Origin of the sequence: Caballeronia sp. Lep1P3, assembly GCF_022879595.1 — a bacterium.
Classification (GTDB): domain Bacteria; phylum Pseudomonadota; class Gammaproteobacteria; order Burkholderiales; family Burkholderiaceae; genus Caballeronia.
In genome coordinates, this window is sequence record NZ_CP084269.1 from 1 (window position 1) to 57,474 (window position 57,474).

General features: G+C 59.7%; 50 protein-coding genes and 3 pseudogenes. 23 read left to right on the forward strand and 30 right to left on the reverse strand.

From position 1 onward, the window contains the following. The first annotated feature begins 355 nt into the window (after positions 1-355). Together LDZ27_RS28905 and LDZ27_RS26495 are read left to right on the forward strand one after the other, a co-directional pair. Complete coding sequence (locus LDZ27_RS28905) at positions 356-478, forward strand: hypothetical protein (protein ID WP_255751474.1); 123 nt, start codon at positions 356-358, stop codon at positions 476-478. 565 nt (positions 479-1,043) lie between these two features. Continuing rightward, on the forward strand, positions 1,044-2,027 hold the full coding sequence (locus tag LDZ27_RS26495) for a cation diffusion facilitator family transporter (RefSeq protein WP_083909422.1): 984 nt from the start codon (positions 1,044-1,046) through the stop codon (positions 2,025-2,027). A gap of 149 nt (positions 2,028-2,176) precedes the next feature. Here LDZ27_RS26495 and LDZ27_RS26500 read toward each other — a convergent pair. The 5 genes and pseudogenes from LDZ27_RS26500 to cueR form a co-directional block, all read right to left on the reverse strand. Next, positions 2,177-2,828: pseudogene (locus LDZ27_RS26500) on the reverse strand (class I SAM-dependent methyltransferase). A 37-nt stretch (positions 2,829-2,865) separates the two neighbouring features. After that, positions 2,866-3,300, reverse strand: a complete 435-nt coding sequence (locus tag LDZ27_RS26505; RefSeq protein ID WP_083909421.1) for a DUF2933 domain-containing protein — start codon at positions 3,298-3,300, stop codon at positions 2,866-2,868. A gap of 48 nt (positions 3,301-3,348) precedes the next feature. After that, positions 3,349-3,666 carry a hypothetical protein gene (locus LDZ27_RS26510; protein ID WP_035472901.1) on the reverse strand — a complete coding sequence of 106 codons (318 nt, stop codon included), beginning with the start codon at positions 3,664-3,666 and terminating at the stop codon, positions 3,349-3,351. 144 nt (positions 3,667-3,810) lie between these two features. Then, complete coding sequence (locus tag LDZ27_RS26515) at positions 3,811-4,173, reverse strand: hypothetical protein (RefSeq protein ID WP_008343516.1); 363 nt, start codon at positions 4,171-4,173, stop codon at positions 3,811-3,813. Then, a complete protein-coding gene (cueR, locus tag LDZ27_RS26520; RefSeq protein ID WP_083909420.1) occupies positions 4,170-4,661 on the reverse strand; it encodes a Cu(I)-responsive transcriptional regulator in 492 nt (163 codons plus the stop codon). Before cueR ends, LDZ27_RS26515 begins: the two co-directional genes overlap by 4 nt. Before the next feature lie 1,227 nt (positions 4,662-5,888). Between cueR and LDZ27_RS26525 the strand changes: the two genes are divergently transcribed. From LDZ27_RS26525 to LDZ27_RS26540, 4 genes are all read left to right on the forward strand, one after another. After that, positions 5,889-6,116, forward strand: a complete 228-nt coding sequence (locus LDZ27_RS26525; protein ID WP_008343513.1) for a hypothetical protein — start codon at positions 5,889-5,891, stop codon at positions 6,114-6,116. Between the two features lie 78 nt (positions 6,117-6,194). Then, positions 6,195-7,841 carry a multicopper oxidase family protein gene (locus LDZ27_RS26530; RefSeq protein ID WP_008343511.1) on the forward strand — a complete coding sequence of 549 codons (1,647 nt, stop codon included), beginning with the start codon at positions 6,195-6,197 and terminating at the stop codon, positions 7,839-7,841. Positions 7,842-7,890: 49 nt separating this feature from the next. Beyond that, positions 7,891-8,202 (forward strand): high-potential iron-sulfur protein, encoded by a 312-nt coding sequence (locus tag LDZ27_RS26535; RefSeq protein ID WP_008343510.1) that lies wholly within the window; start codon positions 7,891-7,893, stop codon positions 8,200-8,202. Between the two features lie 25 nt (positions 8,203-8,227). After that, on the forward strand, positions 8,228-8,545 hold the full coding sequence (locus LDZ27_RS26540) for a P-II family nitrogen regulator (RefSeq protein WP_008343508.1): 318 nt from the start codon (positions 8,228-8,230) through the stop codon (positions 8,543-8,545). Between the two features lie 86 nt (positions 8,546-8,631). On the opposite strand, the gene dsbD is transcribed toward LDZ27_RS26540, so the two are convergent. From dsbD to LDZ27_RS26600, 12 genes are all read right to left on the reverse strand, one after another. Next, entirely contained in the window at positions 8,632-10,503 is a 1,872-nt protein-coding gene (gene dsbD / locus LDZ27_RS26545; RefSeq protein ID WP_244818527.1) for a protein-disulfide reductase DsbD, read from the reverse strand. Positions 10,504-10,566: 63 nt separating this feature from the next. After that, positions 10,567-10,920, reverse strand: a complete 354-nt coding sequence (locus tag LDZ27_RS26550) for a copper-binding protein (protein ID WP_008343501.1) — start codon at positions 10,918-10,920, stop codon at positions 10,567-10,569. Then, positions 10,917-14,123, reverse strand: a complete 3,207-nt coding sequence (locus LDZ27_RS26555) for an efflux RND transporter permease subunit (RefSeq protein WP_008343499.1) — start codon at positions 14,121-14,123, stop codon at positions 10,917-10,919. Before LDZ27_RS26555 ends, LDZ27_RS26550 begins: the two co-directional genes overlap by 4 nt. Continuing rightward, positions 14,120-15,655, reverse strand: a complete 1,536-nt coding sequence (locus LDZ27_RS26560; protein ID WP_008343496.1) for an efflux RND transporter periplasmic adaptor subunit — start codon at positions 15,653-15,655, stop codon at positions 14,120-14,122. The genes LDZ27_RS26555 and LDZ27_RS26560 overlap by 4 nt, the downstream gene beginning before the upstream one ends. Positions 15,656-15,662: 7 nt before the next feature. Next, positions 15,663-16,955 (reverse strand): TolC family protein, encoded by a 1,293-nt coding sequence (locus tag LDZ27_RS26565; RefSeq protein ID WP_244818528.1) that lies wholly within the window; start codon positions 16,953-16,955, stop codon positions 15,663-15,665. Between the two features lie 92 nt (positions 16,956-17,047). Further along, entirely contained in the window at positions 17,048-17,404 is a 357-nt protein-coding gene (locus LDZ27_RS26570) for a hypothetical protein (RefSeq protein ID WP_244818529.1), read from the reverse strand. 130 nt (positions 17,405-17,534) lie between these two features. Then, positions 17,535-18,767, reverse strand: coding sequence for an acyltransferase (locus tag LDZ27_RS26575; RefSeq protein WP_244818530.1), 1,233 nt, complete (start codon positions 18,765-18,767; stop codon positions 17,535-17,537). 460 nt (positions 18,768-19,227) lie between these two features. After that, entirely contained in the window at positions 19,228-19,650 is a 423-nt protein-coding gene (locus LDZ27_RS26580; RefSeq protein ID WP_244818531.1) for a DUF305 domain-containing protein, read from the reverse strand. 142 nt (positions 19,651-19,792) lie between these two features. Further along, a complete protein-coding gene (locus tag LDZ27_RS26585) occupies positions 19,793-20,782 on the reverse strand; it encodes a beta-propeller fold lactonase family protein (protein ID WP_244818532.1) in 990 nt (329 codons plus the stop codon). Continuing rightward, positions 20,779-20,979 carry a heavy-metal-associated domain-containing protein gene (locus LDZ27_RS26590; RefSeq protein ID WP_244818533.1) on the reverse strand — a complete coding sequence of 67 codons (201 nt, stop codon included), beginning with the start codon at positions 20,977-20,979 and terminating at the stop codon, positions 20,779-20,781. The genes LDZ27_RS26585 and LDZ27_RS26590 overlap by 4 nt, the downstream gene beginning before the upstream one ends. A gap of 68 nt (positions 20,980-21,047) precedes the next feature. Continuing rightward, complete coding sequence (locus tag LDZ27_RS26595; protein ID WP_244818534.1) at positions 21,048-22,478, reverse strand: heavy metal sensor histidine kinase; 1,431 nt, start codon at positions 22,476-22,478, stop codon at positions 21,048-21,050. Beyond that, positions 22,475-23,146 (reverse strand): heavy metal response regulator transcription factor, encoded by a 672-nt coding sequence (locus LDZ27_RS26600; RefSeq protein WP_244818535.1) that lies wholly within the window; start codon positions 23,144-23,146, stop codon positions 22,475-22,477. Before LDZ27_RS26600 ends, LDZ27_RS26595 begins: the two co-directional genes overlap by 4 nt. Before the next feature lie 991 nt (positions 23,147-24,137). Between LDZ27_RS26600 and LDZ27_RS26605 the strand changes: the two genes are divergently transcribed. The 6 genes from LDZ27_RS26605 (at position 24,138) to LDZ27_RS26630 (ending at position 29,223) form a co-directional block, all read left to right on the forward strand. After that, a complete protein-coding gene (locus tag LDZ27_RS26605; protein WP_244818536.1) occupies positions 24,138-25,637 on the forward strand; it encodes a TolC family protein in 1,500 nt (499 codons plus the stop codon). Beyond that, on the forward strand, positions 25,634-26,935 hold the full coding sequence (locus tag LDZ27_RS26610) for a copper oxidase (RefSeq protein WP_244818537.1): 1,302 nt from the start codon (positions 25,634-25,636) through the stop codon (positions 26,933-26,935). The genes LDZ27_RS26605 and LDZ27_RS26610 overlap by 4 nt, the downstream gene beginning before the upstream one ends. Positions 26,936-26,995: 60 nt before the next feature. Further along, entirely contained in the window at positions 26,996-27,343 is a 348-nt protein-coding gene (locus LDZ27_RS26615; protein WP_244818538.1) for a copper-binding protein, read from the forward strand. Positions 27,344-27,394: 51 nt separating this feature from the next. Then, entirely contained in the window at positions 27,395-27,769 is a 375-nt protein-coding gene (gene copC / locus LDZ27_RS26620; RefSeq protein ID WP_244818539.1) for a copper homeostasis periplasmic binding protein CopC, read from the forward strand. Then, the gene (locus LDZ27_RS26625) at positions 27,769-28,710 is read left to right on the forward strand and encodes a copper resistance D family protein (RefSeq protein ID WP_244818540.1); all 942 of its coding nucleotides are present in this window, start codon (positions 27,769-27,771) and stop codon (positions 28,708-28,710) included. Before copC ends, LDZ27_RS26625 begins: the two co-directional genes overlap by 1 nt. A 186-nt stretch (positions 28,711-28,896) precedes the next feature. Continuing rightward, positions 28,897-29,223, forward strand: coding sequence for a four-helix bundle copper-binding protein (locus tag LDZ27_RS26630; protein ID WP_244818541.1), 327 nt, complete (start codon positions 28,897-28,899; stop codon positions 29,221-29,223). Between the two features lie 100 nt (positions 29,224-29,323). Here the strand turns inward: LDZ27_RS26630 and LDZ27_RS26635 are convergent, their stop codons facing one another. Next, positions 29,324-30,190 (reverse strand): DUF305 domain-containing protein, encoded by an 867-nt coding sequence (locus tag LDZ27_RS26635; RefSeq protein ID WP_244818542.1) that lies wholly within the window; start codon positions 30,188-30,190, stop codon positions 29,324-29,326. Positions 30,191-30,223: 33 nt separating this feature from the next. On the opposite strand from LDZ27_RS26635, the gene LDZ27_RS26640 reads away from it, so the two are divergent. Next, a complete protein-coding gene (locus LDZ27_RS26640) occupies positions 30,224-30,604 on the forward strand; it encodes a DUF4148 domain-containing protein (RefSeq protein ID WP_244818543.1) in 381 nt (126 codons plus the stop codon). Between the two features lie 387 nt (positions 30,605-30,991). Here the strand turns inward: LDZ27_RS26640 and istB are convergent, their stop codons facing one another. From istB to LDZ27_RS26655, 3 genes are all read right to left on the reverse strand, one after another. Next, complete coding sequence (gene istB, locus LDZ27_RS26645) at positions 30,992-31,792, reverse strand: IS21-like element helper ATPase IstB (RefSeq protein WP_244818544.1); 801 nt, start codon at positions 31,790-31,792, stop codon at positions 30,992-30,994. After that, complete coding sequence (gene istA / locus LDZ27_RS26650; RefSeq protein WP_244818545.1) at positions 31,785-33,308, reverse strand: IS21 family transposase; 1,524 nt, start codon at positions 33,306-33,308, stop codon at positions 31,785-31,787. The genes istB and istA overlap by 8 nt, the downstream gene beginning before the upstream one ends. 874 nt (positions 33,309-34,182) lie before the next feature. After that, positions 34,183-35,445 (reverse strand): type II restriction endonuclease, encoded by a 1,263-nt coding sequence (locus LDZ27_RS26655; RefSeq protein WP_370653510.1) that lies wholly within the window; start codon positions 35,443-35,445, stop codon positions 34,183-34,185. Positions 35,446-35,648: 203 nt separating this feature from the next. On the opposite strand from LDZ27_RS26655, the gene LDZ27_RS26660 reads away from it, so the two are divergent. From LDZ27_RS26660 to LDZ27_RS26670, 3 genes are all read left to right on the forward strand, one after another. After that, a complete protein-coding gene (locus tag LDZ27_RS26660; protein ID WP_244818547.1) occupies positions 35,649-38,054 on the forward strand; it encodes a heavy metal translocating P-type ATPase in 2,406 nt (801 codons plus the stop codon). 311 nt (positions 38,055-38,365) lie between these two features. Then, positions 38,366-40,303, forward strand: a complete 1,938-nt coding sequence (locus tag LDZ27_RS26665) for a copper resistance system multicopper oxidase (protein ID WP_244818548.1) — start codon at positions 38,366-38,368, stop codon at positions 40,301-40,303. 119 nt (positions 40,304-40,422) lie between these two features. Continuing rightward, positions 40,423-41,424, forward strand: a complete 1,002-nt coding sequence (locus LDZ27_RS26670; protein WP_244818549.1) for a copper resistance protein B — start codon at positions 40,423-40,425, stop codon at positions 41,422-41,424. 462 nt (positions 41,425-41,886) lie between these two features. Here the strand turns inward: LDZ27_RS26670 and LDZ27_RS26675 are convergent, their stop codons facing one another. The 3 genes and pseudogenes from LDZ27_RS26675 to LDZ27_RS26685 all read right to left on the reverse strand — a co-directional run bounded on the left by LDZ27_RS26675 (position 41,887) and on the right by LDZ27_RS26685 (position 44,632). Then, positions 41,887-42,660 carry a cytochrome c gene (locus LDZ27_RS26675; RefSeq protein ID WP_244818550.1) on the reverse strand — a complete coding sequence of 258 codons (774 nt, stop codon included), beginning with the start codon at positions 42,658-42,660 and terminating at the stop codon, positions 41,887-41,889. A gap of 89 nt (positions 42,661-42,749) precedes the next feature. Continuing rightward, entirely contained in the window at positions 42,750-43,076 is a 327-nt protein-coding gene (locus LDZ27_RS26680) for a DUF4148 domain-containing protein (protein WP_244818551.1), read from the reverse strand. Between the two features lie 529 nt (positions 43,077-43,605). After that, positions 43,606-44,632 (reverse strand): annotated as a pseudogene (locus LDZ27_RS26685) (IS5 family transposase). 504 nt (positions 44,633-45,136) lie between these two features. Between LDZ27_RS26685 and LDZ27_RS29155 the strand changes: the two are divergent. After that, positions 45,137-45,451 (forward strand): winged helix-turn-helix domain-containing protein, encoded by a 315-nt coding sequence (locus tag LDZ27_RS29155; protein WP_370653504.1) that lies wholly within the window; start codon positions 45,137-45,139, stop codon positions 45,449-45,451. 73 nt (positions 45,452-45,524) lie between these two features. Continuing rightward, positions 45,525-46,478 (forward strand): IS5 family transposase, encoded by a 954-nt coding sequence (locus LDZ27_RS26690; protein WP_244818552.1) that lies wholly within the window; start codon positions 45,525-45,527, stop codon positions 46,476-46,478. Between the two features lie 819 nt (positions 46,479-47,297). Here LDZ27_RS26690 and LDZ27_RS26695 read toward each other — a convergent pair. Continuing rightward, a complete protein-coding gene (locus LDZ27_RS26695) occupies positions 47,298-47,672 on the reverse strand; it encodes a hypothetical protein (protein ID WP_244818553.1) in 375 nt (124 codons plus the stop codon). 35 nt (positions 47,673-47,707) lie between these two features. Between LDZ27_RS26695 and LDZ27_RS26700 the strand changes: the two genes are divergently transcribed. From LDZ27_RS26700 to LDZ27_RS29160, 3 genes and pseudogenes are all read left to right on the forward strand, one after another. Continuing rightward, entirely contained in the window at positions 47,708-47,980 is a 273-nt protein-coding gene (locus LDZ27_RS26700; protein ID WP_244818554.1) for a metal/formaldehyde-sensitive transcriptional repressor, read from the forward strand. Between the two features lie 14 nt (positions 47,981-47,994). Then, on the forward strand, positions 47,995-49,272 hold the full coding sequence (gene dmeF, locus LDZ27_RS26705) for a CDF family Co(II)/Ni(II) efflux transporter DmeF (RefSeq protein WP_244818555.1): 1,278 nt from the start codon (positions 47,995-47,997) through the stop codon (positions 49,270-49,272). Positions 49,273-50,188: 916 nt separating this feature from the next. Further along, positions 50,189-50,612, forward strand: a pseudogene (locus LDZ27_RS29160) (hypothetical protein). Between the two features lie 191 nt (positions 50,613-50,803). On the opposite strand, the gene LDZ27_RS26715 reads toward LDZ27_RS29160, so the two are convergent. From LDZ27_RS26715 to LDZ27_RS26730, 4 genes are read right to left on the reverse strand one after another with little or no spacing between them, the layout of a single operon-like run. Continuing rightward, positions 50,804-51,607 (reverse strand): sugar phosphate isomerase/epimerase, encoded by an 804-nt coding sequence (locus LDZ27_RS26715; protein ID WP_244818556.1) that lies wholly within the window; start codon positions 51,605-51,607, stop codon positions 50,804-50,806. Positions 51,608-51,635: 28 nt separating this feature from the next. Then, entirely contained in the window at positions 51,636-52,535 is a 900-nt protein-coding gene (locus LDZ27_RS26720) for an NAD(P)-dependent oxidoreductase (protein WP_244818557.1), read from the reverse strand. Positions 52,536-52,558: 23 nt separating this feature from the next. Continuing rightward, positions 52,559-53,953, reverse strand: a complete 1,395-nt coding sequence (locus tag LDZ27_RS26725; protein WP_244818558.1) for an MFS transporter — start codon at positions 53,951-53,953, stop codon at positions 52,559-52,561. Between the two features lie 49 nt (positions 53,954-54,002). After that, positions 54,003-54,686 carry a hypothetical protein gene (locus LDZ27_RS26730; protein ID WP_244818559.1) on the reverse strand — a complete coding sequence of 228 codons (684 nt, stop codon included), beginning with the start codon at positions 54,684-54,686 and terminating at the stop codon, positions 54,003-54,005. Positions 54,687-54,793: 107 nt separating this feature from the next. On the opposite strand from LDZ27_RS26730, the gene LDZ27_RS26735 reads away from it, so the two are divergent. Next, positions 54,794-55,714, forward strand: a complete 921-nt coding sequence (locus tag LDZ27_RS26735; protein ID WP_244818560.1) for a LysR family transcriptional regulator — start codon at positions 54,794-54,796, stop codon at positions 55,712-55,714. Positions 55,715-56,384: 670 nt separating this feature from the next. On the opposite strand, the gene LDZ27_RS26740 is transcribed toward LDZ27_RS26735, so the two are convergent. Beyond that, a complete protein-coding gene (locus LDZ27_RS26740; RefSeq protein ID WP_244818561.1) occupies positions 56,385-56,567 on the reverse strand; it encodes a hypothetical protein in 183 nt (60 codons plus the stop codon). Positions 56,568-56,957: 390 nt separating this feature from the next. Here LDZ27_RS26740 and LDZ27_RS26745 point away from each other — a divergent pair, with 390 nt between their 5' ends. Continuing rightward, positions 56,958-57,407: an ester cyclase gene (locus LDZ27_RS26745; protein ID WP_244818562.1), complete on the forward strand. Its 450-nt coding sequence runs from the start codon at positions 56,958-56,960 to the stop codon at positions 57,405-57,407. Positions 57,408-57,474: the final 67 nt, after the last annotated feature.

The window sequence follows — 57,474 nt, forward strand, 5'->3', positions numbered from 1 at the left end:
TTGCCCGCTGTGAACACGATCGCCATTCTAATGGATTGGACTTCGTGGACGAGCGAAGTCTGCGAGCTCACGCCTCGAACAGGGCCGCCAATCACTTTAACGAGCCCTTCCGAATCCTCAGCCGGATAAAGCCGGTCCGTTCCGATCGCTGACTTGCATCCTGCACTATGGCGCGCGACATCTACTCGTTCATTCGGCGCCTCGCCCTTGTCGGTGTTTGGCTTGCGCTTTCGTTCTTGATTTTCACGTTGTGGTTACAGCTCTGCTGCCGAGACAGTCATGGTTGTGGCGGCAATTTCATCAGCCGCAAGTAGTCGGACCCTGCTATTTGCGGCAGTGCCTTTACTGGAAAGGTATGTCGGTCGGCGCGCGGCCCATCAAGGAGGCGGTATTCGTGGGCCTAATCGGCATGGGCGCAAGCTTTGGTTGCATGCTCAACGCGCTGATCGCGCTGGCCGAAAGCGTCTCGTCGATATAAGCCGCAGCAACCCGCGAAGGGTCGCCCCTTTCACTGTTATCGCATTACTGCCCAGCTCACTCTAGGATTGATGCCGGGGCGAGCGCACAGGCAAGTTGTCGGTTTTGTGCGGCAATACGAACGTTATTTCGTACACGGCGCTGGACCTCATTGCGGGCCATACTGATTCATGGAACAAGTCTTGCTCCATAGAGTTTTGGCCTCGCGTTAACGGCATAGCGCTTCGCTGGCAGGCGCGTGCGGTGCTAGTGGCGGCGCAACGTGCCTATTGGCCGCCGAGACCGCGCCGTGCCACGGCCTGACGCTGCGCACCGCCACAGGCCAACGTGAGGGCGTCGGTGACCGGTGGGTGCCGTTCGGCGATGACGACGTTGACTGCACTTATGTCGCCAACGTACCCCAATCGAGAGAATGCGGTCGGCCCGGATCTGCTCGACCAACCGCGCATCGGCGTTCTAGGCGCAGCGCCAATATACCGTCGCCAGAATTGTCGGGCCGTCCTTTTGTTGCGGGGCTCAGGCCGGATTGAAACACTTCGCGCGTTTTCGGAAGAATTAGAGTCACAATGTCTGATCACGATCATCATGAGCATACGCATGACCACAGCCGTGACGCCGCCGGGCATGAACACGGCCCCGGAGGTCATCATCATCACGCCCCGCCTGCTGGGTTCGACGGAGCATTTGCGCTCGGATCGGCATTGAATGCGGGGTTCGTTGTGGCGGAAGTGGTATACGGCCTCGCCGCGCATTCCGTCGCGCTTCTGGCGGACGCTGCCCACAATCTCGGAGACGTGCTCGGCCTGCTGCTGGCATGGTGGGCCGCGTGGCTGGGGCGGCGTCATCCGACGAAAACCCGGACCTATGGCTATGGCCGCAGCTCGATTCTCGCTTCCCTGACTAATGCAGTCGTCCTGTTGGTCGGCGTCGGCGGCATTACAGTCGAAGCCGTGCGCCGCTTGGTGCAAGGGGTTCAGCCCGGTGAGGTCGGCGGCAAGACCGTCATGATCGTGGCGGCTGTGGGCATCGTCGTCAACGGCGTCACTGCGCTGTTTTTCGCCAAGGGACGCAAGGGCGATCTCAACGTAAAAGGCGCTTTCCTGCACATGGCTGCCGATGCGGCAGTATCGGCGGGGGTGGTCGTTTCGGGCCTTGTCATCCTGCTGTCCGGCTGGGCATGGCTCGACCCCATAGTGAGCCTAATCATCGCCGCGCTTATCCTTTTTTCAACGTGGGGCCTGCTCAAAGACAGCCTGAATCTCGCGCTGGACAAAGTGCCAGAAGGCGTCGATGCCGCCAAGGTTCAGGCCTTTCTCGCGGCCCTGCCAGGCATTCGAGAGGTTCATGACCTGCATATCTGGCCTCTTAGCACGACGGAAATCGCGCTGACAGCGCATCTTGTGCGGCCCCATGCCGGGACAGACGACGCCTTCGTGCAGCATGTCTCTGATCAACTGCATGAGCAGTTCGGCATCGGTCACGCGACTTTGCAGGTCGAAGAAGGCGACCGGGCCCATGCGTGCCGGCTTGCTTCTTCAAACGTGGTTTGATAAGCCGAAAAAGGCCTGCAACGCGCCGTGGTCCAAGCACCATTGCTCTGGCTTTTGGTGGAATTGCTCCGAACGAGCGGGTCTATGATCGGTCTGCTTTGCTCGAGCGACAAGGACTTCATGCTCTATTGCGAAAGCCAGTCGCCAGTTCAACATCGCCGCGCAACTGCGACAAATCTATTGCGTACTATGTATTTTCTGGCAATTCCCTCATAGAAATAGGTGAAGCATCTCGGTCCGGGCGCGTACCCGTATCGATTCTATCGAACCGGAACCCGCCACGTTCGATCAGCGAGCGGACTGGACGGTTCAAATGACAGCCGCCACTCATGCACCGCCACGCAGGTGTCAGCCAGGCCTGCCAGCGGCGCACGCCGGGCTCGGGCGCTAGACCGTGCTCAACGAACAGCAATCGGCCCGACGGCGCCAGCACGCGCCGGATTTCCCGCAGCGCGCTACCGACATCCTGGATCGAGCACAGCGTCCAGGTGCTTACCACCGTGTCAATGCTCTGGTCTGGAAGAGGAATGCATTCCGCCGACGCCATCAGGAAATCGACCGGTGGGCTGGCGCCCGCCGCGTGACGACGTGCCATCTCCACCAGTTCCACAGATGGCTCCAGTGCGAGAACACCACGCACGTTCTCGCCATACAACGGCAGATTCAGACCCGAGCCTGCCCCAATTTCTAGAACGCGGCCCGTTGCGGCTCCAACGACGGCCTACGGTACGGCGTCAACACTGCATTGCGCATTGCCAGATCGCACAGCCGCGGGAGTAAGCAGTGATCGTAGATGCCCATCGATTGGTCCCCTCCCTTCAAAAAGACGTGCTAAAAACTATTCATTGGTCGAGCCGCTGCGGGTGAATCCCAGTCGATCCCTTGCCGGACATCGGTTCTTACTCCGCGAAATAGCCGCGGCACGCCGTCCGCTGGCACTTGAGGGCGAAGGCTCATGACTGCGGCCACGGCAGCCGAACGTCGATCCGTCGGAACCCAGCCGAGTGACCGTGGCTTCCGCCGCCGGTCCGCGTTTTGTATGCAGATCGCCGGAACGCACACGGCCCTTTTCGGTCTCCGGCGACGCAGCTGGTTCGCTGTGCGAATTCACGCTTATCATCATGATGAGCATCGACAGCGGACACAGCAGGAACAGCAGGAAGGGGCCGGCACTCACGATGAGCGCGCGAAGCTGTGGGAGCACAACATAGGCCGTCGCAAGGGCGAGCAGCGCTAGGGTGCCCGTAGCAAGCATGGTTTTTGTGCATTTCATGATGTTTCCTTGGAATCCGAGAGTTGATGGAGGCGCATGGTCGCCCGGTTATTTCGTTGGCGTCGTCTGAATCTTGTCGGCGTACTTAAGCATGATGTCGCCCATCGCCTTCATCATTTCGCCGTGCATCTGCATCGCGAGCTTTTCGTTGCCGGGCGGCAATTGACCCATCATCATGGGGCAGCCCTGCATCATCGCTGCGCCCATCATGTGATCGTTCATCATCTGGCCGCCCATCATCGACGGGCCGTGCACGTCCGACCGAGGCGGGGTCGATGGGTGCGAATCGGCCGCGATGCTTAAACCGTTCGCGGCCAGCAAAGAGGTAACGAGCAACGGCATTACAACAAAGCGTCTGGCATTCATGGCGTATCCTTTCTATCGAAGGTGTGACGATGCATCCAGTTCACCCTGCGGTCATTGCAGGTCATTGCGAAATCGTTAAACCGATGTGTCATGGCGAGCACGATCGAACCGTAACTGCGGTTCAGATCGGGAGGCAGTGGGAACTTAGAGCGCTTGCGGCGGGCGTTGAGGCAGCTCGGGAATGAACTGCGATATCAGTAGGGTGTTGTGGTGCGCGTATGTAGTTGAAGCTATTGCGGGAACAGGCACGGACGTCGCTGCAGGAAGCGCGAACATGACGCAGGACAGCGCACCCGCGCAGCTTTGACAGGTGGGCTGATGGTGCTGCGCCGCCCCCGCTGCCGCGGCATGCATGTCGACCATCGGCGTCGTGCCTTGGTGCGACGCGAGTTGCGAAGTGACGACTGGCGACGCGTGATGCGGACAAAGCAGCGCGGGCGCGGCGAAGCCCGAGAGGGGCAGCCACGCGATCAGAAAACTCAGCACTAGTTTGACGATCCGTCTCACGATCTTCCCTCCGTCTTGCGCGGCGACGCTCGGCTGTGCGAGTTCGACGTAGGCGGTATCGAAGGATGCACGGGTTGACGTGCGAGCCGCCGAACGTCTTGATCGCCGCCAATTGATTCGAAAATCGGGCACGCCGGGCGCGCATCGCCTGTGCAATGGCTGGCAAGGTAAGCGAGCGCGCCACGCATCTCTAGGAGTTCCGCGATTCGTGCGTCGAGTTCGGCGACGTGCTGCATGGCAATCTTCTTGACCTCCGCGCTTGCGCGATCGCGGTCTCGCCAGAGTGCGAGCAGGCATCGAATCTGTTCGACCGGAAAGCCGAGCGTGCGCGCTTGATGAACGAAGCGCAATACCTGGACATCGCCTCCCTCGTACATCCGGTATCCCCCTCCGGTCCGTCCGGCAGCCTGGAGGAGATCGATACTCTCGTAGTAGCGGATCATCTTGGGGGAGACCCCCGACGCGCTGGCTGCCTGCCCAATATTCATGGCACATCTCGCAATTTCAGCACTCTCACGTCCGCGACGCCGCGATACGGGCTTCGTCGTGTTCCGTGAACGGGATGCCTCACATTCGTACGATTTCAATTTAGACGATCCAATGATGGCAACGTCAAGGCCTTTCGCCGAAGCCCGACTCAATATAGACCTTCCAACGATCGGAAGGTCAAGATGCGATGCGATGAAGTTCTGCGCATCTTCGCAAGCAAGGAAGAACGTCGCGCAGGGAAAAATGATGTTGAACGCAGGGTGGCCGCCATGACGGCATCGAGCTGCCTCGCCTATACTGAATTTATGAAATCCCTGACCCGACTCGTCGCGATCATGCTGATCGCATGGTTGCCAGTTTTTGGTTACCCTGCGACGAGCTGGGCCTGTCCGGCTATGTCTTCCACATCCGCGGTCCGAGTGCAGCACCATTACAAAGGGACGGCATGTGAAACGCGTGACTCAAAGGAGCACACTGCAGCTTCCGGTACGGCGTGTCACGCCGGGCTGCCCTGTGCAATGCCTTTTGTTGCATCCCTGCCGCTGACGTTCATTTCCCTCGCCACGCCAAGCCCCTACGCTTCCGTGAATCGTGTCCTGATCTCCCAGTACGCACCGGAACCGCCCCAACGCCCCCCGAAAGTGAGCTGATTTCCGCCGACTTCGACGCCGGTCCGTCGCGGTGTGCTTCCGCTCGACCTCGTGAAAGCGCGCCCCTTCGCTGTGACATGCCGGATAACGGAACCGATGGCTCGGGCGCCAAAGCGCAAGACCCATTTCGAGGCGTTCGGCGAACTCGCTCGACATCACTGCATGAATGACCGCGACGGTTGCGCTCATTGACGCTTGATGCCCGCCTTACCGTGGCGCGGTAGTGCTTTGCCGTAGGGGATTGAAATGAAACACCGCCAAGCTGATCGGGCAACATCAGAGTGCGGGCGCCTCGGCGTCTCAGGCCACATCGACCGGAAACGTCGACGCATCCTGTTCTGGCTCGTGCCAACGGCGCTGGCAGCGGGCGCATCGTCCATCTTGTTTGAAATGGTCTCATCGAGGCACTCCCACGCCCATGCCACTGCGCAGGCATCTTCGACGAGCACCTCGACCTGGCGCGTCGGCATGTTGCGGTCTAATGGATTGCGCATCATCCCCAGCGGGCGCAACGATGCTTCGCACGTACTCGCGCCCGAGCAGTTCCCCGACCCCGAAACGCGCCATGCGTACTGAGTGGCCACGCAGATTCCCGCCACGCTCAACCAGCTGTATTGCTGGTGCGGTTGTGAAAATACCGGCGAGCATCGCTCGAACCTCCAGTGCTTCGAGGACAAGATGGCCGTCACGTGCGCCGTCTGCCGTGGGACAGCGGAGATCGCGTTCGCCATGACGCGCGAGGGCGTCACCGATGCGGGGCGGATTCAGGCGGCCGTCGATGCAAAGTGGGCGCCGAAAGGATAGTGGGAATCGGTCGAGCTGCCCACTTCATGACTGGCCGGCCCTTGTACTGATGGGCGCCTCATGCCACGGAGATGAACGATGACAACCGTCCACCGTCTCACCCGCCGGACGCTCCTGCGGGCGTCGCTCGCCTCAGCCGTGATTGCCGTCGGCACACGGCCACCTGCGTCGTTTTTGTTGTCGGATGCGCGTGCCGCCGGTCAGTCTTTCGTACCTGATGTGTCGATCGAACTGCACGCTCAGCCAGATCGGCTGAACCTGCTGTCCGGTTCCGCGACGCGCGTGTGGCGTTATGACGGCAAGGTCGTGCAGGGCGATCCGCGCGTCCTGTCTTTTCTCTCCGATGGCTACGCACCCGTGGTGCGCGTGCGCCGCGGCCAGAAAGTGCGGATCGAATTCGTCAATGACCTGCCGGAACCGACGATCGTCCACTGGCACGGTCTGCTCGTCCCCGCCTCGATGGACGGGCATCCGCGCAACGCGATTGCCACGAAGCAGCGCTACGTGTACGAATTCGACGTCCTGAACCGCGCGGGAACCTACTGGTTCCACGCCCATCCGGACGGCCGCACGGGTGCACAAATCTATCAAGGCCAGGCAGGGTCCATCCTCGTCGAAGACGACGAGGATGCGGCGCTCGCATTGCCCAGTGGCATATACGACGTGCCATTGATGATCCAGGACCGCAACATCGACAGCGACAATCAGTTCGTCTATCTGACGCAGCGAGCCGGCGGAATGATGGGCGGTCGAGGCATGATGGGCGGGGGAATGATGGGACGCGGCATGATGAACGGCGCCCCCGGCGCAGGCCTGTCCGGGGGCAACATGGACGACATGATGACGCGGATGATGGGCTTCCTCGGCGACCGGATCCTCGTCAACGGACGTCCGGACTATGTGCTCCCGGTCGCCACGCGCGCATACCGGCTGCGGCTCCTTAATGCATCCAATAGCCGCGTCTACAAGCTCGCATGGCGCAACGGTTCACGTTTGACCGTGATCGGCACGGACGGTGGCTTGCTCGAGAGGCCACTCCGGCGCAGCTACGTTGCGCTGGCGCCGGCCGAGCGACTCGACCTATGGGTCGACTTCAGCGGCAAGCCCACCGGAACCGTCCTGACGCTCGAAAGCCAGGCGTTCGCGGGTGACGTCGCGATGGGCGGGATGATGACGCGGACTGCGCTGCCGATGGGGGAGCGCTTTCCGGTGCTGACGGTTAAGGTCACCCGGCCCGAACGCGTGAGCGATGCGTTGCCCGCGACGTTGGCCAAAATCCCCACGGCCCGTGCGCGTGATGCGAGCAACTTCATGCGGCCGAGATCCTTTGGCATCACGATGGGTATGATGACGTGGGGTATCGACGGGCGCCAGTTCGAGATGGACGGGGTATCGCCGGCGGAGACCGTCAAGGCCGGAACGACCGAAGTCTGGGAATTTCGCAACGACGAATCGATGATGCTGATGGCGCATGCATTTCACGTGCATGGCGTGCAGTTCCGCGTGCTCGAGCGCACCGTCAGCGCGGATCTCGCGGATGCACGTCGCACGCTATCGGACGGCTACGTTGACGATGGATGGAAGGACACCGTGCTCATGATGCCGGGCGAGCGCGTGCGCCCGCTCGTCCATTTCGGCGAGCGCACCGGTCTGTTCCTGTACCACTGCCACATGCTCGAGCACGAGGACTCGGGATTGATGCGCAACTATCTCGTCGAGCGTTAGCGGAGCCATCCGCCCCGGCGAATCGATGTAACACCAATGGATGTCAGCCATGAAGATCACCCGTCGTACATTCATTTCGGTCGCCGCCGGACTCGCCTCATTGGCGACGTTGGGCCGCCACGCCCATGCGGATTCCGGTGTCGTAGAGGAAAGCGACGCGAACGCCGTCGCGCTCGGCTACAAAAGGGATGCGAGCCAGGTCGACAAGACGAAGTTTCCGAAGTTTCAGGCGGGGCAGGCCTGCGCGAGTTGCCAGCTCTTTCAGGGCAAGGCGGGTGACGCCATGGCGCCATGCACCATCTTCGGCGGCAAGCAGGTCAGCGCGAAAGGCTGGTGCAGTGCGTATATGAAAAGAACCTGACCATTCAGCCTATCGCGAGCAGATCATGGAAGCACAGTGCGTTGTCGCGATCGTTCGGCCGGAAACCCTTGATGCGCTCGAGAAAGAGATCCACGCCATCGATACGCATGGCGTCACGATCACGCGGGTGAAGGGATTCGGTGCCCATCTGAATCCCTATGCGGACCATTGGGAAACCGAACACCTGAAGATCGAGATCTTTACGCGGGCGTCGGACGTTGATGCACTCGTCGACGCGATCATGAGAGTGACGCATGTTGGCGCGCCGGGCGACGGCATCGTTGCAGTCATGCCAGTCGCCGGCTTCTACAGCATCCATTCGATGAAGCAGGTCGCGCCTTGACCTGCTTAACCGGGTAACGCGTCCTTCAGATCGCGTGCCCGGTCGATTTTTCGGCCGAACACAGCGCGTCGATGCCCGCGCTGAGCTCATCGGTTCCATTGGCGCAAATGCGCGAGAAACTCGTCCGCGCCGACAAACCCCGCTAGTTGCGCCTCGGGCACCGGCCGGCCGTCCTTACCGTAGAAAATCAGCGCCGGCGGGCCGAACAACCCAAAGCGCTTCAGCATCGCGGCGTGTTCCGCCGTGTTGCTCGTCACGTCGATACGCAGCAGCGTCCAGTGCGTGAATTCGTCGACTACGCTTGGATCGTTGAATCTGAAGCGTTCGAGCTCCTTGCAAGTGATGCACCAGTCGGCGTAGAAGTCGATCATCACCGGCCGGCCGTGTGCGTTCGCGAGTGCGCGGTCCAGCTCGACATTCGAGCGTATCGCTTCAAATCGCGCAGCCGCTTGTTGTCCCGCGCTCCCCGGCGCGGATGTCTGCATGATGCCGCCCAGCGGCCGCAACGGGTCGAAACGCCCCGACACAACACCCAGGAGTTCTGCAATCCCCACGACCAGCAGCAACACCCCCAGTGCCTTGCCGACCCGCTGAATCCCAGGTGCGTCGGGCGGCAGCGGATCGATCGCGCGCAGCCTTACGCCCGCGCTCGCAAACAATACCGCGAGCAGCGTCATGAGCAGCCAGTCAGACAGCAGCGAATAAACGAACCAGAGCGCCGCGGCCAGCAACATAAATCCGAGCGTGTTCTGCACGGCGACCATCCATTTCCCGGCCTTCGGCAGTGCGTGTGCGCCGAACGTGCCGAACGCCAGCAGCGGCAGCCCGATGCCCATCGCCATCGCATAGAGCGCCAGCGCTCCGCCGATAACGTCGCGGCTGTTCGCGATATAGAGCAGCGCGCCCGCGAGAACCGGTGTGGAGCACGGCCCGACGATCAGCGCCGACAGCATGCCCATCACGAACACGGGCGCCGCATGTCCGCCCGGCAGCACGCTGCTCCACTCCGCGAAGCGGGTCTGCCAGCTGGCGGGTACCTGCAGCCGGAACACGCCGAACATGCCGAGCGCAAACACCACCATCAGCGCACCGAACGCGGCTAGCACCCAGGCTCGTTGCGTCAACGCGACGAGCGGCATCCCGGCGAGCGCCGCGACGGTGCCGGCCACGGCATAGGTCAGCGCGAGCCCCTGCACGTAACCGAACGACAATCCGAAGCCACGCCACAGCGAAGCGGGTCGTGCGCCGCCGCCGATGACGGCCGCGACAATCGGAATCAAAGGATACATGCAGACCGTCGTCGCCATCAGCAAACCGCCGAGCAGGAAGCCCGCCATCTCGAGCAGGGTGATGCCGTTTGCCGGACGCAGGTTGATCCCGAACACCGACAGCGCGGGACGGTTGTCTGCGGTGCTTGTCGGCAAAGACGCGGCTCCGAGACCATCGTCGGTCGCCGCGCGGATGACCGTTCCGTCGGCATCAATGCGAAAGTTGCGCGTCTGCGGCGGATAGCAGACGCCCGCGTCCGCGCATCCTTGGGACGTCACCGACAACGCGACGCCGCCAGCCGCAATTGCGCGAGGCAGCGTGATGCGAAGACCCAGTGGCTGGTGATACACCGTGACCATGCCGAAAGTCGGGTCGCTTTTGAGCTCGCCGGGCGGCAGCACGTCGGGCTTGACCGCTGTGCCATCCACTGCAAAGCTGAAGCGGTCTCGATAGAGGTAGTAGCCCTTGTGGGTATCGAAGTCGAGATCGACTTGCTGCGGGCTGCTGAGCGACACGTTCAGGGGAAAGGCGCTTTCAGGTGGCAGCAGGTCGGACTCGTCGACCGCGTAGACGGCAAACGATGCAAGCGCGAACAGCATGCCAAGCAAGATGCGCAGCGTGAGCGCATGTGCCCGGCGTCCGGGTACGGGCTTCGCCGCCAAATGCAACGTATTCACGACCGACTCCATTCGGGGACACCGCGCGCGGAGCCGGCCGTCGGCAGCCGGTCCCGCAAACGCGGCGTTTGTCCATCAGGACGATTCTTTCACCATCTTCACGATGGTCAGGGTGCCGCCGACATTCTCGACGCGCACCTTTACCTTGTCGCCTTCGTGGGCCTGCTTGACCATCGCTGCGTCCTTCGCCTTGTAGGCCATCGTCATTGCCGCCATGCCGATATTGGCGAATTCACCGTGCTTGAGCGTGATCATGCCGGTCGAGGCATCGACTTTTTTCACTTCCGCGTCGGTGAGTGCGGCATTGGACGACGACGCGGACGGCTTCATCGACATATTCTTTCCGGACATGTCGTCGCCAGCGAACGCTGACGTTGCAAAGGCGCCGATCGCATAGATCGCGGCAGTCACGACAAGAAACTTCCTCATTGAACTTCTCCAGTTTGTGTTGAAGGCACATTCGTGCCAGAAGGGACTGCTTGGGAAGTCCGCTCCGGGTTGCGCTTGCGCGCACGACGACGCTGCAGCAGGAACCAGGCGGCGGGAATGACGAACATCGACAGCAGCGGCGCGGTAACCATGCCGCCCACCATCGGCGCGGCAATGCGCTGCATCACTTCAGAACCTGCGCCATGCCCGACCATGATCGGCACGAGACCGGACAGCACGACGGCAACCGTCATTGCCTTGGGCCGCACGCGCAGCACGGCGCCTTCGCGGATCGCGTCGGCTAAGACTGTTTCCGTCAACGGCTCGCCGGCTTCTAGCCGATCATTCAGCGCGCCTTTCAAGTACAGCAGCATCACGACGCCGAATTCGGCCGCGACGCCCGCGAGCGCGATGAAGCCGACCGATGTCGCGACCGACACCGCATGACCCAGAATCCAGATGAACCAGAGGCCGCCGACCAGCGCGAACGGTACGGTCGACATCAGCAGCAGCGCGTCCGCCGACGAGTTGAACGTCAGGAACAGCAACACGAAGATCACGACAAGCGTGACCGGGATGACCGTGCGCAGCTTCGCCGCCGCCCGCTCCAGGTACTCGAACTGCCCGGACCACGCGATCGAATAGCCGGGCGGCAGCTTGACCTGCTGTGCGACAGCTTTTTGCATCGCCTGCACCGCCGACTGAAGATCGGTATTGCGGATGTCGACGTACACGTAACCGGAGAGTCGCGCGTTTTCGCTGCGGATCATCGGCGGCCCGTCGGCGATCGTGATGTGCGCGACGTCGCCCAACTGAATTTGCGCGCCGCGCTCCGTCACGATCGGCAGCTGCCGCAGCTTTTCGAGCGAATCGCGGACCTCGCGCGGATAGCGGATGTTGATCGGGAAGCGCTCACGCCCAGCAATCACCTCGCCGACGTTCTCGCCGCCCACCGCTGACGATACGACCGACTGAACATCCATCACCGACAGGCCATACCGGGCGGCAGCGAGCCGGTCGATGTCGACGTCGATATAGCGACCGCCATTCAGCCGCTCCGCCAGCGCAGACGTCACCCCCGACACGTGCTTCACCGCCGCTTCGACCTGCGTCGCGATCGCGTCGATCTGGGTCAGCTCAGGACCGGAAATCTTGACCCCAACCGGCGTCTTGATTCCCGTGGAGAGCATGTCGAGACGGTTGCGGATCGGCGGCACCCAGACGTTCGACAGACCTGGCACCTTGACTGTCCGGTCGAGCTCGTCGACGAGCTTCTCCGGCGTCATGCCAGGCCGCCACTGGCTGCGCGGCTTGAACTGGATCGTGGTCTCGAACATCTCGAGTGGTGCGGGATCGGTTGCCGAATCGGCGCGGCCCGACTTGCCAAACACCGTTGCCACTTCCGGCACCGTCTTGATGAGCCGGTCGGTCTGTTGCAGCAGCTCCGATGCCTTTTCGGCCGAGATACCGGGAAGCGCCGTCGGCATGTACAGCAGGTCGCCTTCGTCGAGCGGCGGCAGAAATTCGCTACCCAGGCGCGATACCGGAATCGCGGTCAGGATGAGCGCGACGACCGCAAGGCCGATCGTGAACCACGGGCGCCGCAGCGTCGCCTCGAGCAGTGGTCGATATAGCCGGATCAGCACGCGGTTGATCGGGTTCGCGTTCTCATGCGGAATGCGTCCACGAATCAGATACCCCATCAACACCGGCACCAACGTCACCGACAGCCCCGCCGCAGCGGCGATCGTGTAGGTCTTCGTGAACGCGAGCGGGGAGAATAGCTTGCCCTCCTGTCCTTCCAGCGAGAAGACCGGGATGAATGACAACGTGATGATGAGCAGCGAGAAGAACAGCGCCGGGCCGACTTCGGCCGCAGACGTGGCAATCAGCTCCCAACGTTGCGCGATGGTGATCGGCCTGCCCGGATTTTCGTGCTGGTACGCCTCCAGGTGTTTGTGCGCGTTCTCGATCATCACGATGGCCGCGTCGATCATCGCGCCGATCGCGATCGCGATGCCGCCGAGCGACATCAGGTTCGCATTGACACCCTGATAGCGCATCACGATAAAGGCGGCCAGCACGCCCAGCGGCAGCGACAGGATCGCGACGAACGCGCTGCGCAGGTGGAACAAGAACACCGCGCAGACAAGCCCGACGACGATGAATTCCTCGATAAGCTTGTCCTTCAGGTTGTCCACCGCGCGTTCGATCAGTTGCGAGCGGTCGTAGGTCGTGACCACTTGGACGCCGGGCGGCAGCGAGCGCTTGAGGTCGGCAAGCTTCGTCTTGACCGCGTCGATCGTCGTGAGTGCGTTCTTGCCCGAGCGCATCACGATCACACCCCCGGCGACCTCGCCCTCGCCATTTAGTTCGGCGATGCCGCGTCGCATCTCCGGGCCGATCTGGATGCGCGCGACGTCGCCAAGCAGCACGGGCGTACCTGCTTCATTCGTGCGCAGCACGACGTTTCGGAAGTCATCGAGCGAGCGCAAATAGCCGGACGAGCGCACCATGTATTCCGACTCGGCAAGTTCGACGACCGAGCCGCCCGATTCCTGATTCGCTTTGCCGAGCGCATCGGCGACCATCGACTGCGAGATGCCGTACGCGCGCAGCTTGTCGGGGTCGAGCACGACCTGATACTGGCGCACCATGCCGCCAATGCTCGCGACTTCCGACACATCCGGCACCGCCTTCAGCTCGAACTTAAGGAACCAGTCGTTGAGCGCGCGCAGCTGTCCGAGATCGTGCTGGCCAGTTCGGTCGACCAGCGCGTACTCGTAGACCCAGCCGACGCCCGTCGCATCGGGGCCGAGCGAAACCGTCGCGCCTTGCGGCAGACGGCTCTGTACCTGATTCAGGTATTCGAGCACGCGCGAGCGCGCCCAATATTGGTCAGTCTTGTCGTCAAACAGCACGTAGACAAACGCATCCCCGAACGACGAGTACGCGCGGATCGTCTTCGCGCCTGGCACGCCGAGCAGCGTCGTCGTGAGGGGATACGTGACCTGATCCTCGATGACCTGCGGTGCCTTGCCCGGATACGACGCCTTGATGATGACTTGTGTGTCCGACAGATCCGGCAGCGCGTCAAGCGGCGTTTCCTTAAGCGAATAGACGCCCCACGCCGCGACGAGCGCGGTCACGAGCAGCACCATGAACCGGTTGCGAATGGACCAGCGGATGAGGTGCGCGATCATTGGGCGGCTCCCACCGGTTCGACCTTCGTCAGCTGATAGCCGTCATCCGTCTGCCTGAAGACGAAGTGCACCGTCTGTCCGACCTTCACGTTCTGGAAGGAGCCGGGCGTTGGTTTGTTGAACGTCATCGTCATCGCGCCCCAGCCGAGCGCTGGAACCGGCTGATGGGAGAACGTCATGTCCTCGGGGGTCACCTTCTCGACCTTGCCGGTGGTCTCGTAGGTTGGCGCAGCAGGGGCAGGCGCAGACGCCGCTGTGGCCGCACTCGCACCCATGCCGCTTTCCAGCCGCGGCAGAATAGACTTCAGGCTCGCCTCGGAATCGATCAGAAACTGGCCGGACGCGACCACGGTGTCGCCCTCGTTCAACCCTTTCAGTACTTCGGTTTCGTTGCCGACATCGTTACCGACCGTGACCGATGCGGGCTGCAGGCGGCCGTCGCGGTTCTTCACGATGACAACCGAGCGTTTGCCGGTCGTGATGACCGCTTCGGATGGCACGAGCAGTCGTGACACGGCTTTTTGCCCACCAACGCGCACGCGCATCAGCATGCCCGGCGTGAGTTTGAGCGCGCCGTTGTCGATCTCCAGCCGCGCCTGCAGCGTGCGGCTACTGGTACTGATACCCGGCAGAATCTCGCGGATGTGACCAGTGAAATGCTGCGTGGGGTCGCCCGAGAACGTTGCGTCGACCGTCATGCCGGGGCGCGCATCGAGCGCGAGCGCTTCTGGAATCTCGACGATCAGCCAGAGCTTCGAGAGGCCCGAGATTTTCGCGAGCGTCTGCCCCGGCGTGACCATCGCGCCATCCCGGACATTCAGTTCGCTGACGACACCTGCTTCGGGCGATGTCAGCACGATGTGGGTCTGCGCCTTCCCAGTGCGATCGAGTGCCGCGATCATCCCGTCTGGAATCGACAGCGCGCGCATCCGCGCTCGCGCGGCGTCGAGCAGGTTCGCGTCCATGCCGCCGCGCTTGAGCGCCAGGTATTCCTCCTGAGGCGCGAGCCAATCGGGCACGAACAGCGACGCGATCGGCGCCCCCTTCGCGACGCGTTGCATCGGCGCACTCGCGTAAAGACGGTCGATATAGCCGGTGACGCGCGACTGGATGACGTCGGTGCGGGATTCGTCGAACTGCGTCGTGCCGACCGCGTCGAATCCGCCGGTCGTTGCTTGGCGACGCACGGTCGCATACCGAATGCCGAGGTTCTGTTGCAGGCCCGGGTCGATCTTGACGCCCGACGAGCCGCCGCCTTCGTCTCCGTACACGGGTTCGAGTTGCATGTTCATGAACGGCGATTTGCCCGGTTTGTCGAAGTGCTGATTCGGCACCATCGGGTCATGCCAGTACAGCACTTTCCGACCGCTCTTCGGGTCAGTCTTGTCGCCGATCGCAGACGTCGCGGTGGCAGTCACGCCAGTCGACGCGGTGCCGGTTGCGCGATGCGCGCCCACCAGATAGCCGGCGCCGACGAGGGTCGCGCCCCCCAATAGCCACACCACCGCGCGCGCGAATCGTGTCTTCGTCATGGTGTCCTCATTGCGTGGTGGTCATCGTGGACGGCACGACCTGATATTCGAGTTGCGCCCAGGTTTGCGACACCTCTCGCCTGAGGTCGAGCACCTGCAACTGGGCTTCCAGTTGGGCGCGACGAGCGGCGAATGTGTCGGCGAGCGGGCCGGTTCCGGAGCGGTAAGCCGCGTTGGCGAGCCGCACGCGCTGATCGGCAGCGGGCAGCAACGATTGGGTCAGACCGGTGATCCGCTCGCGGCCGCTCGCCAGCGTCGTGGACTGGGTGCGGATATCTGCCTGCACCTGCCGGAGCGTGTCCTCGTACGTCAGGCGCGCTTTCGTGGCGAGTTCCGCTTTTTGTGCAACGTCGCGGTCCTGAACGTTCTTCCGGTTCAGCGGCAGCGGGATGGTGACGCCGACCGACACCATGTTCGAATACGCCCCGCCGCGTTGCTGGTACGCGATTGACCACGTCCAGTTTGGACTGCGCTCGCTGCTGGCGACGGCCGTATCCGCCTCGGCCACCGCGATGTCGTCGGATGCGGCGATGAGTGCGGGCTGTGAAAAGCGCAACTCATCCGGCGGCAGCAAGGATACGAAGGATTCAGGCGCGGGGGGCTCTCCGGTGACATCCGACACCGGTACGGCCGTCCAGCGCGACAGGCCGATCAGCGCGGTCTGGTAAGTCTGCTGCGCCTTGAGCACCTGGTCCTGTGTCTGAGCCAACATGGCCTGGGCCTGAACCGCGTCGGCGGCGCCAACCTTCGCGCCGCGATAGGAGGCCTTCGTAGCAGCCAGCTCGTGGTGCATGTGGTCGAGCAAAGCCTGCTGCAGCGCCAGCGCCTGCTTCGCGTAGACGGCGTTCAGCCACGCGGCTGCCGTCTGCTGACGGACGTTGGCAAGCTGCATCAGGTAGCCGGCCCGCTCGCGTCCGACCGTTTCGTCGGCCAATGCCGAACGCAACTGCCGCTTCGTGCCGGACACCCACTCCTGCTGGATGCCGACGCGGCGCATCGTCATGAAATCCTGGCCGATGGTGAAGCCCTGCGAGCCATTGATCGGCAGGTTGTCGATGCCCGCCGCGAGCATCGGGTCGGGCAGTTGGCCGGCCTTGACGGCCGCCTCCGAACTGGCACGAACCGAGGCCTGCGCCGCTTGCATCGATGCGGACTGATCGGTCGCCGACTGGAGCGCGGCGTCGAGTGTGAAGGGCGCTTGCTGGGCGTGGACAACGCCCGCAAACAGAAGCGCGGCAACAAGCGAAGGCGCGCACAGGGGAGCACGCCGAACCTGCGGCGTGCCAAAAGTGAATGGCATGTTCTAACCCCAACGGCGGAATCCCATAGGAATTCCACGTCCTGGCACAGGACGAATCTCACCGCGATGGCGGTGAACCTGTCAGCTCGGGATCAGATGAGACGCGGAGGTCGCCAAAACCCGTTCGGGTCGCGGTCCGGGAGGGAGTCGGCGTAGTGGAAGACAACGGGACTGACAAGCGACGCCGGGCGACTGACGCTCGTCTGCACAGCCGGATGGTAGAGACTGCCAAACTGGCACTGGGCGGTGATCTTGCAGAACATGCCCTTCGCCTTGGACTTGTCGACCGATGGCGATTTCATCGCGTCGCAGCTGGACATGTCGGCGTCCCCGTCTGCGGGCATCGTTTGCTGCATCGGACAATCGCCCGCCAAGCCGGTCGCTGCCAGCCCGGTCAGGGGAAGCATCGCGCAAAGCAGCAGAAGGAGGATGGTCCGAAGAATCTTCATGGCGACAATTATATGCGGGTTGGTCCGCGGTGCCCGGGCCCCGGGGGCTGACAGCAGGAACGCTTGATCGGCAGTCGCCGCCGGTCAATCGCGTCGCAGGACGTGTCCCTTCGTCGCCCTATATCAACGGCTACCGCGATCCGCGCTCAGTCGTCACGCTCGTCGACTCTTGCGACGCCTTTCCGAGAAATCGTGTGCGCAGCAGCGAGCGAATGGGTACGAGGAGCCGTTCCTGAAAGTACATGGCCGCCACGACAGTGACCACAAGATAGACCGGGTACGTTGCCATACTTGGAACGACGTGTTTCGACGCGGAAATGCATGCCGCAAAGTTGGACATACACCACAACGGCGACTCGCCTATCGACAAGAGCTTCAGCGCCTTCATCATAAGTAGGAAGACCGGCACATGAATAGCGAAAATGGAGAGCGCTGAATTGCCCAGCCGGACGCAGATGGTCTCAAAGCGTGAAGGAATCGCCACGTTAGTGCAAGCGATCACCAGCAATAGCTCCGCCGGCATCAGTCCGCCGTTGTGAATGATGTAGCGCGGATAGAGTTCTCCCTGAGACTCCAACCATGCCCCAGCGACAAACGAGCCGGTGATGAAAATCAGCGCAACGCAGACTCTGCGCCAATGATTGCACACGTGAGCAAACTGCGATTGCCGGTACATACCGAAAAGCAGAATACCGGCGAGGAACTCGGGCAGCCGCATGACGGGGTTACGCGTTATTACGCCAACGGCAGCCGGCCCATACCAATGCATCGATGTCGCGACGACAGGCGGGATGAGGTATAGCACCCAGACGACGACTAGGAGCCGCTCCTTATGCCGAGCCCGCAGAAGTCGAGGGGCAACGACGGGAAATGCGATGTAGAAGAACAGTAGCGTAGACAGCGACCACGATGCCGGGTTGATTGATGCATACAAGGGATTCCAGACTTGAAGCAAGAGGACATTCAGCACGAAATTGATTGCTGCCTCTGCATTCCCCAGCGTTACGACAGAGTCCCCGTCGTCCAGCGACATAAGCGAGAACGTGCCCAGCGTCCTCGTTCCGGCCGCTGAGACAACGAGGAGCATAGCTAGCGAGACAAGATGCACCGGATAAAGGTTCGATAGACGCTTGACGAAGAAACCGCGCGCCCCCCCTCGCAACTCAACCGTACGTCCAAAGTACACGTGAGAGAGGATGAACCCGGACAAAATAAAAAACGTACTCGTGGCGAAACCGCCAAGGTTGGTGAGGTCTATCAGCGGCAGGTCTACATTCTGCGGGTATTCGCGGATTGTATGGAAAACCGTCAGATAGACCGCAAGGCAAAATCGAAGGAGGTCCAAGCCGACAAACTTTTTCATTAGGTTTCCTCGAGCATTGGTCACGGCATCAAGTGGCGGCATCAGGCACCGAGAACCGGCCGCGACGAACCGCAACAGTGACTGCTATGCACTAACCGGAAAACGTTGCTTCGACGGCACATAAAATATTTATAAGGACGCCACGAGACTGGAACGATAGGTTGGCGAGCAGATAGGATGTCGACGCTCGAGTGCACGAACACCCCGGTGCCTGCAGACAGACGGACTTGGGTCGAAGCAGACACGCCTACAAACCTGACGGCCGCTGTATGCCGCCGGTGAAGAGAACGTCAACGGCGCGATGACCATTGTGAAAGCGCAAAAACAATCTTGACGAGTCGGTGTCGCGTGCTCCGCAGCCCGACCACGAGCGTTCGGGCTGCGCCGCCGACGACGTCGGAAGGGGCCTCGACGACAAAGTCGGCCACCGCGTTGGCCTCGTCGCAGCGCAACTCGCGCCTCACTTGCTGCCGTGTTCGGACTGCCAACGCTTCATGGTGGCAATCTCCTGGCGCTGCGCTTTCACTATGTCGCCGGCGAGTTTCCGCAGTTTAGGGTCCCTACCGTACTTCAGTTCCACTTTGGCCATATCGATGGCGCCTTGGTGATGCGGAATCATGCGCGCAACGAAATCTTTATCGGCATCCCCGGTAGAGGTGTGCGATTCCATACGTTCCATCATCTTCTTGTCTGCCGCTTCGAACCCCTTGCCGGCCGCCCCGAACCCCTTGCCGGCCGCCCCCGTCGGTTGGCCGTCGGAGTGGCTCATGTGCATGCCGGGCATAGAAGAAGCACCTTCCTGAGCGTGCGCCATGCCAATCGTCAAGGCGATTACGGCCGTGGCACTGAGGGCGACGCGTCTAGTAAATCTGCGCTTTTTCATCTCTGTCTCCATATTGCAAAACACGGCGCCCATAATGGGGCGCCAACATCCGGCTGGTGTCCGCGACAGCCGCGACCGGTAAGTGATATTGGAAGCGTTTGATTTCACCCCACCTCACCGACAGCGAACCGTTCCGACACGTTCACGACAGCGGTGCTCGGTTGTAGAAGTAGATTCCGTGAGGCGACTTGCCAACTTTGATGGTGTTCACAAGCTTCAGTGTGTTCATGTCGATGACGCCGACGTATCTAGCGAATCTGAACGTAACCCACAGATATCGCCTGTCCTGGCTTAACTCCATATCGTCCGGTCCCGGCAGCAGGCCGGTAATGGTGCCGACGCTCGTCAAGCTGTCCTGGTCCAGAATACTGATGCTGTTGCCGACCCGGTTGCTCACAAGGACGCGGTGGCCGTCTGCTAGCGAACGAAAGTTATGTGCACCCTTGTCCGTATGGATGGTCTTGACTATTTTGCGTGCACGCCAGTCGACGACCGCCACATAGTCGGCGCCGGTCATTCCAATGAGCAGGTACTTGTCTCCGGGCGTGAGCCACAACCCAGCAGGCGCCTTCCCGACGGGCATCTTCCAAAGCACCGTCTGAGTGGCGAGGTCAATGGCGGCGACTTCCCCCGACTCTTGCAAAGTAACGAAGACCTGTTTGTTGTCGGCCGTGAAAATCATATGGCTCGGCACCTTTGCAAGGGGCACCCTTTTTGCCAACGAGAAGTCTTTCCCGTCGTACCGATAGATGTCGACGCGGTCGAGCCGCAATCCGTTCGTGACGAACCATTTCTGGTCGTTGGAGAAGCCGAGCTGATAAGGGTCCTCAATGTTTGGTATCCATCGCTGGACTTTCCCATTTTGCGGGTCAACCAGAACTAGGTTGTTCGCGACCGAATTGGCGACAATCAACGACTGGTTATCCGGCGTCGCCATCAGGTGATGTGGCTCCTTGCCGACCGGATACGTATCGACGACCTTTTGACTTGCTTGGTCGATGAGGCTGATGCTGGCATCGGCCGAATTCAGTATGATGACATCATCGGCGCGTGCAGGCACCTGCGCGAGCAAGAGCACTGTAAAACTGACAAGCGGTATAAGGATAGACTGCCTTACTCGGGTCGTGCTCATGCCTGAGCCTCAGTCGCACTGTAGCCGGCTGACTCAAGAGCGTCTTTTATCATTTGATCCGACACGGTCGATTGCACCTCGACCGTCTTCAAGGCGACGTCGACATTTACCTGCGCGACGCTGTCTACCTGCGCGATGGCCCTGCGGACGGTGTGGGCGCATCCGCCACAAGCTATTTCTTTGACATAGAACTTCATCGTCGCCTCCAAGAAGAGGAATGTAGTCGTAAGAGGATAGGAGTTTCAACCGTCCCATCGTGGGAATGTCAAGTCGGCTGCACTCTTTCAGTCTTTTCTTCGGCTCGAGGAAAGTGAAGCAAGAATGAAGTACGGCCAGCCGTGCTCTGGACGTCGACGGTGCCGCGGTGCAACTGCATAATCGATTTAACTATCGCGAGTCCCAGTCCAGTGTTTTTGGCCGACCCGTGCCTCGATGCGTCGGCTCTGTAGAACCGCTCAAATATCTTGGGTAGATGTTCGGGACCGATGTCTTCCCCGGCGTTCACGACCTCAATGGACGCGTGCTTCGATGTTTCGGAAGCGCGCAGCTCTATGGTCGAGCCCGGAATTGCATGTTGCAGAGCATTGGAGATGAGATTGCTGACGGCGCGGCGAAAGAGGTTGGATTCAGCTGCCACTGCGGCGTTGCCTTCGACGTTGATAGAAATGCCCGATTCGTCCGCGAGACCTTGGAAGTAGGATGCTAGCCGCCCGAGTTCGTTGTTCGCGTCGATTGTCGACGCATTGAGCAAAGGCTGGGCGTTGTCGGTTCGAGCGAGGAACAGCATGTTCTCAATCATGCGTTGCAGGCGTTCGTATTCTTCTATGTTCGACTCGATCAGCGCTTCATACTCGTCGATGGTTCTGGTTCGCGAAAGGGTTATCTGGGATGCACTGAGCAAAGTTGCAAGCGGGGTGCGCATGTCATGCGCGAGGTCCGAGGAGAACTGCGACAGACGAACGAACGCCCGCTCGAGCCGGTCAAGCATTCGATTCACGGAAGTCGCAATCTCCTGCAGTTCCACTGGTCCGCCCTCGATGTCGAGCCTTTCGCTAAGGTTGTGCGCTTCAATCCGGGAGGCTTGCCGGCCGATGCTTTTGACGGGTACAAGCCCGCGCCGGGTAATTAGGTAGCCAAGTGCGCCGACGAGCAGCGAGCCAATTGCTACCGCGAGCAAGATATCAAGCCGGTAGCCCTCGAGGAGCGATTGCCTGTCCGCCGCGCTGCGCGAAAGCAGAATCTGCGCGACCTCGCCCGAGGGAAGCTTCCGTGCTGCCATCACACAGCGCGCCTGACCTACCGAGGCGGACTCGCAACTATACGGAAAGCCTGGCGAGTGCCTCTGGCGCAGAAGCGCCTCGTAATCCGCCCTTGTGGTAATTCCATGCTGGGCTAGCAGCTCTCCGCGTTCACTGAGGATGGCCAAATAGACGCCGGGGTGCGACAGGAGGACCTCATGAAACACGGACTGGTCGCGGCGCACCGCGCTGAGACTGCCTGCGTCGGTGACCAACCGCCCGAACTGGGCAAGTTTCCCAGCAATTTCGACATCGTCGCGCCGTTCAAGCTCATGGGCGAGCGACCGATAGAGGTACGCCCCCATCAGCGAAAAGACGAGGAGTGCGGCTAGTGCAAAGGCACCGGCCAATCGCAGAAGTAGGACGTATGCCGGTTTCGCAGGCGCGGCGTGGCTCATGAACGGTCCTCGAGTACGTAACCCATGCCTCTGACCGTGTGCAGCAGCTTGTTGCTATACGAGTTATCAATTTTGGCGCGCAAGCGCTTCACTGCTGCATCGACAACATTGGTATCACTGTCGAAGTTCATATCCCAGATTTGGGAGGTGATGAACTGTCGTGTCAGGACTTCGCCCTGGCGCTCGGCGAGTAGCTGGAGCAACGCGAATTCCTGCGCAGTCAATTCCAGTCGGGCGTCCCCGCGGCGCACGCGGCGCTTGATCAGGTCAACCTCAAGGTCAGCGACTCGGAGGACGTCTTTCACTGCGCGAGGTGCTCGGCGCAACAGCGACCGTATCCGAGCCAGCAGCTCGGCGTACGCGAACGGCTTGGCTAGATAGTCGTCGGCGCCCGCTTCCAGTCCTTCGACTTTGTCATCGACCGTGTCGCGGGCCGTCAGCAACAACACAGGCGTTTCTTTCTGCTTGCGCAGCTCCTTCAGTACCTTCAGGCCATCGATTCCGGGCAGCATGATGTCCAAGACAACCAGGTCGAAGTCCTCGTTGAGCGCAAGGAAGAGACCGTCTTCTCCGTTGTCGGCAATGTAGACGGTATAGCTGGCCTCCGTGAGCCCCTTTCGAAGATAGGAGGTCATTTTTGGCTCGTCTTCGATTAGCAGAATGCGCATGAGTTACGGTGAGTTGAAGATTGCAACCGCATTAGACCTAGTCTTGCAGACTAACGGGTCGTTCGTGCACGGCGGATGACGGCAAGATGAAAAAAATTTCATGAAATAACTGTCATCTACCGCGCATCTTGCCGTCAGGCGACAGACCGTAAGCTCACTGCCGTTCCATTCCGAGCCACTGCGACTTACAATTCCAATCGCATGCTAGATTCCAGAGCCGTGTCCTGCTGGCGCAAACTTATCCTCGTTGTAGTCTTGGCACTGAGCCTTCCGGTTCAGTCGTTCGCGGCTGCGTCGATGATTTGCGGCCTCGGCCTTGGTCATCGCGGTGACGGGTCCGGTCATGCGCACCGACATCTGCATGATTTGGCCAGCATGTCGGACCATGACAAGGCTCACGGACCGGAAGCCAGCGGCCAATCAACTGGCTCACAGACGCATCACCACGCGTGTTCAAGCTGCACGTCTTGTTGTCTCGGCGCAGCTGTTGTCGGGGTCTCCGCTCCGTCGGCGGTCGCCGAGATTGCCCACTCCATCGTTCTCACATCAATGCCGCTTCCGGTCGTTTCATTCCTGACTGGCGGTATTGAGCGACCGCCCAGGCCGCGTCTCGTCTAGTCCGAAATTTGCAGCATCCAGCTGCGGCAAGCACTTGTCCAGGTCGACCACCGACCTCGGACGCTTCACGACGAGAATAATCTATGCGAAACCTCCTTGCGGCGCTCGTAGGCGCGTGCGCAGCGCTGCCGCTGCTCGCTCAGGCAGCCATGGCGACAATCCCTGACCCGGCCGATGCGAGTGCGTCGGTACCGGCCATCGAACTACCGTCGGCGTTCGATAAGTACGCGACCTTTAAGGACGGCGCGAACCCAAGCTGGCAGCAACTGAACCGTGACGTTGCTCCAAAGCGCAAAGGCGCGATGCAGCACTCCGCACCTACAACAGGGGCTCCTGCTGAGGCAAATGCATACCAGCACGGGAGCGCGACCAAATGACGCGACACCTCGCACATACCCGCCTCACGTGTATTGCAGTCGCCGCGGTGTTCCTCGCCGGGTGCACCACTTTTTCGAAAGACGGCGGATTCAGTAGCGTGTCGTCGGTTGCGTCGGAGCGCCTGGGAAAAGACGCTGTCTACATCAAGACCGACGAGGACCGAGCCGCCGCCTACAAGCGTACGCAAGAGCTTCTGGCTAAACCGCTCGAAATTGACGGCGCCGTCCAGATTGCGCTGCTCAACAATCGTGGGCTCCAAGCAGCATATGGCGATCTCGGTGTCTCGGAAGCAGACCTGGTCCAGGCAGGCCGTCTGCCCAATCCGAGCTTTACGTTCAGCCGGACACATTGGAGCGATGGCATTGGCATCAGCCGAACGTTCTCAATGGCGGTTCTCGGCGTGCTGACTCTCCCAGTCGCTTCGCGTATCGAAAGCCGTCGGTTCGGGCAGACGAAGCTCGAGACTGCCAACGCCATGCTGAGCGTAGCGGCCGACGCGCGAAAGGCATACGTGAACGCAGTGGCCGCTGAACAGGCTGCGATGTATGCGGAGCAAGTGAAGGACTCCGCTGAGGCAGGGGCCGAACTGGCATCGCGCATGCGCCAGGCGGGTAACTTCAGCAAGCTCGATTACGCGCGAGAGCAAGCCTTCTATGCGGAGTCCGCTGCACAGCTGGCCAAGGCGCGGCAGGAGAAGGTTTCCGCGCGAGAAAAACTTACCCGGGCGATGGGCCTTTGGGGTTCGGGCGCGCAATATCAGCTTCCTGACCGCCTGCCCGAGCTGCCGAAAGACAGGCCCCAGTTAAGTCAACTCGAGACGTTCGCGATGGAGAACCGCCTAGACATCCAGGCGGGGAAATTGCAAGTTGCAGGACTCGCAACGTCGCTGGGCCTTGGCAAAGCAACCCGGTTCGTCAACGCGTTGGAGGTCGGCTATCAAAACAACTTTGAAACCGACAAGGGAAAAGAGCGCGGATACGAAATAAGCGTCGAAATTCCCATCTTCGACTGGGGCAGCGCGAAGGTGGCGCGTGCCGAGGCAATTTATATGCAATCGGTGAACCGGTTCGCACAGACCGCGATTGATGCCCGGTCAGAGGTGCGTGAATCGTACTCCGCCTACGTGACGAGCTACGACGTTGCCAAGCATTACCGCGATGAAGTTGTCCCTGTGCGCAAGACTATCTCGGACGAGATGCTGCTGCGCTACAACGGCATGCTCGCAAGCGTATTTGAACTGCTCGCCGACTCCCGCGACCAAGTCAGCGCTGTAAACGGATACATCGACTCGCTCAAAGACTATTGGCTTGCCGAGACTGAACTGCAGCAGTCGCTTGGCGGACGGCTCCCGCCGGCACCGAACGCGCAAATGCAAACTCCGGCTCCGAACAATGCGCCGCCGACTTCGGCGAACGCAGCCTCAGCCGGGCTAGACCAAGCGTCGCCGTCGCCGGAAACCCAATCGGTGCCGCAAACAAATTCTGAAGGTAAATGAAGATGGTTTCCCGTCGAACTTTTCTCAGCGGCTCGGGCGCCGCCCTGCTGGGCGCTGCCCTTGTCAGCAAGGCCGGAGCCGCATCGCTGCCCGAAGCTCCAACGATGAGCAATGCGGTCACGCAGCCTCCTCTCGTACCACCCAATGGTCGACCATATACGCCAGTTGCCACGCTGAACGGCTGGACGTTGCCGTGGCGTATGAAGAACGGATGGAAAGAGTTTCATCTCATTGCCGAGCCGGTGGTGCGCGAGATGGCGCCTGGCATGAACTCCAACCTTTGGGGTTACAACGGCCAAACACCGGGTCCAACCATCGAAGCGGTCGAGGGTGACAAGGTACGCATCTTCGTGACCAACAAGTTGCCCGAGCATACGACCGTTCACTGGCACGGCATGCTGCTGCCTTCCGGAATGGATGGCGTGGGCGGACTCACCCAGCCTCATATTCCGCCGGGCAAGACGTTTGTCTATGAGTTCCAGCTCGAAAGGCACGGCACTTTCATGTACCACCCGCATGCCGACGAGATGGTCCAGATGGCCATGGGCATGATGGGCACGTTCATCGTGCACCCGAAGGACCGCGGCGTCATGCCTGTTGACCGCGACTTCGTCTTCCTGCTGGCCGCATATGACATTGACCCCGGCAGCTTCACGCCGCGCGTCAACGAGATGACGGACTTCAATATGTGGACGTTCAACTCCAGAGTGTTTCCTGGAATCGACCCTATGCCAGTTCGTGCGGGTGACAGAGTGCGTATCCGCTTCGGCAATCTGACAATGACGAACCACCCTATTCACCTACATGGCTATAGCTTCGAGGTCGCCGGCACAGATGGCGGCTGGATTCCCCCGGCCGCCCGCTGGCCCGAGGTCACTGCTGACGTCGCTGTTGGGCAGATGCGCGCCATTGAGTTCACGGCGAACCGTCCAGGAGATTGGGCATTTCATTGCCACAAGTCTCATCACACGATGAATGCTATGGGGCACCAGGTGCCAAACATGATTGGCGTGCCTCAGAAAGACCTCGCCAAGCGCATCAACAAGCTCGTGCCCGACTACATGGCCATGGGAAGTACCGGCGGCGCAATGAGCGAAATGGAAATGCCCCTCCCCGACAACACGCTGCCGATGATGGCGGGCAGTGGTCCCTTCGGGTCACTGGAGATGGGCGGGATGTTCACTGTAGTCAAGGTGCGGCAAGGCCTTGGCCGAAGTGACTACCGCGATCCTGGCTGGTTCAAACACCCGAAGGGAACCGTCGCATACGAATACACCGGTGACCTGCCGGAAGGTTGATCCCAAGACGGCCGCACACGCGCACGGCCGAATGTTCATTTAACTGATGGAGAGAAAGTGATGAAAAACGCAATTGCTTCGTTTGTCTTTGGTTGTGCAGCAGCGCTGTCGGCAACCGCCTACGCGGCGGGCGACATGAGCAACATGAACATGGCGAGCGGCGCCCAACAAAGCGCCGACGCGAAAAGCAGCATGTCGCATGGCGAAGTGAAGAAGGTCGATACCGCCACCGGCAAGCTCACTATCAAACATGGCCCGCTCGAAAACCTCGGCATGGAAGGTATGACAATGGCCTTCAAGGTGAAGGACCCTGCGATGCTTTCGCAAGTCAAAGTGGGCGACAAGATTGATTTCGTGGCGGAAGAAGTGAACGGTGCCCTTACGGTCACGAAGTTGCAAAAGCAGTAAAGCCCTAACGAAGGACAAAACAATCATCCAAATTTGCTCAGGAATGTAAGCATGAGAAACTCGATTCGCAAGGGCATCGCCCCTCTATTGGCGACAGTTGCACTAGGCCTCTTACCCGTTGCTGCTTCGGCGCATGGCAAGCTCGAAAGCGCGACGCCGGCAGCGGGCAGCACGGTCGAAGGCTCGCCCGACGCATTGCGGTTAACCTTCAACGAGAACATCGAGTCCTCGTTCAGCACCATCAAGGTATTGAATGCGGCTGGTGCACCTGCGACGAAAGAGAAAGCCACGGTCGATTCTACGAACCCGCGAATTCTTAAGGTTTCACTGCCGAAACTTGAATCGGGCTCTTACACCGTCCAGTGGGGCGTGATGACGAGTGACTCGCACAAGACCAAGGGTACCTACACTTTCACGGTGAAGTGATGAACGACGGTTTCCTCGGCGTGCTACGACTGGCGCTAGTCGCCCTGCAGAACATTAGCTTTGCGGCGCTGGTGGGTGCACTCATATGCGACAGGTGGCTCGTCCGGAGCACATCGCACTGGCAGGCAACCGTGAGCAAACGGCTGATGCGGAGCGCTCAGCTGGCCTGCCTGGCATCGCTCCTGTCGAGTATTGCGGCTTTCTGGACTCACTGCGCGCTGATGAGCGAGTCGACACTTGCCGAAGCCGGACCGGCGGTCTACTCGATGCTGAAGGAAACCGGATACGGACATGCGTGGCTTGCTGGTGCCGTACTCACTCTAGCCGCGCTGGTCCTTCTGTCCCTGCGGACGTCGACGCGACCCCGACTGATGCCGGTCACCTGGCTCTGCATTGCCGGTGCAGCGCTCGGACGGAGCAATACTGGACACTCCGTCGAAGCCGGCTTTTTCTCGTTGCCGGTATGGGCCGATTGGATTCACCTCCTTGCCATCAGCGTCTGGGTTGGGCTTGTGGTCGCAAGCAGCTATGTTGTCGCTCCGAGCCTTCTCGCTGCGGGCGACGGCGACCGCAAGAATGGCGCCTCGTTCGTTCAGTCGCTGTCCGACACGGCCACGGTTGCGCTGCTTATTCTCTTTGCGACGGGCGCATATAACGGCTGGCGCAGTGTAGACAGCCCGGTCGGCTTTGTCGCCTCGGGTTACGGGCAAATACTCATGTTGAAGCTAGGGCTTGTGTTGATCGCAGCCGCTCTCGGTGGTCACAATCGATTCTTCGAGATGCCTCAGCTGCTGGCCGCGCTGCAGGGTGGCAGCCTGCGTGAAGCTGAGCCCGCGCTAAAGCGCTTTTCGAGAGTCCTGCACGTCGAGTCAATCGTTCTTGTGGCGGTTCTCATCGCTGCCGCAGTTCTGGTATCAAGCCCGTTGCCAGGGACAGCGTAAGCAACGGCTCCACATCGTTCGTCCACGCGGATGGTCCCGCTGGTGAAGCCGTAAGACTCGGCGCATCACCGCAGGACCGTCTCTTCAGGCCCGCGCAAATCGCGGGCCTTTTTTTCATCCATGGGCACGATGGATGCGCAACTCAATGGCTGGCTCTTCCAGCATCCAATGTTCACGGAGGACACTATGGCTCACCAACAACACCAGTCATGCATTGACGCTTGCGACGCGTGCGCTGCAGCTTGTGACCATTGCGCGACTGCCTGCCTTTCTGAAAGCAACGTCTCGGAGATGGCCGAATGCATCAGGCAGGATATGGACTGCGCGGATGTCTGTCGTATCGCTTCTGCGGCGATGGCCCGTGGCAGTCAGCACACCAAGGATATATGCGAGCTCTGCGCATCGCTGTGCGAAGCATGCGCAGCGGAGTGTGAAAGGCACCAACACGAGCATTGCAAGCAATGCGCTGAAGCATGCCGCACGTGCGCTAGCGAGTGCCGGGCGATGGGTTAAGCTTCACCAGTCCGCTAGTTTCGCGCAACGGACAGGAGCTCCCGCCGTCCTCGAACGGCGGGAGCCTTCAAAACACTAGGTACCGGGTCGGTCGCCGCCGCTAGCCTCCGCTGTGCTGACCGCGCAGACTTCCACCTTCCGGTTGCAGCGGGCTTGCGTCGGAGAAAGGCTGGTAATCCGCGATGCCAAAGTCCTTTTCTAGCAGCTCTCTCATCTCGTCAACCGCGCCCGTCTGAGCATGCCACATTTGATTGCAAAGGCGAGTGAGTTCGGCGTGCCGCCGGTCAACTCCAGTCATGCATCCGTTCAGTGGCTTGAAAAGCTGATAATGGTGATGGCTGAAGACTTCCAGGTAGGCTCGGTCGAACGACTTTCCTGGCTGTGCATGCTCAAGTATCCCGATGGCTGCTTGTTGTTCCGGCCGTAGTTGCGGCTGATAGTTGATCCCGTACCAGTTGTGCAAAAGAGATTGCAGCTGGAGAATCTGCTCGCGTTGTGTACGGTTTTCCATCCGCGCATTCGACTTTATTTCATCGACAGTCGCCTTCGCTTGCGTTGGAGGAAAGCCCGGGGATGGAGACGTGCCTTCATTCGGAGACAGATTTCCGCTCCTTCGTACATCGGTGCCAGCGGCGAGTTCGGTCATTCTGAGCGCAGAGTAATGGTGGTCAATGATGGTCTCCATGAGTGTCACCTCAAAGTTCGCCGTGATACCCCGGCCGGGCCCGTCGGCGTACGCGGGCGTGACAGTCAAAACTGCCAACGCTGAAACAGCCGCGACAGCGGCACGCGACACCTGGGGCGCAAATTTCCGGCAGGCCTCGGCCCATTTTGTTTCCTTCCTCTTACGATTGTCCACGGTTCTCTCCGTCATAAGACCAAGAATATGCGTCTCCGCACCATTGCAGCGACTGAGGGCCAGCATCTCGCGCGCCCACGCGCCGTAGATGACGATTTTTTCACGCACTCGTCACGAGCCGTTCAGGGGCTTGGATCCACAATGGCGCTGGTCATCAACGCTGATGACGTCCAATGTAATTGCGGAGTCCCAATGAAAATTAAATTTCTCTCTCTCTTTGTCGCCCTGGCAGCGGTGGCAAACAGCTCGTTTGCTGACGCGGGGCACGACTTTCCTCCGACAACAAAGGTTCAAGCAGCGTCACCTGCTGATTCGGGTCAAGCGCGCAGTGCCCAAGCGACCGATATGCAGGTCACGCGTTCCGGCAAAACGCGCGCCGAGGTCATTCAGGAATTGATTGAAGCGCAAAAGGCCGGCCTCGTTCCTACCAGCCGTTCCGACTATCCTCCGAGCGAAGCAACGATTGCACGGAATCGCGCGCGATACGAAACCGATACTCTGAAAGCGGCTACTGCGCAGTGACATGTGCCACCGCAACCGTGCATCATTGGGACATTGCTATGTGACCGTGCGGCTGTCACGGTCAGAGTCGACATCGGCTCTGACGGGTAGTCGAGGTAGTCGCAAGCTCTAGCTCTCGTGACGGTTCCTGGCAATGGCAGTCACCGGTCCAAGAAAAGTTGGACCTCCGTGCGTGCGGATAGGCCTAGTGTCCGCGCCGAGCGAATTTTGAGCCACCGCGCCGATTGAATTCTGAGCCAGGGTGGAGACCGGTCTAAAGCAGGACCGGTTGTGGATAAGTCTATGGGTTTTCGAGTTGTTTGTCCTCCTGCGTATGAGGATGGGTTGCGCCGGGGAAGCTGTGAAGGGCGTAGCCCGTAGCAGATTCCCCGGCGCGGCAAGCGCCGATCATTCGAGCTCAGAAGCACTTGCAGCGTCGGCTTTTCGCGCAGTTTCACGCGACCGGATGCGCTTCTTTGCACTGGCGCTGCTATGCCGGAAACGGTGACTCTCGTTGCCGGTCTCCACGATGTGGCAGTGGTGCGTTAGCCGGTCCAACAACGCTGTGGTCATCTTCGCGTCGCCGAACACGCTCGACCATTCGGCGAAGTCTAGATTCGTCGTGACCGCAACGCTCGTGTGCTCGTACAGGCGGCTCAGTAGATGGAACAGCAGTGCCCCGCCGGCTTGGCTGAAGGGCAGATACCCAAGTTCGTCCAGAATGACCAGGTCAAGACGCAGCAGGCTCGCCGCGATCCTCCCGGCGCGACCCTGCGCCTTCTCCTGCTCCAGCGCGTTGGCCAGATCCACGGTCGAGTAGAAGCGCACTCGCTTGCCGTGGTGCATGATCCCGGATACGCCAATGGCGGTCGCCAGATGCGTTTTGCCCGAGCCGGGGCCGCCGACCAGAACCAGGTTGTGTGCACTCTCGGTGAACGTCATGCCCGCCAGTTGCATAACGAGCTGGCGATCGACCGGTGACCCTTCAAACTCGAAGCCGGCCAGATCGCGATGCACCGGGAACTTCGCCGCGTTCATCTGGTGGCTGACCGAACGCACGGCACGATCAGTACTCTCGGCCTGCAGTAGCCGTTCAAGCAACCACTGCGAAGACGCCACCTCGACGTTACCCTGTTCGAGTAGTTCGGCCCAACCGGCAGCCATGCCATGCAGCCGCAAGTGTTTGAGTTCGACGATCAGATCACGCATGACCGGCCTCCGGCTGTTGTAGCGCCGGGCGCAGCCCGTCGTACCGCGATGTGTCGGCAAGCGGCGGTGTCGTCAGTTGTAGCGCCGTATCGATTTTCGGCGGCATCTCCACGCTGCGCATGCGCGACAGCACATTCACCACATGCTCGACGCTCACGCGCCCGGAGGGCGGTGCCTGCTCCAATGCAAGTTCGACTGCAATCACTATGACATCCAGACCGCTTTCCGGGACTAGTGCCAGAACCTTCGCCATTACCCGGTCACCACCTGGCTCGCGTAGTAGCGCCCGGCGCAGGCGTTGCAGCGGTTCGGGCATATCCAGGAACGGCGCACCGTTGCGCAATGCGCCAGGCTTGCGCTGGATCAGCGGGATGTAATGCTGCCAGTCGTAGCGCACCAGACCTTCGTCGGCCAGACGGTCATGTTCGGCCACCATGACGTCATCGCCCACCACCACAACGCGGCCCGGATAGAGCCGCGTACTGAGCATTTGACCTGCAAATTCGCAGGGTACCGAGTAGCGGTTGCGCCCGATCACCACAAGGCAGGTAGACGACACCCGGGCCGCGCGTTCAACGTAACCGTCAAACGGTGTTGGCATCGGCATCAGATGGGCGCGCTCTTGTTCGAATACGTCGGCAACGCTCAGATCCCGATAGTCCGGATGCTTCACCTGCTCCCACAACGACCGGCACCGGCTCGCCAGCCATGCGTTCAGCTCGGCGAAACTGCCAAATCGCTGCTCGCGCGCTTCAATCCAGATACGCCGGCGGCTGTCCTGCACGTTCTTCTCGACCACGCCTTTCTCCCAGCCGCTGGCCACGTTACAGAAGTCCGGGTCAAACAAGTAATGCGCGCACATCACTGCGAAACGCGGATTTACCGTGCGGCCTTTGCCTTTGTGAACCTTGTCGACCGCCGTCTTCATATTATCGAAGATGCCACGACGGGCCACCCCGCCAAAGGCCGTGAACGAGCGCGTATGGGCGTCGAACAGCATCTCGTGACCCTGGCTTGGGTAGGCCACCAGCCAGAATGCCCGCGACGCGCACAGCTTCATGTGCGACACCTGCAGCTTGCGGTAAATGCCGCCGACAACCAGTCCTTCTTCGGACCAATCAAACTGGAACGCTTCGCCCAGCTCGAATTGCAGCGGCACAAACGCCGACTTCGAAGCCGCTTGGCCTTCGCCTTGCCGCCAGCTCCGGATAAAATCGGTCACCCGCGAATAGCAGCCATCGTAGCCGTTCGCCTTGACCTCCTGGAACAGCATCCAGGCGGTGCGCCGCTCTTTCTTCGGCCGCCTTGCGTCCACGCTGAGCGCCTGCACCAGCGCCTCGTGAAACGGTGTCAGCCGGGTCGACTGCGAGCGCCGCTGATACTTCGGTTCTTCCTGAATTTCCACGCTCAGGTATTTGCTAATCGTGTTGCGCGACAGGCTTGTGAGACGCGCTATCTCGCGTACCGACTTGTTCTGGCGGTGGAACATCCGCCGCACCTTGCCAATCATCGTCATCGGGATCATCCCCAAACACCCTGCCTGAAAAACTAGCAGGATAGGTTGATTACCCGGCTCAGTTTTCAGTCGGCGCGACCCCTACAAATGGCTCAATTTTCGGTCGGCGTAAACAGGCCTAGCTTATTTTGTTGCCCCGACTGGTCCGTCGGTCAGCGGACGCTCGTTTGCGCGGACGGTCTGCAGGACCGTCGCCCTCGCCAAAAACATTACCAGCCATTAGACGGCTTGATGTTCAAGCGACTTCTGGAGTGTTTAAGGAGTTGAAGACATCGCTAGTGAAACACGTTTGAATTGCTGACCGGTTTTGTCGGGCTTATAAGAGCGCGTTGCCTGCGGCACCGCCGAAGCAGCTAGCCCTTGTCGGCTACCGGGTTCGCGGAAACAAGGATGGCGGACGCCGGCATCATGACACCCGGATGATGAACATTTCATCTGTCCGTCACCCCAGCGCACCAACGCCTCGGCAGAATCGACGTGTGAGGAAGGACCGTCCGTGCGTTTGGAGAGAAACTATGCGGCGCTTAGCAACGCTTTGCGCAGTAGCGGCTTTGTTTTCGGGATGTGTGCCGGGACAGCCGTTGCTTTCGCAATCAGGAAAGACCAAACAACAAGCGGACGTCGAGCTTGAGAACGCCTGGAAGGAAGGATGGCTACCGTATCGGCGCGCGGACTATCCGCCCGCTCAAGCAACCCTTGAGCGCAACAAAAAGCGGTACTCAGCGACGCACCCCGAGGACGTGCCTTTACCCGCAAGCGCGGCGGAGCCGTCAAATTGACGTTGGTCTAATGTGAGTGAGCTGAAGTGAGTCACGCGGTGGCGAGGAGGATGACTAAAACGTCATCCTACCGTCACCTCTGCGTTACGTCGCCTCTACAGTGAGGTAGCAATAGCTTCAATGGGTTTCATACCGCTGCCGAAACGGGCGATAGTTTCGCGATGTTCCTTGAGAGCACCGTACGGAAGGTACCTAATGCCAAGTTCGGTTACGCGGGAAAAGGCCGGTCTCGCCAGTTGGCTCCGTACGTCCTCTTGTCGACTATCGGGCGCGACGAGGTAAAGATGCTTGTGTGCCGCTGTGGCCGAGCCAAGTGCCAAGTCAAGGAGGCGAACGATGCCGGAATAGATGGACGTCGTGTGTTCAACTTCGAACGCTGCTGCGACGGAGCGGTCAGCATTCAACCAGATGACGTCAATCAGCGGGACGGTGTCTGCTCCGTTGATATTCAGCGAAGTTGGCAACTCGGTCAGGCACCCGTCGGCAAGTTTGCCGTCGCGGTAAGGGCGCGAGCGGTCATTCGACGCAATCCAGACTTGATAGCCGAGCGATTGTCCGAGGTCGCGCAACCATCCTTGAACTTCGGTATGTGTCGCGTCTTGCTGGCGGCTCGCCTCTAGTTGCTTGGCTAGTGTTGCCGATTGTTCGCGAACGGCATCCAGGTCTTTAAGCCACGCATCATGAGATGCGGCATCTTCTACAGACGGCGGCAACGGGTAGCGGTCGATGCCGACGTCGAAAAGAAATCCCGCGAGCGCCCCTAGGTCGTTTGACAGCAGCGTGCGGAATTCGTGATTTAGCTCAAGGATTCCCTTGCGCATTGCGAGGTAGTGATCCCAACGTCCCAGCTTTACGTTGGCCTTGGCCAAGGCGTTGAACCCCTTGACGATGGCGGTGTTGAACGGACAGACGAGGGTCGGATGGATGAAGTAAAGCAGATTGGCGACTGCCGGCCCCAAGCCCTTGACGGCGTGAGAGTCGAGCGTCCTTATAGCCGTCAAGACCGCCTCAGCTTCGTCGCAACAATCGCACGTGTCTAGGAGCTTGCCGAACGCCCGCTGGTTTGCGGGGTTTTCGTAGATGTCGGGGATTCGAAGCTTCGGTTTCCAGAGAAATGCATGGTCAGCGCCGCGGAAAATCTGCCGCTGCTCAGCGATGGAGCCAACGACGGTTTCGAGAGACGAGCCTCGGTACGCGTTGCCAAACGTCCCTGCGTCGATTTCCTTTACGACTTGCCGGATGCCTTGGCGGATGGACCGGAAGTTCTTCAGACGCTCAGGCCATAGGAACCAGGTCTGAAAAGTGGCCGCCGGGTCTGCCTTCCAATGCTCGATAAGGGTGTGCAGGGTATTCATTATTGTCGTAGGTTTTATTGTCGGGCGAGTCTATCACCGATGTTCCGGTCTTTGGACAAGCTCCGTTGACCTTCCCACCGTCGGTAAGTGACAATAAATTTAGGTCGCTGGCGCACCTGAGCGGGCCGAGGTCCAGGCTAACGCCGAGCGAACGATGTGTCGTCCGAAACCAAGTGCATGGCACGACCGAACAAGGAGCACTTAGCATGAGCGTGCAACCTAATGACAGCAAGCAGCGCCGCGGGCCGTCGAACGCAATTGATGCGAAGCACGACCATCAGCACCATCCAAGTCAACACCGACGAGGGTCTGACGACGCGTCGGAATCGGGCGCATCTTCGCTAAGTGACCCGGTCTGTGGCATGTCAGTCACTGCGGACTCGCAGTTTCACGTTGAGCATGACGGACAACAATACTTGTTCTGCAGCCAATCCTGCGAGAACAAATTCACCGACAACCCGACAAAGTACGCCAGCACAACGCCCGGAGCGCCGGTGCACGCAGCGCCAGAGGGCACCGTCTATACCTGCCCGATGCACCCGCAGATTCGACAAGACCGCCCCGGGAACTGCCCGATATGCGGCATGGCACTTGAGCCGTTGCTGCCGAGCTTGGAAGACGAGGAAAACCCGGAGCTTGTCGACTTCCGGCGAAGATTCTGGTGGACCTTGCCGCTTACAGCGGTCGTGTTCGTCCTCGCGATGTTTGGCCATCGCTTAAGCTCGATGGGAGCCTCTACCCTGAGCTGGGTCGAGTTCGTGCTCTCCACCCCTGTCGTCATGTGGGCCGGACTCCCGTTCTTCGAACGCTGCATTCGGTCTTTTATCAACCGCAGCCCGAACATGTGGACACTCATAGGCCTCGGAACGGGAGCGGCCTACATCTACAGTGTTATTGCTGTCGTCGCGCCCGGTGTGTTTCCCGCAACGTTCGTCGCAAACGGTCGTGTCGACGTTTACTTTGAAGCGGCGGCCGTCATCATATCGCTTACGCTGCTGGGGCAGTTGCTTGAATTGAAGGCGCGCTCGCAAACGTCGGCTGCCATCAAAGCGCTTCTCGGCTTGGCACCAAAGACCGCCCGCAGAATCAACGCAGACGGCTCCGAAGAGGACATCCCGCTCACGCACGTTCATGTCGGTGACCTGTTGCGCGTGCGGCCAGGAGAAAAGGTGCCGGTGGACGGTGTCGTCACGGATGGGACCAGTTCGCTGGACGAGTCGATGATTACGGGCGAGCCCATTCCTATTACCAAGCGACCCGGTGACCATGTAATTGGCGCCACTATGAACGCCGCTGGGACGTTGGTTATTAGGTCAGAAAAAGTCGGCTCCCAAACAGTGTTGGCGCAAATAGTCCAGATGGTCGCGCAAGCCCAGCGTTCTCGCGCGCCCATGCAACGGATGGCGGACAAGGTCGCGGGTGTGTTCGTCGTCGCAGTCGTCGGCACCGCTGTGCTCACGTTCGTCGCGTGGGGCCTTCTCGGGCCGCAACCGAGCTGGGTGTTTGGCCTCATCAACGCCGTCGCAGTACTCATCATTGCATGCCCATGTGCGCTCGGACTCGCAACACCGATGTCCATCATGGTTGCCAGTGGTAAGGCTGCCACGAACGGTGTGCTTTTCCGGGATGCCGCGGCTATCGAGAACCTGCGGAAGGTCAATGCACTTATCGTTGACAAGACCGGTACGCTAACCGAGGGACGCCCAGCGTTCCAACGCTGTGTTGGCATCAACGGCTTTTCAGAGGAAGAGGTTCTCCGCCTCGCAGCAAGCCTCGACCAAGGTAGCGAACACCCGCTCGCCGCAACGATCGTCGCTGCCGCGCGCGAACAAGGGCTGACGTTCGACAGAGCTGACGAGTTCCAGTCCAGCACAGGAATCGGTGTGCGAGGAATTGTACGCGGTCGCAACCTTGCCCTAGGCAATACAGCTCTGATGCAAGCCGAGGGCATTGACGTCGGACTGTTAGCAAGCGACGCCGACTCTTTGAGGACACAGGGCGCGAGCGTCATGTACCTTGCCGTAGATGCGAACCTGGCTGGTCTTTTGGCGGTGACGGACCCGATAAAGCCGACGACGCCAGAAGCATTGGCTCGCCTTGCGGAGGACGGCATTCACGTGGTGATGGCAACTGGCGACGGTGTCGTAACCGCGAAGGCCGTAGCGGGCAAACTCGGCATCGATGAATTCTACGGTGAGGTCAAACCTGCCGACAAGCTTGCGCTCGTCACACGATTCCAAGAGGCGGGCAAGGTGGTCGCGATGGCCGGCGACGGCATCAACGACGCGCCGGCGCTGGCCAAGGCCGACGTCGGCGTCGCGATGGGCACGGGCACAGACGTCGCAATGAGCAGCGCGCAAGTTACGCTGGTCAAGGGCGATTTGCGCGGCATCGCGCGAGCCCGGGAACTGTCTGAGAGCACCGTCAGGAATATGAAGCAAAACCTCGGCTTTGCTTTCGTCTATAACGCACTGGGGATTCCACTGGCAGCGGGCGTGCTTTACCCGTTCACGGGCTTACTCCTATCGCCGATGATTGCGGCGCTAGCTATGAGCCTCAGTTCAGCCTCCGTCATAACGAACGCCCTGCGCTTGCGCAACGCGAAAGTCTGAGGTCTATATGTGTCCCAAGGTGATGTTAGTGTAAAAGCGCTGCCCGCTCTGCATCGATTTTCTGGTATCGCGTTGCTCATTCACGCGCTTTGGAGGCGATTCCATGACGCGCTTGTCATTCGCCGGTCATGTTAAAAGAAACCGAGCACGATACTCTTCTTAGGCGTCGCTCAGACGAGGTATCTTTAGCGAATCAACAGCTCGCCGCCGAACTTTCGTCGAGATTCAGATTTACTCGTTCGTGCCCGAGTATCAAGTCGCAGTCGCTCGGGCAGCGGGAAACTCAACAGCCGCGTGAGGTAATAAGCGTCATGTCGAAGAAGCAGAACGTCCTTCCGAACCTAACTAACCGCCGTCGCTTCGTGCAAGGCGTGACCGCCAGCGGACTTGCTGCGGGACTTGGTGCCTGGCCGCTTTTGACTCGAGCAGACGGGTACGTCAGTCACGGGCCTTCGGTCCTCACTGGAACGGACTTCGACTTGGTCATCGGCTCTACCTTAGCGAACTACACAGGGCGTATTCGCCCGACCACGTCGGTAAACGGCTCAATCCCTGCGCCGGAGCTGCGTTGGCGACAGGGGACGGAAGTCACGATGCGAGTTACCAATCGTCTCCAGGTTCCTACTTCAATCCATTGGCACGGAATCCTCGTGCCGTTTGATATGGACGGGGTACCGGGCATAAGCTTTCCAGGTATTCAGCCGGGGCAGACGTTCACCTATAGGTTCTTGGTACGGCAGGCGGGTACCTTTTGGTACCACAGTCACAGCAGATTTCAAGAGCAAACCGGACTATATGGTCCGCTTGTAATCGAGCCGGCCGGTGGGGAGAGCATCCGCTGCGACCGAGATTATGTAGTTATGCTTAGCGACTGGACAGACGAAAACCCAGAGCGCATCATGCAAAAACTCAAGCTTTCGAGCGACTACTACAACTTTCAGATGCCGACGGCACCTGAATTTTTCGATGACGTTAGAAAGATGGGGTTAGGTGCAGCGCTCAAAAAACGAAAGATGTGGAATGAGATGCGCATGAATCCGACAGACTTTCACGACGTATCGGGGGCGACGTACACCTATCTGGCTAACGGTACAACACCTGCGAAAAATTGGACGGCTGTTGCCCGTGCCGGCGAAAAGGTTAGGCTTCGTTTCATCAACGGGTCATCAGAGACGCTCTTCGACGTGCGCATCCCTGGCTTAAAGATGACAGTGGTGGCGGCCGACGGGCAGGAAGTGAGGCCAGTTACCGTTGACGAATTTCGCATCTCTGTCGCCGAGACCTACGACGTCCTTGTGGACATGCCTGACGACAATGCTCATACCATCTTCTGCCAATCGATGGACCGTAGCGGTTTCGCCCGAGCGACGCTAGCTCCGCACGCAGGAATGGAAGCTGCCATACCTCCAATGGACCCGAAGACATGGCTCTCGATGGGTGACATGGGAATGGGCGAGATGAGCGAAATGCAGGGTATGAGCGGCGCCAAAGACGCGAGGGGCATGGGCGGGATGGACCATACGCAAGCGACGAGCGACGCGAAGGACATGGATAGCATGCGCGACATGCACGGGGCGAACTCGATGCCGAGCATGAACGACAAGCAAGGCATGAGCGATATGCAGGGAATGCAGGGGATGCAGCGAATGCAGGACGACGCAGGCATGCAGGGAATGGAAGCTGTGCAGGACAGCCAGAGCGAAGACACCAGGACCGACATGAAAGCTGGCGGAATGGGCGAGATGGCACGCGGGACTGGCCCGGAGGTAGACATGCGGCCGATGGCCGTCTCGCGTTCCCTGGAAGACCCTGGACCACGGCTGCGGGAAAGCGGGCGAAAAGTGCTGACTTATGCGGACCTACACACCGCGGGCGGCCCACTGGACACCCGACCGCCGTCAAGAGAAATCGCCGTGCGCCTAACAGGAAACATGGAGCGGTTCATCTGGGGATTTGACGGGCAGAAGTTCTCCGAGGCGCCACCCATTCTTTTTCACTACGGGGAAAGATTGAGAGTCACGCTCATCAACGATACCATGATGAATCACCCGATTCATCTCCACGGAATGTTCATGGAGCTTGAGAGCGAAGACGGCAGCTTTCTTGTTCGCAAGCATACGATAAACGTGCAGCCCACCAAACAGGTGACGTTCCGTGTGACGGCGGACGCACCCGGCCAGTGGGCCTTCCATTGCCATCTGTTGTATCACATGGAAGCGGGCATGTTCCGCAAGGTGGTGGTCGCATGAGCCAGCTAAGCTTGTCGGCGCACCTAGTCGGAGGCACACGAGCTCGTCTTGTTGTGAGGGTCCTCATCGCCGCATGCGTCGTTTCCCGTTCAGCCACCTCTCCTGCTCAATCGATGCCGATGGATGGCATGCCTGCGGTGAGCGATATCGGCGGCCACAGCGCTCACGGCGCCGGTCACGATGCGTCGCCAGGCTCTCCCGCACGCAAGTCCGACATGACCGGAAAAGCGGACGCGAACGACCAAACGCGGGGCTCCAAGGAAATGGAGCATATGATCGCGCCGCGCGGCAACTCCCCCGGCACAGGGAATGGCACCAGCAACGAATCGGCGAATGCAGACCAGGGCGTCAGCGTCGACGCTAGCGCCAAACGGAGTCCGAAAGGCGGTCCTGAAAGCGGCCCCAACCACATCATACCGGTGGAGGAGCCACGTATTCCGATGGCGAATCCGAACCAAGGCATTCCCATGAAGGGTATGGACATGGCTGACGACGACGTCTACCACCAAATACTCGTCGACCAGCTGGAGTATGTGAAGGCTGCCGGCGGGCAAGGCTGGTCGTGGGACGGCGAAGCATGGCTGGGCGGCGACATTAACAGACTTTGGCTTAAAAGTTCTGGTGACCGACTGTATGGCAAGACAGACGACGCTCGCGTCGAGGCGCTAATCTCGCGCGCCTACTCGACTTACTGGAACGCACAGATAGGTGTACGCCACGACTTCGGCAATGGGCCATCGCGGGACTGGGCGGCAATTGGGGTGGAGGGGCTGGCTCCATGGTTTTTCGACGTTGAAGCCACCGGTTACATAGGGGCTTCGGGTCGAACTGCGCTACGATTAAAAACCTCTTACAACGTATTGCTTTCTCAGCGGTTGTTCCTCACGCCCGAGGCCGAAGTCAACGTCTATGGAAGAGCAGACCCCGAGCGAGAGATAGGCAGCGGCGTCTCGGACATTAAGCTAGGTTTGCGCCTCCGATACCAAATACGGCGTGAGATTGCGCCCTACGTTGGCTTTGTCTGGGGAAGACGCTTTGGTCGCACTGCCGATTTTGCGCGCCGTGACGCCGAACCTGTATCTGACAAGGAACTAGTAGTCGGCGTTACGCTATGGTACTGAAGGAATTTTGTCGACCGACATCTGGCGGCAATCTCTAGCTAGTTCGCGTTTGAGCAGGCTTTAGACACAAGTGATTGGAACGACGCGGCATTTGGCGAGACCGCCGGGCAAACAAGGATCACGAGCCACGTGCGATAGGCCTGCAATAGGTGCTCGACCTCCATGTGTGGCGTGTAGGCCCCGGGCATATGAGCATATGAGCGCTCTAATATCCCGTTGAGAGACGCTTCCAAGAACGACGCCCCAGCTACTGCTTTTCATCGTCGCGAAATAGCCGTAGACCTGCGGCGGAACATCGGTTGGCGGTGGACGGCTCGACCATGTTTATCGCTTGGGTCATCAAGCCAACGCAGTTGCGTCTCGACCGCCTCGACTAGGCGTTATGAGACGTTGCTATCGGAGCCGCTGATTCATGGCGACAAGACGGCCGTACGGTGCTTAAGGAAGCGGGCAAGGGCTATTCTAGTCCGTGTCATGAGTGTGGTGGTTTGCCTCTCGCGGCCGCGAGGAGCTTGCTTTGTTCTTCGCATCCTCCGCGTCGCCGTGCGTCGACTTCATTCCAGGCATGTTCTTCATACCCTCCATTTCCTCGTCTCGAGGGGCCTTGGCCACCATTTCCTTGTATTCTTGCGCGCTCATACTTGGCAACTTATTCACAAAGGCGACCATGCTCCAAATTGTCTCGTCATCGTGTGTCTTGCCCCATGCCGGCATGGCGCTCATCTTCAGGCCGTGCTTGATAACCCAGAAGGCGCTACGCGGGTCCAATTGTGACTTCGCAAGCTCTGGCGGCTGAGGATAGAGTCCGGGAGCCAACTCCGAATCTTTGACTCCAGGCGCTAGGTGACATGTCACGCACATTGCCGCGTATTGTCCTGCACCCTTAAGAATGAGATCGGGACTGTTGAGGTTTGGGGGTACGATGTCCTTAGAATGAGCATCGATGGACCGCATTCGCAATGTTTGCAGGATCTTGTAGGTAAGGGGCCAGTGGGGAGCATCCGCTCCCATGTTGTAATTTCCGGACAAGACGAACGCGGTTGCACCGAACAGCGCCACTGCCGACATTGACGCTGTAGGAATAATCCAGTGTCTCATGCTTTCACCGAGAAGAAGCGAATCGGCCAACATCACTAAATCGACGACTTGCGGCGGCTGAACGCGGTCTCCGCTGAAGAAATCGATGTTCGGTAGTTCGGCGAACCTCTGACTTCGTTGCGTCGAACTGCCGCCCATCACCATCCGAATCCTGCGGACTCCCGTGCCACGTTACGACGTGCGTCGAGCGAAGCCTCAACTTGGCCTGAAAACAGGGTTGTACCGAGTCAGCGATTGCGGATTCGATAGAGTTCCTTATTGCGTTCGATGGTTCTCTCGCTCGGCGGGTAGTCGTTCTTGCTCGTGGGTATCATGCCGTCCCGTTGTGCCTGGATCATTTCGGCGACGACTTCCGCGCGGGTTTTGCCGACTCTCCCCGCGGCGGCCAACCCTTCGTCGCTGCCACCATACGACTGCCTGTTGCTACTGAACGCCGCAGACGATTCAACCCCTCGGGTCGGCTGTATGTCATTCAGGGGATAAGCATGGTCCGCAAAAGCCGGCACCGCAACGGCGATGCCGAGGGTAGCAACCAACAAGGGAATTACTTTCATTGCGTCCTCCAGGGGGCTTGATTGGAGGAAAGTTTATATATTGCAATCTGACTGGAGCATGACTTAAACGTGATAATTGTGCCTCGAAGCCGAGCGACTGTACCGGCTCGGATTGTCTGGACACGGTTTTGATTAAGGCGATCATGAGGATGACCCTGAATGGATAACAACCCGAACAAAGATGTAATCGACAATTGCGTTTTAGCGTTTGAACCGACCTGGCAAGCCGGTGCCGCGTTTGACGCTAACAAAGCAGTGGGCATGACTCGACCGTGACAGTAAATTCATTTCTTTGTCACGGCGCTGACTACTTCAAACTGAGAAGATATGTGATCACACGAGTTTTCTTCCCGGTCGAGGGTTTGTGGTGATCGCGCGTTGGACCTGCAAGTCCCAATGCAGGTTAACGGTCACCTCGGGCATTAGGGAAACGCCGAATAATGCGTTATTGGGTCGGCTTGCAGATCCACGGGCGTCGAAGTTTCTGGATAACGAATCGAATTTGCGCGCATTTCAATAAATTCGGCTCTCAAAAGAGCCTCGCTGCTCTGATTTTTCTACGGCTGACGGATTGCTCGCTCCCATGAACCGATCGCAACAGATTCCGCACAATCACCAGATTCTTCACCACAGCGAACAAGCTGAAAAGTTGCGCGGTGTTCTTGGCCAAGCCCGTGTATCGGGTCTTGCGATGGTGAAACAGGTTCTTGACGATATGGAACAGATGCTCGACGCGCGAACTGATCTGCGCCCTGGTTCGCTCAAGCGCGGTCACAAGTGCCTTCAGTGGCCCCTCTTGGATCGCCTTGATCTTTCCACGCTCGGCAGCGACGTGCCACTTTACCGCCTGGCCTTTCATTTCATCGCGCTTGTCTACACCAATATAGCTCGCGTCGGCGAACGCTTCCTCTTCATGGCCGCGCAGCAGCAGATGGGCTTTTGGCACATCCAACACGTTGGCCGTCGTGCCGGCCACGCTGTGGACCAAGCCCGAATCGGCGCCCACGCCAACATGGGTTTTCATCCCAAAGTGCCATTCGTTTCCCTTCTTCGTTTGATGCATCTCCGGGTCACGGCTCGTCCCGGCGTTTTTGGTCGACGGTGGCGCTTCGATGGTTGCGGCATCAACCAGCGTGCCTTCCTTTATCATCAGTGCACGCTCGCACAGCTAGATACCGATCTGGTCGAACAGCTTCCTTGTCAGATCGTGCTCAATCAGCAGGCGCCCGAGTTTGAGCAGCGTGGTCGCATCGGGCACGTTCTCGACTGCGAGATCGATGCCGGCGAAGCGGCGCAGCGCAATGCTGTCATACAACGCGTCTTTCGGCCCTTCGTCCGACAGCCCGTACCGCTGCTGCAGAAAGTAGATCCGCAGCATTCGCTCAGGTCCAATCGGCGGACGGCCTCGCGTGCCCTTCCGGTAATGCTGTTCGATTGCAAACAGCAAACGCTCCCACGGCACAATTTTCTCCATCTCCCCCAAGAAGCGTTGACGCCTCGTCACGCGCTTCTTGCCCTGCAATTTCCGCTTCCGCGAAGCCGATCTGCCTCTTCATCCTCTTGCGTCCGTTTCGTGAGCTGCTTTCTATAACGTCCGCAGCTACCTGACCGATGACCGCCGAGCTTCAATAATCAGTGTTTCGTTAGCGCAATCCACTGTTCAATGCCACGAACTGTGCGCCAAAATGAGAATTGCTTTTCGTTGCAACGAATGCCCGGCCACTTTTAAGCCTCTCGACCAGTTAATGCAGGTCGTCGAGGATGTAAAGGCTATAGCTTCCGACAAAGACCTCATCCATGCAGTACATAGTGCGCCGTGGGACGTTGTTCTCGTTCACTGGCAGAGCACTTCAATTCCCCCCTTGGACCTATTGCGTTGGATTCACGCGTGTTCGCTGTCAGCCGCAACAGTAGTGTTTCTAGTCGACCCGCCGATCGGACGCCAGGCAACGATTGCACTCGGAGCAGGGGCGGCAGACGTTGTTCATCTACCTCTTCCTCCGCGGCGCCTAGTCGAACGCGTTCTTGCGTCTGCGCAACAGAGGTCTGTCAACAGCGGCATGTGGGCGCAGTTCGGGAACGTTATTTTGGATCGGCAGCGTCGCAGGATCCGGCATCGTGGCGTTGACGCTAAGTTGACGCCAATTGAGTTCAAGATTGCCTGGGAGCTCCTAGGACGCTGCGGCACCCCTGTGCCTCGCGCATATCTTCAAAAGCTCATCGCCGGACGCTCGCAAGAAACACGAACGCTTGATGTTCATGTCTTTCGACTGAAGTCAAAGCTGGAGACCGTCAGTAACTACCAGCTAACGATTAAGGCGATTTACGGCGTAGGCTATCAGACTTGCTGTCGCAAGGCGTCTGGCGCTCAGTAAAGGAAACTCTGCGTAACTCAACGCGCACAGACACTTAGGAATGCTACTATGTGATTACGACCTGGAGACATCAATGACGCAACTTCATCTCGGCTTGAATCTGTCAACCAAGCGCACGCGCAAGCGGGAGTTTTTGGACGAGATGAAACGAGTGGTGCCGTGGACGCGGCTGATTGAGTTGATCGAGCCGCATTACCCAAAGGGGAAGACTGGCCGTCCGCCATTTCCGGTCGCGACGATGTTGCACATTCACTTCATTCAGCAATGGTTCAGTCTGTCGGATCCAGCGATGGAAGAGGCCCTCTATGATGTGCCGCTGTATCGCGAATTCGCGGGTCTCGACGGCGCGATGACCCGTCTTCCGGACGAAACGACCATCCTGCGGTTTAGGCACCTGCTCCAAGCCCATGGGATCGCTGCGCAGATCCTGGCGGTGGTCAATGAGATATTGAGCGACAAGGGATTGATGCTCAAGGCGGGATCAGCTGTTGACGCCACGTTGATTGCGGCGCCCAGTTCGACCAAGAACGGCTCGGGAAAACGCGATCCCGAGATGCAGTCGACCCAGAAAGGCCGCAACTGGTATTTCGGCATGAAAGCGCACGTGGGCGTGGACGCAGAGTCAGGCTTGGTTCATACGGTCATCGGCACGGCAGCCAACGTGCACGACATCAACATGGCACATGCATTGTTGCACGGAGAGGAGACAAATGTTTATGCCGACGCCGGTCACCAAGGCATCGAAAAACGTGAGCAAGCGGGCTCGACTCGGTGGCACGTCGCGATGCGGCCCAGCAAGCGAAGGAAGCTGAACCTGAATGATCCTGTCGATGCGATATACGACGAGATTGAACGACTGAAGGCCGGCATTCGGGCGAAGGTCGAGCATCCTTTCCGCATCCTTAAGCGACAATTCGGCTATGTAAAGACGAGATACCGGGGGCTGGCGAAGAACACCGCTCAAATCACTACGTTGTTTGCGTTGGGCAATCTCTGGATGATGCGAAAAGTGCTGCACAAATCGTAGAGGGGCCGCACACAATGAACTTGACCTTCCTCTTACTCGCCGCGAGTCACCGTATCGACTTCTTTACCGGCCTGGATAGACAGTTCGTGCGCGGTGAGCAGAATGGGGCTCAATGCGAATGTTCACGTCGATTCCATGTCACGCCTGTCGCATGCTTCTGAAACGAATTGTGCAGACGGTCCTAAACCGTAGAGCGCATTAATTCTATCAAATTAGTCCTCCTTTGCGATTCGATTGTTGATATGGACGCGAGCCCTGCTGTGGATCTCCCTCAGGCGGAGCTGACTGTCCGGTCGGTCCTGCCGGCCGAACTGCCGGAGTCACGCATGTGGATCGACAACTGGCAGCGTATGCTGCCGTACATCGGAGTCGGGAACCTCCGGCGACTTAGGCAGAGCGTCCCTTGCCCTCAAGGGGAAGCGTTTTCTCCCATGTGCGTGGTCTTCAAGCTTCTTTTCTACCCACTTTCGCGCAGCTTCTACAGCTCCGCCTTTTGCGCATCAACGGCTTTCTCAGCATCGTCGGACCGAATTGCAGTGCCGACCTCGGCTGTTTGATGACTGCTTTATTAGTCTCTACCGGCACGACTGCGATGCCGCTCCCTGCCTTAAAGGATATTCGGTGCAATGGCGCCTCGAGCTGGAGGCACTGATTGAACGAGGCGAACCGCTCTTTATGCTGTTTTGCTGTTTGTAAATCTCCGTTATAAAGACAAGCCTCCGGTCGACCGCGTTTTCCGCGCTTCATCGTGCGCCTTCCCAAAGTGGGGTAGATCTTGATTTGGACCGCGACCGGAGGCCCGTTTCCCGGCGACGGCGATTACTTCCGGCTGTTTTGCACGCTGACGGACGGCCGAACGGCAGTACCCAACAACGGCAGGATCCGCATCGTTCCGGCGCCATCGCCGAACGCGGGTTGCTCAGCCTCGGAAAGCGTTTGCGGTGCACGGCACCGGTAGGTGGGCGTCCGCATCGGATCAGTAACTGCATTGCACCGCGCGGTCGCTAGCGCACCGGTGCAGCATCCGCCCAGGAAGGTCGAGGCATGAAGCGCGGCGTTCGAGCAGTATGCGCCGCGCCCGTCGTCCCGATGCGGGGCCGCGTAGTCGAGCCACGCCTGTCCAAACTCCTTTTCGGTCTCCCATTCGTCATGGCTTGAGAACTGCACGTACACGACGGATACAACTTTTCGCATGATAGTATACCCCCCTAGGCTATATTGGATTCAATGTGAGTCACACCATCCGCGACAAGCAGAAGCTGCTCAATCGTGTCCGCCGTATCAAAGGACAGGTAGAGGCCATCGAGCGCGCGCTTGAAGATGCGCGCGATTGCAACGACGTACTGCAACGAATTACCAGCTGCCGAGGCGCAATGAACGGCTTGTTGGCAGTTGTGCTAGAGGACCATATCCGTACGCATCTTGTAGACGCCGAACCCGCTGGGGAACACGGCGGCAGTACGGAACAGCTAGTTGAAGTCGTTCGCAGTTACTTCAAGTAAGAGCAGGGTTTGAAATGAGTGATTGGAAGGACGCTGCATTTGGCGCTGGGCATGACCACATTTTTCTCGGGTCAGCGCATGAGCAAAATGAGCGCAAAACATGGCTAGTGATTGCGCTATGCAGCGCGATGATGGTGGCAGAAATTGTTGGTGGCAGCCTCTTCGGTTCGCTGGCACTCGTCGCGGATGGCCTGCATATGTCGACGCACGCCGGAGCGATGTTGATTGCTGCTTTGGCATACACCTATGCCCGCAAGCACGCGAGGGATTCCCGCTTCGTCTTCGGGACCGGAAAGCTAGGTGACCTAGCAGGATTCACCAGTGCAATCGTGCTGGCGATGATTGCGCTGCTGATTGCATATGAGGCGGTCTGGCGCTTCTTCTCGCCGGTGCCGATTCATTTCAATGAAGCGATTCCCATCGCTGTCGTCGGGCTGCTGGTCAATCTCGCGAGTGTGTGGCTGTTGAGCGGTGACCATCATGGGCACAGTCATGGTCATAGCCACGGGCATGGCTACGACCATGAGCATGAAGATGTCCACGCCCATCAAGACGACGTCAAACGCATCTTTGGAAACGCGGGCGCGTTCGAAGTGTCTATCTACGAAGACTGTGTGCCACCGGTGTTCCGCATCACGCCAGAAGCGGGGACAGAGGGGCTCAAGCCGGACGGAGTCTCAGTCACGACGGTCAGGCCAGACGGCTCGCGCCAGATTTTCGCCCTCGTCGATAGGGGCCGCTATCTAGAATCGAAGGAACACGTCCCTGAACCGCACGCTTTTCGGACCATTGTCCGACTACCGGATGGCGAGCACAGCATCGAGTTCGTCGAACATGACCATGAGGCCCACGCAAGCACGGCACGCGACCACAACATGCGGGCAGCGTACGTTCATGTTATTGCTGATGCGGCCGTCTCGGTCCTCGCAATCATCGGACTCATTCTAGCGCGGTCGTTCGGATGGAACTGGATGGACCCACTTGCAGGCGTTGTGGGTGCGCTCGTAATTGGAAACTGGTCATATGGTCTGATTCGCGATACCGCGGCGATACTTCTGGACATGAATCCCGACGGACGCATGACCGAAGCGGTTCGCCGGGAAATCGAGAGTGGCGGCGACCGGGTCCTCGACCTTCATGTGTGGCGCGTCGGCCCCGGGCATATGAGCGCCGTCATATCCCTCGCGACGCGTTTTCACGAACGACGCCCCGACTACTATCGTTCCGCGCTGGCACACCTCAAAGGCCTTTCGCACGTGACTGTCGAGGTTATTCCATCGTCGACCAAATAGCCGCAAACCTGACGGCGACATACGGTTGCAACCCCGGCGGGGCAAGCACCGACCGCAGTGGCAACGCGCTGCGTCCGATTATGTTGGTCTTTGAGGGGACGGGATGAGCAGCGTTCTGTTCGTTGACGATAGCGACGACACGGCAGCCGCTCTCGCCGACCTTGCTTCGGCGCTGGGCCATCAGAGCGCGGTTGCGTATAGGGCGGGGCGGCCTTGAAAATCGCAGCCGGCAGTTGCTTGACGTCATCTTTCTAGACATTACGCTGCTGGACGGCGACGGACGCGACGTGTGCCTTCATCTACGGCAGGGCCGTTGCGCGAGGGCTCGTATCGACGCACTGACGGGGCACAGTAGCTTCGCCGAATCGGACCTGCAATGCTTTGACGCATTTCTCCTCAAGCCCCTATCGACGACCTGGAACGGCTGCTGGTCTGATAGTTGGGATCACGAACTCGACGCCGGGCGCGTTTCTAACCGAAACGACAGTTTTCGTCAAAAGCTGAGCTCGTCTCTGTCAGAGACCACTTGATCCCTTTGATGGTGGCTGTCGAGGCTGCCGGAGAAGACCCCGAGAAAATTTGAAATCACGAGGATGACATCTCGGGTGGAATCGCTGTGTCGAGTTTCCGATTTGGTTAATGACCGCGTCTGGCCGGACTGAGACCTTGCTGTCCTGCCTGTCGCCCAACCTTGCCGAACTTACCTCGCTGGTGACACAATTATTTCGCTTCGGGAAACCCTTGTCTCCCAAGGCTGAGCGGGCACGGGCATGGGTTCCCACGGCGAGTTGACAAAATTATTGGCGCAAGAGTGACAGATTTAATACGGTCTACGAAAGCCGGCGCAGTGTTTTCCGGTGTGCCGTTGTACCGCTACTTGTCGACCACGAATGAGCCAAGCTTGCCTCTTCCCATGATGAACATCATCAACGGCGGCGTCCATGCGGATGACAGCATTGACTTGCAACAGTTCATGATCCTGCCCGTCGGTGCGCCGTGCTTTTCAGAGGCGCTGCGCTGGGGCGTCGAAGCTGAAGAGCGTACTGAAGGAAAAGGGGCTTTCGACGGCTGTCGGCGATGAAGGCGGCTTCGCGCCTGATCTCTCATCAAATCAAGCTGCTCTCGATACCATCATGTTTGCCATTGAACTGGCTGGCTACACGCCGGGTAACCGACCATTCGAGATTACCTCCGGCTACGGCGGTCGCACGGTACGGGAACGGCTCGAGCCCACGGCTCGAGCCCGCCCTTCTCTAGAGTGGCCTTGCGTGCCCGCGGCGTTTCCGCTCGAAATTTCGTCTTGGAGGAAGAGCGGTCATGGAGAAGCGATTCGCCGATGACTAGACCATTGGTGTGCTGAAGGGAGGCGAAACGAGCCTTAAGCCGGCGGACGCCGAAACTGGCCTACGCGCCCGCCGCTAATAATGCTTCGACGATCGCCGTCTGGGTGGACCGATAGTTTGCCGACATTGAGCCGTTGCGCGGGGACCGTTCGATTGCGATATCGAACCGCCTCAATTGGCCGAGAGGATTACCAGAGTCGTTGACGCAGTTGAGCCAACGAGTTCTTGAGATCCTCGAGAGGCATTCGACTGATTACCTCGAGCACCACTTCACCCTGGAAATGCATCGCGTCGAGTTGAACCCGGATGGCGTCGAAGTCGATGTCGCCGGTGCCGATCGGGGCATGCCTCCAGGTACCCTCCGGTGCATCCGAAAGATGCACGACCGCAACACGTTCATCTAGCAGCGCAAGCCCGGCAGCCGGATCTTCTCCGACCGCCGCAGCATTTGCCACGTCGTACAGCACATCGACATTAGCGAAGCCTTGCTCATCGAGAAAGCCTTCGAGCGCCGCTGCAGTCTCGAGCAGGCAACCCGGAATATTCTCAATCAGAATGCGCATACCGCATTCGTCAGCCCTTGCCGAGAGCCGGGCGAGCGCATCGCGGAATACGTGCAGCAAACGATCGTCCGGCGGCGGCAACAACATGTGCCTGCGCCCCGAATTGATCGTGAGCCATTGCGCGCCTACTGCGCGTGCGAGCGACATCGCGTGCTCATAGGTATGCATCGCGAAGTTGACGGCGGCGGGTGTCGAACTGGCGATGTTGATGTCGCTGCTCGGAAGATCGACCGCGATGACACGGCCTTCGCACGCATCGAGCGCGCGCCGGATCGCCTCCACGACCTGCTGCCCGCTCCAGGGATCCAGATGCGGCGCCATCGCCATTAGCTGAAAATCGCGAAAGCCCAGCGCGGCGAAGGCGTCGATCGAGGAGGCCGCGTCATGGGTCCATACCACGCCGAAAGTGTGTGCACCGATCGTTCTCATTGTCCGCTCCCGATTTGAATCGTGTCCATCAGACAACGAGCGCCTCGCGATAATGCTGCACCGTGATGCGCAAACCCGCGCTGACCGGCGTCACATCCAAAGGGCCTAGCACGTCTTCGCCGGTAAAGCCGTTCGCCGTCGAAAGACTCGGCATCGGCGGACCGTCGGCGCGGATATCCGCTGCTGGATCGATCTGGCGCAGTTCATGAATCACCTCGTTAATGTCGGTGCTGTGCCCCGCCTGATTGACGACGTGCGCGCCATCGAACGGTGTGACGATGGCACGTTCATACGCCGCCGCGACATCGCCGACGAACACGAGGCCGGAGCGCCCCGTGTACGGAATCGTATAAGCCTCACCCAACGCGACGGCGCGACATGCAAGCGTCGGTCCCGCCGTGAGGCCCGTTTCGCGTCCCGGCCCGTAGATGACGAAGGGCCGGAAGCCGATGCTCGCGATGCCATGCTTCAGCCAGTAAGCACGCGCCGATCCTTCATTAGCGAGCTTGAACGCGCCGTAGTGTGTGGTCGGCAGGGGGAAGTTTGGATCGTCGGGGCCGTACACGCCGCCGCTGCTCGAATACAGCACCTTGCGGATACCTGCGTCCTTCGCCGCCTCGAAGACGTTGAGCGTGCCGGCCACATTCACCGCCGCGCCGAGCAGTGGGTCTTGCTGGCACGCCGGCGTCAGCAGGCCGGCTAGATGGATGACGTGATCGCAATCGCGCAGGGCGGCGCGCACATCGCCGGCATCGCGCACATCGCCGGTGACCCAGTCGAGCGTATCGGCCATTTCGCCTGCCACCGCGCGCGCGATGCGCCGGTCTTCGCGCAACTCCATTACCCGCACGCCGATGCCGCGCGCCGCCAGCGTCCGCACGATCCACGCGCCGAGAAAGCCGCCGCCGCCCGTAATCAAAACTTTCATGACTGTTTTCCTTATGTCGATGCTCAGACGCTCACTCGCGTCTTGCCTGAAGCCACCGATGTATCGTCCAGCGCCTGAGCCGCCTCCTGCGCCAGCGTATCGCCGCCGCGCTCCTGTTCGACGATATAGCGCCGCAGCGTGAACGGCAGCGCGCCCATGACGACGGTCGTGCAGCCGAGCACGAGAAGCGCGGTGCCGAAGCTGCCCGTGCTCTGATTTAGCCAGCCGACCAGTACGGGCCCGACATAGCCCGTCAGATTGCCGAGCGAGTTGACGAACGCGAAGCCGACGGCCGCCGCATTGCTGCCCGCGAGCACGAGTCCGGTCATGGTCCAGAACGCGGGCTGCGTCGCGTTCACGCCGATGACGGCCAACGTCAACGCCGCGATGTTCAGCACCGGCTGATTCAACGTGAACCCCGCGATGAAGAGTCCCGCCGCTGCGACCCATCCGGCAATCGCGTAATGCCACACGCGCTCGCGCTTCAGGTCCGAATGCAATCCCCAGAACACCACGACGATCCCCGCGCAGCCATAAGGAATCGATGCCACCAGTCCCGTCTGAAACGTCGACAGCCCGAAGCTCTTCACGAGCTGCGGCAGCCAGAAGTTGACGCCGTTCGTGGCGAGTCCGTTAAGCGCGAGAATCAGCACGACGCACAGCACTTTCGGATTCGAGATCGCACGGAACCAGCCGCCTTTCGCATGCGCTTTCGCCAGCGAACGTTCGCCTTCGAGCTTGTTCAAGAGCCACGATTTCTGATCGTCTCTCAGCCAGCGCGCTTTCAGCGGGTTATCGGCGAGATAGCGCATGGTGACGAAGCCGAGAATCACGGCGGGCAGCCCTTCGATCACGAACAGCCAGCGCCAGCCCGGCATGCCGTGTGAGCCGTCGAAGAGGGTCATGATTCCGGTGGAGAGCGGCGCGCCGACAAAGCTCGCAATGGGAATCGCGAACATCAAAAAGCCGATCACGCGCGCTCGATATTGCACCGGGAACCAATACGTGAAGTACAGCATGAGGCCGGGATAGAAACCCGCTTCGCCCAGACCGAGCAGAAAGCGCAGCACGTAGAACGAGACTTCGCCCTGCACGAAGGCCATCGCCACCGAAATCACGCCCCAGCTAATCATGATGCGAGCCAGCCAGCGCCGCGCGCCGAAGCGCTCCAGCATCATGTTGCTCGGAATCTCCGCCAGAAAATAGCCGATGAAAAACAGCCCTGCGCCCGTGCCGTAGGCGATGTCGGACAGGGCGAGATCAGCCTTCATCGTGAGGGCGGCGAAGCTCACGTTCACGCGGTCCAAGAAGGCCACGAAAAACAGCAACCCGACGAAGGGCGAAATCTTGCGGATGACGGTCGACATGGTCTCCCGCTGAAGCCGCGCGTCGCTCGTCTCTTGTATCGATGCGGTCATGGGTCTCCTCCTTATGCCGTCTTGTCGATGAATGTGTTTGCGCGTGCGCTCAGTGCGCCGCCGAAAGCAGTTGCGAAAGCCGGTAATGCGCGGCGTCGGCATCGAGCAGGCCGTCGGTGCGTAGAAGGTCGAGCACGAGCGGTTGAGCGGCATTCAGTTCGCCGAGGCCGATGCCTTCGACGATCACCACCGCATCGAACACGTCTTCGCGGTTCGGCCCCTTGAGTTCGGTTTCCTTCGTGCGCACGCTCGTGATGTCCGCGACATTCGCGCCGACGCGCACGCTCGTGACGCCATCGAGCGACGAGATGTCGTAAAGCGCCGCCGCGCAATAACGCAGGACATCGTCGTGCCGGCTCGCATCGAGGGTCAGTCGATACGTCGAGCAGGCGCCGCCGATTCCGCCGCCCGTCGCAGCCCGCTCCACGCACGCGCCGCGAATGAAGTTGCGAAAGATGGGATGCACACGCTTCGACCAGTCGGTTGGGTCGTTGAGGCGCGCGAGGTAGCCCGGCGAGCGGAAGGTTTCGATATGCGCGCCATCGTAGAGGGTGAAGCAGCCGTGCTTCGGACGCGACCAGTCGACGTAACGACGTGCCATCAGAAACCCCGGAATGCCGATGCGCTCCGGCATATGTTCGCGCGCATGCCAATGCTCAAATTCGCTCTCTTCGCCACGTTCGATGTCGTGCCAGATGGCGAGGAATGCGCCGCCCGTTCGGCCTGCTGCCATGTCGTGTCTCCCTGATGATTCCAACGATTCATTTTCTATGGGGTTAGGTTACTATGAACCTCGTCGGATATTATTCACCTTAAAGACATTCCATAAATAACCTAACGATGAGTAATGAGCTTTATATACGCGACTTGCGGGTGCTCTGCACCGTGGCGCGTCGTGGGAGTTTTATCGCGGCGGCGGCGGAGCTGGGGACGTCGCCACCCTACGTGAGCAAACGCATCGCGGCGCTCGAAGCAATGTGGGGCGTGCAGCTCTTTCATCGCACGACGCGGCGCGTCGCGGTGACGGAAGATGGCGACATCGCCTACAACCGGGCGCGCCGCATTCTCGAGGAAATCGAGGAGATGAACGACCTGCTCGCAGGCGGCGAACGCGAGCCCCGCGGCATGTTGCGCATCAGCACGAGTCTGCGGCTCGGTCGCCTACACGTGACGCCGATTCTCTCGATGCTGCGCACGCGCCACACCGAGCTCGAGATATGGCTGGAACTTCTGGACCGCCGCGTCGATGTGGCCGGAGAGAGCTTCGATCTCGATATTCGCGTGGGCGATGTGCAGGAAGCCAGTGTGATTCCGCACAAGGTCGCTGAGAGCACGCGCGTGCTGTGTGCCTCGCCGCGTTATGTCGAGGCTCGCGGCGCGCCGCGTTCGCTGCCCGACCTCGTGCAGCACGATTGCCTGGCCTTCCGCGACCGCCAGCAGGCGTTCGGCGTCTGGCAACTGAACGGTCCGAACGGCGCCGAAGCAGTGAAGGTCACCGGGCCGATGGCGTCGAACCAGAGCGACATCGTCCGCGAATGGGCGCTCGACGGGCACGGCATCATTATGGCGTCCGAATGGGACGTGGCGGACAGCATCGAATCGGGGAAACTGGTGCGCATCCTGCCGGACTATTCGCGTCTCGCCGATGTATGGGCCGTGTCGACGGCGCGTTCGTCCGCATCAGCGAAGGTGCGCGTGGCGGTCGATTTTCTTCGCCAACAGTTGAGCGATGGACCGTTCGCCTTACGGCGCCTGTCGTGAAATCGTTGCTCAGAGTCCATAGCAAGGACACTGCATCCGTGCTTCCCCGAGATGTGTTGATTTTGTCAGACTAGCCCGAATCGTCCCGTTGCTGCTGGTCAGGGCCGATGCATCTTCAAAGGCAGGTGCCGGAGTACGACTGTTATAGTCCGACTGCGCATCTCGGCGGGATTGTCGAGGTGGCCCCGTCGCGCAGCCGCTGCGGGGTGGCCTGCTCCGCGGCCGGCGGTTTCCGGCAAGGCGTGTGGCATAGTCCACTGCCGCTGCGCGCGCATCGCTGTCCGGCACCACGCACGAAACCAAACCGCGCGCAGGATGGCTTGCCGAAATGCAGCGTATGGAACGCCCGTCGCTGTCCGAGAGGCTAACGGGCGTCGGCAATCAGTGTCGAGCGTGCGTCGGGTTCTCTTCGTCATGTCCTCGGTTCCTTTGCTTGCATTATCGCTGGCTAAGCCCCGGGCGTTCCACTTATCCCGCTGTCCGAATTCGCGCGGCCACCTCTTCCCCATAGCGCAGCGCAAACCCACGCAATATAAAAGTGCCATGCTCGAGAGCGAGACAGTCAGGGTAGTCGATCATCAAGTGAGCCTTGTCAGTCATAGGAATTCGCATCGTCAGAAAAGTAAAAAGGCTCCAGGAAACGTTTCGGGTAGTTGGCAGCAGCCCCTCACTACTTGACTGGCTCTTTGGGCACGACGTCCACCTGGTTAAGGGGCTGTGTTTCGTCCGGTTCGATGATGGCATCGAGACCGGTCTCCAATCCGGCATGGCGTTCAAATAGAGCTAGCAGCTCAGGGCGCAGTCCGTCACCGCGTTGCGCAGCGAGAGCGTGAAGCGAGAGAAATGGCAGCATGGTTAAACTCCGTTCAATGAAAGACTGGCGAACGCGATGCCGGTGCGGAGGATTGACATCTTTGGCGCGTGCGCGATAAGCGAGGTTCGATCGCGCCCTACGTCGTGCGCCGATGTCGGCTACTGCGGGATTGAATGATCAATCTATGGCAGCCGCTCGATACAAACACTCCGTTTCTTGTTATTTAATTTCTGTGAACGGAAACCACGCTCAACGCATGCGGTTTTTATCGCCCTTGACCACTCCCGCTTGATGCTCCGCAGTTACGCGGCGGGTTTCGAGTAACACGTCAAGAAACGGGGGGCCGTTGACTGTTTGCCTCGATATTGTTCAGGCGGACAGAGGCGATCTTGCTTCTCTGTTTCAACCACCGTCAATGAGGAATTCACCATGTCCAAAAAAGATGACAACAAGGCCATCGTAGGCCGCTGGTTCACCGATTTCTGGGGCAAGACCTGCAACCTCGACATCGTCGATGAGCTTGCTGCGCCTGACATGCTTCTGCACTACTCGCTGCACGAGCCGCGTCGTGGCCGCGATGACATCAAGGCATTCATGACCGATTTCCGCGAAGCATTCACGGACCTCAACTTCTGGGGTGCCGCTGATCTCATCGCCGAGGGGGACTATGTGGTCGGGCGTTGGGAGGGGGGAGGCACACACACCGGCCCGGCATTCGGCGATTTCCTCATTGGATCGTTGCCGGCCGCGACCGGACGGAATATGCGCTTCACTGGCACGACCGTGCTACGGCTCAATGGTGGCAAGATCGTCGAAGAAATCAGGCTGGACGACGGCGTGACGGCGTTGCAGCAACTTGGACTCCTCAAGGCAGCGTGATCGAAGGCACGCTTTTCCGCCGTTTTTTAGCGATGCTTAGCATATCTAACGCCACAACGGGCCGGGA

Coding starts and splice junctions, on each gene's coding strand:
- LDZ27_RS28905 (WP_255751474.1), top strand. CDS start 356: ATGTCGGTCGGCGCGCGGCCCATCAAGGAGGCGGTATTCGTGGGCCTA.
- LDZ27_RS26495 (WP_083909422.1), top strand. CDS start 1,044: ATGTCTGATCACGATCATCATGAGCATACGCATGACCACAGCCGTGAC.
- LDZ27_RS26505 (WP_083909421.1), bottom strand. CDS start 3,300: ATGAAATGCACAAAAACCATGCTTGCTACGGGCACCCTAGCGCTGCTC.
- LDZ27_RS26510 (WP_035472901.1), bottom strand. CDS start 3,666: ATGAATGCCAGACGCTTTGTTGTAATGCCGTTGCTCGTTACCTCTTTG.
- cueR (WP_083909420.1), bottom strand. CDS start 4,661: ATGAATATTGGGCAGGCAGCCAGCGCGTCGGGGGTCTCCCCCAAGATG.
- LDZ27_RS26530 (WP_008343511.1), top strand. CDS start 6,195: ATGACAACCGTCCACCGTCTCACCCGCCGGACGCTCCTGCGGGCGTCG.
- LDZ27_RS26535 (WP_008343510.1), top strand. CDS start 7,891: ATGAAGATCACCCGTCGTACATTCATTTCGGTCGCCGCCGGACTCGCC.
- LDZ27_RS26540 (WP_008343508.1), top strand. CDS start 8,228: ATGGAAGCACAGTGCGTTGTCGCGATCGTTCGGCCGGAAACCCTTGAT.
- dsbD (WP_244818527.1), bottom strand. CDS start 10,503: ATGGAGTCGGTCGTGAATACGTTGCATTTGGCGGCGAAGCCCGTACCC.
- LDZ27_RS26550 (WP_008343501.1), bottom strand. CDS start 10,920: ATGAGGAAGTTTCTTGTCGTGACTGCCGCGATCTATGCGATCGGCGCC.
- LDZ27_RS26555 (WP_008343499.1), bottom strand. CDS start 14,123: ATGATCGCGCACCTCATCCGCTGGTCCATTCGCAACCGGTTCATGGTG.
- LDZ27_RS26560 (WP_008343496.1), bottom strand. CDS start 15,655: ATGACGAAGACACGATTCGCGCGCGCGGTGGTGTGGCTATTGGGGGGC.
- LDZ27_RS26565 (WP_244818528.1), bottom strand. CDS start 16,955: ATGCCATTCACTTTTGGCACGCCGCAGGTTCGGCGTGCTCCCCTGTGC.
- LDZ27_RS26570 (WP_244818529.1), bottom strand. CDS start 17,404: ATGAAGATTCTTCGGACCATCCTCCTTCTGCTGCTTTGCGCGATGCTT.
- LDZ27_RS26575 (WP_244818530.1), bottom strand. CDS start 18,767: ATGAAAAAGTTTGTCGGCTTGGACCTCCTTCGATTTTGCCTTGCGGTC.
- LDZ27_RS26580 (WP_244818531.1), bottom strand. CDS start 19,650: ATGAAAAAGCGCAGATTTACTAGACGCGTCGCCCTCAGTGCCACGGCC.
- LDZ27_RS26585 (WP_244818532.1), bottom strand. CDS start 20,782: ATGAGCACGACCCGAGTAAGGCAGTCTATCCTTATACCGCTTGTCAGT.
- LDZ27_RS26590 (WP_244818533.1), bottom strand. CDS start 20,979: ATGAAGTTCTATGTCAAAGAAATAGCTTGTGGCGGATGCGCCCACACC.
- LDZ27_RS26595 (WP_244818534.1), bottom strand. CDS start 22,478: ATGAGCCACGCCGCGCCTGCGAAACCGGCATACGTCCTACTTCTGCGA.
- LDZ27_RS26600 (WP_244818535.1), bottom strand. CDS start 23,146: ATGCGCATTCTGCTAATCGAAGACGAGCCAAAAATGACCTCCTATCTT.
- LDZ27_RS26605 (WP_244818536.1), top strand. CDS start 24,138: ATGACGCGACACCTCGCACATACCCGCCTCACGTGTATTGCAGTCGCC.
- LDZ27_RS26610 (WP_244818537.1), top strand. CDS start 25,634: ATGAAGATGGTTTCCCGTCGAACTTTTCTCAGCGGCTCGGGCGCCGCC.
- LDZ27_RS26615 (WP_244818538.1), top strand. CDS start 26,996: ATGAAAAACGCAATTGCTTCGTTTGTCTTTGGTTGTGCAGCAGCGCTG.
- copC (WP_244818539.1), top strand. CDS start 27,395: ATGAGAAACTCGATTCGCAAGGGCATCGCCCCTCTATTGGCGACAGTT.
- LDZ27_RS26625 (WP_244818540.1), top strand. CDS start 27,769: ATGAACGACGGTTTCCTCGGCGTGCTACGACTGGCGCTAGTCGCCCTG.
- LDZ27_RS26630 (WP_244818541.1), top strand. CDS start 28,897: ATGGCTCACCAACAACACCAGTCATGCATTGACGCTTGCGACGCGTGC.
- LDZ27_RS26640 (WP_244818543.1), top strand. CDS start 30,224: ATGGCGCTGGTCATCAACGCTGATGACGTCCAATGTAATTGCGGAGTC.
- istB (WP_244818544.1), bottom strand. CDS start 31,792: ATGCGTGATCTGATCGTCGAACTCAAACACTTGCGGCTGCATGGCATG.
- istA (WP_244818545.1), bottom strand. CDS start 33,308: ATGACGATGATTGGCAAGGTGCGGCGGATGTTCCACCGCCAGAACAAG.
- LDZ27_RS26660 (WP_244818547.1), top strand. CDS start 35,649: ATGAGCGTGCAACCTAATGACAGCAAGCAGCGCCGCGGGCCGTCGAAC.
- LDZ27_RS26665 (WP_244818548.1), top strand. CDS start 38,366: ATGTCGAAGAAGCAGAACGTCCTTCCGAACCTAACTAACCGCCGTCGC.
- LDZ27_RS26670 (WP_244818549.1), top strand. CDS start 40,423: ATGGATGGCATGCCTGCGGTGAGCGATATCGGCGGCCACAGCGCTCAC.
- LDZ27_RS26675 (WP_244818550.1), bottom strand. CDS start 42,660: ATGGGCGGCAGTTCGACGCAACGAAGTCAGAGGTTCGCCGAACTACCG.
- LDZ27_RS26680 (WP_244818551.1), bottom strand. CDS start 43,076: ATGAAAGTAATTCCCTTGTTGGTTGCTACCCTCGGCATCGCCGTTGCG.
- LDZ27_RS29155 (WP_370653504.1), top strand. CDS start 45,137: ATGTGGGCGCAGTTCGGGAACGTTATTTTGGATCGGCAGCGTCGCAGG.
- LDZ27_RS26690 (WP_244818552.1), top strand. CDS start 45,525: ATGACGCAACTTCATCTCGGCTTGAATCTGTCAACCAAGCGCACGCGC.
- LDZ27_RS26695 (WP_244818553.1), bottom strand. CDS start 47,672: ATGCGAAAAGTTGTATCCGTCGTGTACGTGCAGTTCTCAAGCCATGAC.
- dmeF (WP_244818555.1), top strand. CDS start 47,995: ATGAGTGATTGGAAGGACGCTGCATTTGGCGCTGGGCATGACCACATT.
- LDZ27_RS26715 (WP_244818556.1), bottom strand. CDS start 51,607: ATGAGAACGATCGGTGCACACACTTTCGGCGTGGTATGGACCCATGAC.
- LDZ27_RS26720 (WP_244818557.1), bottom strand. CDS start 52,535: ATGAAAGTTTTGATTACGGGCGGCGGCGGCTTTCTCGGCGCGTGGATC.
- LDZ27_RS26725 (WP_244818558.1), bottom strand. CDS start 53,953: ATGACCGCATCGATACAAGAGACGAGCGACGCGCGGCTTCAGCGGGAG.
- LDZ27_RS26730 (WP_244818559.1), bottom strand. CDS start 54,686: ATGGCAGCAGGCCGAACGGGCGGCGCATTCCTCGCCATCTGGCACGAC.
- LDZ27_RS26735 (WP_244818560.1), top strand. CDS start 54,794: ATGAGTAATGAGCTTTATATACGCGACTTGCGGGTGCTCTGCACCGTG.
- LDZ27_RS26740 (WP_244818561.1), bottom strand. CDS start 56,567: ATGCTGCCATTTCTCTCGCTTCACGCTCTCGCTGCGCAACGCGGTGAC.
- LDZ27_RS26745 (WP_244818562.1), top strand. CDS start 56,958: ATGTCCAAAAAAGATGACAACAAGGCCATCGTAGGCCGCTGGTTCACC.